General features: G+C 62.0%; 49 protein-coding genes and 2 pseudogenes (2 of these 51 cut by a window edge). 21 read left to right on the top strand and 30 right to left on the bottom strand.

The window, feature by feature from the left end; translation table 11 throughout:
- The 3 genes and pseudogenes from N5A92_RS04035 to N5A92_RS27415 all read right to left on the bottom strand — a co-directional run.
- Positions 1–1,473 carry the 5' portion of an FAD-dependent oxidoreductase gene (locus N5A92_RS04035; protein ID WP_260900569.1) on the bottom strand. Its footprint begins 111 nt before the window's first position, so the window shows 1,473 of its 1,584 coding nt (coding positions 1–1,473); its start codon is at positions 1,471–1,473; its stop codon lies beyond the left edge, outside the window.
- A gap of 34 nt (positions 1,474–1,507) precedes the next feature.
- Positions 1,508–2,458, bottom strand: coding sequence for an MBL fold metallo-hydrolase (locus N5A92_RS04040; protein ID WP_260900570.1), 951 nt, complete (start codon positions 2,456–2,458; stop codon positions 1,508–1,510).
- 72 nt (positions 2,459–2,530) lie between these two features.
- Positions 2,531–2,671 (bottom strand): annotated as a pseudogene (locus N5A92_RS27415) (homogentisate 1,2-dioxygenase domain-containing protein); the annotation flags it as partial.
- A 70-nt stretch (positions 2,672–2,741) separates the two neighbouring features.
- On the opposite strand from N5A92_RS27415, the gene N5A92_RS04045 reads away from it, so the two are divergent.
- Positions 2,742–3,221 carry a MarR family winged helix-turn-helix transcriptional regulator gene (locus N5A92_RS04045; RefSeq protein WP_260900571.1) on the top strand — a complete coding sequence of 160 codons (480 nt, stop codon included), beginning with the start codon at positions 2,742–2,744 and terminating at the stop codon, positions 3,219–3,221.
- Positions 3,222–3,446: 225 nt separating this feature from the next.
- Here the strand turns inward: N5A92_RS04045 and N5A92_RS04050 are convergent, their stop codons facing one another.
- Complete coding sequence (locus tag N5A92_RS04050; protein WP_260900574.1) at positions 3,447–3,815, bottom strand: DUF2171 domain-containing protein; 369 nt, start codon at positions 3,813–3,815, stop codon at positions 3,447–3,449.
- An 82-nt stretch (positions 3,816–3,897) separates the two neighbouring features.
- On the opposite strand from N5A92_RS04050, the gene N5A92_RS27420 reads away from it, so the two are divergent.
- Both N5A92_RS27420 and N5A92_RS04055 read left to right on the top strand, forming a co-directional pair.
- A complete protein-coding gene (locus N5A92_RS27420; protein ID WP_425248522.1) occupies positions 3,898–4,038 on the top strand; it encodes a cation-transporting P-type ATPase in 141 nt (46 codons plus the stop codon).
- Positions 4,035–4,724, top strand: coding sequence for a hypothetical protein (locus N5A92_RS04055; RefSeq protein ID WP_260900575.1), 690 nt, complete (start codon positions 4,035–4,037; stop codon positions 4,722–4,724). The genes N5A92_RS27420 and N5A92_RS04055 overlap by 4 nt, the downstream gene beginning before the upstream one ends.
- 240 nt (positions 4,725–4,964) lie before the next feature.
- Here the strand turns inward: N5A92_RS04055 and N5A92_RS04060 are convergent, their stop codons facing one another.
- A complete protein-coding gene (locus N5A92_RS04060) occupies positions 4,965–5,720 on the bottom strand; it encodes a PRC-barrel domain containing protein (RefSeq protein WP_260900576.1) in 756 nt (251 codons plus the stop codon).
- 168 nt (positions 5,721–5,888) lie between these two features.
- Here N5A92_RS04060 and N5A92_RS04065 point away from each other — a divergent pair, with 168 nt between their 5' ends.
- The 5 genes from N5A92_RS04065 to proX all read left to right on the top strand — a co-directional run bounded on the left by N5A92_RS04065 (position 5,889) and on the right by proX (position 11,032).
- Positions 5,889–6,479 carry an exopolysaccharide biosynthesis protein gene (locus N5A92_RS04065; protein WP_260900577.1) on the top strand — a complete coding sequence of 197 codons (591 nt, stop codon included), beginning with the start codon at positions 5,889–5,891 and terminating at the stop codon, positions 6,477–6,479.
- 477 nt (positions 6,480–6,956) lie between these two features.
- Positions 6,957–7,424 (top strand): YbhB/YbcL family Raf kinase inhibitor-like protein, encoded by a 468-nt coding sequence (locus N5A92_RS04070; protein ID WP_260900578.1) that lies wholly within the window; start codon positions 6,957–6,959, stop codon positions 7,422–7,424.
- 310 nt (positions 7,425–7,734) lie between these two features.
- A complete protein-coding gene (locus N5A92_RS04075) occupies positions 7,735–9,000 on the top strand; it encodes a quaternary amine ABC transporter ATP-binding protein (RefSeq protein ID WP_260900579.1) in 1,266 nt (421 codons plus the stop codon).
- The gene (locus tag N5A92_RS04080) at positions 8,984–9,916 is read left to right on the top strand and encodes an ABC transporter permease (protein WP_260900581.1); all 933 of its coding nucleotides are present in this window, start codon (positions 8,984–8,986) and stop codon (positions 9,914–9,916) included. Before N5A92_RS04075 ends, N5A92_RS04080 begins: the two co-directional genes overlap by 17 nt.
- A gap of 87 nt (positions 9,917–10,003) precedes the next feature.
- On the top strand, positions 10,004–11,032 hold the full coding sequence (proX, locus tag N5A92_RS04085; RefSeq protein WP_260900583.1) for a glycine betaine/L-proline ABC transporter substrate-binding protein ProX: 1,029 nt from the start codon (positions 10,004–10,006) through the stop codon (positions 11,030–11,032).
- Between the two features lie 132 nt (positions 11,033–11,164).
- Here proX and N5A92_RS04090 read toward each other — a convergent pair whose 3' ends face one another.
- From N5A92_RS04090 to N5A92_RS04115, 6 genes are all read right to left on the bottom strand, one after another.
- The gene (locus N5A92_RS04090; RefSeq protein ID WP_260900584.1) at positions 11,165–11,437 is read right to left on the bottom strand and encodes a tripartite tricarboxylate transporter permease; all 273 of its coding nucleotides are present in this window, start codon (positions 11,435–11,437) and stop codon (positions 11,165–11,167) included.
- A gap of 68 nt (positions 11,438–11,505) precedes the next feature.
- Positions 11,506–11,781: a tripartite tricarboxylate transporter permease gene (locus N5A92_RS04095; RefSeq protein WP_260900585.1), complete on the bottom strand. Its 276-nt coding sequence runs from the start codon at positions 11,779–11,781 to the stop codon at positions 11,506–11,508.
- Between the two features lie 101 nt (positions 11,782–11,882).
- Entirely contained in the window at positions 11,883–12,101 is a 219-nt protein-coding gene (locus N5A92_RS04100) for a hypothetical protein (protein WP_260900586.1), read from the bottom strand.
- Positions 12,101–14,230 carry a xanthine dehydrogenase family protein molybdopterin-binding subunit gene (locus N5A92_RS04105; RefSeq protein ID WP_260900587.1) on the bottom strand — a complete coding sequence of 710 codons (2,130 nt, stop codon included), beginning with the start codon at positions 14,228–14,230 and terminating at the stop codon, positions 12,101–12,103. The genes N5A92_RS04100 and N5A92_RS04105 overlap by 1 nt, the downstream gene beginning before the upstream one ends.
- Positions 14,227–14,700 (bottom strand): (2Fe-2S)-binding protein, encoded by a 474-nt coding sequence (locus N5A92_RS04110; protein ID WP_260900588.1) that lies wholly within the window; start codon positions 14,698–14,700, stop codon positions 14,227–14,229. Before N5A92_RS04110 ends, N5A92_RS04105 begins: the two co-directional genes overlap by 4 nt.
- A 4-nt stretch (positions 14,701–14,704) precedes the next feature.
- Complete coding sequence (locus tag N5A92_RS04115) at positions 14,705–14,884, bottom strand: hypothetical protein (protein WP_260900589.1); 180 nt, start codon at positions 14,882–14,884, stop codon at positions 14,705–14,707.
- Positions 14,885–15,204: 320 nt separating this feature from the next.
- Between N5A92_RS04115 and N5A92_RS04120 the strand changes: the two genes are divergently transcribed.
- Both N5A92_RS04120 and N5A92_RS04125 read left to right on the top strand, forming a co-directional pair.
- Positions 15,205–15,921 carry a GntR family transcriptional regulator gene (locus N5A92_RS04120; protein ID WP_260900590.1) on the top strand — a complete coding sequence of 239 codons (717 nt, stop codon included), beginning with the start codon at positions 15,205–15,207 and terminating at the stop codon, positions 15,919–15,921.
- Between the two features lie 63 nt (positions 15,922–15,984).
- Positions 15,985–16,320, top strand: coding sequence for a DUF2934 domain-containing protein (locus N5A92_RS04125; protein WP_260900591.1), 336 nt, complete (start codon positions 15,985–15,987; stop codon positions 16,318–16,320).
- 51 nt (positions 16,321–16,371) lie between these two features.
- On the opposite strand, the gene treY is transcribed toward N5A92_RS04125, so the two are convergent.
- The 14 genes from treY to N5A92_RS04195 form a co-directional block, all read right to left on the bottom strand.
- The gene (gene treY / locus N5A92_RS04130; protein WP_260900592.1) at positions 16,372–18,924 is read right to left on the bottom strand and encodes a malto-oligosyltrehalose synthase; all 2,553 of its coding nucleotides are present in this window, start codon (positions 18,922–18,924) and stop codon (positions 16,372–16,374) included.
- Positions 18,921–20,732 (bottom strand): 4-alpha-glucanotransferase, encoded by a 1,812-nt coding sequence (gene malQ, locus N5A92_RS04135; protein WP_260900593.1) that lies wholly within the window; start codon positions 20,730–20,732, stop codon positions 18,921–18,923. The genes treY and malQ overlap by 4 nt, the downstream gene beginning before the upstream one ends.
- Positions 20,729–22,546: a malto-oligosyltrehalose trehalohydrolase gene (gene treZ / locus N5A92_RS04140; protein ID WP_260900594.1), complete on the bottom strand. Its 1,818-nt coding sequence runs from the start codon at positions 22,544–22,546 to the stop codon at positions 20,729–20,731. The genes malQ and treZ overlap by 4 nt, the downstream gene beginning before the upstream one ends.
- Positions 22,543–24,618 (bottom strand): glycogen debranching protein GlgX, encoded by a 2,076-nt coding sequence (gene glgX, locus N5A92_RS04145; protein WP_260900595.1) that lies wholly within the window; start codon positions 24,616–24,618, stop codon positions 22,543–22,545. Before glgX ends, treZ begins: the two co-directional genes overlap by 4 nt.
- 18 nt (positions 24,619–24,636) lie before the next feature.
- Entirely contained in the window at positions 24,637–26,853 is a 2,217-nt protein-coding gene (gene glgB, locus N5A92_RS04150; RefSeq protein ID WP_260900596.1) for a 1,4-alpha-glucan branching protein GlgB, read from the bottom strand.
- Positions 26,850–30,170 carry a maltose alpha-D-glucosyltransferase gene (gene treS / locus N5A92_RS04155; protein WP_260900997.1) on the bottom strand — a complete coding sequence of 1,107 codons (3,321 nt, stop codon included), beginning with the start codon at positions 30,168–30,170 and terminating at the stop codon, positions 26,850–26,852. Before treS ends, glgB begins: the two co-directional genes overlap by 4 nt.
- Positions 30,171–30,184: 14 nt before the next feature.
- Complete coding sequence (locus N5A92_RS04160) at positions 30,185–32,176, bottom strand: alpha-1,4-glucan--maltose-1-phosphate maltosyltransferase (RefSeq protein ID WP_260900597.1); 1,992 nt, start codon at positions 32,174–32,176, stop codon at positions 30,185–30,187.
- Positions 32,177–32,286: 110 nt separating this feature from the next.
- Positions 32,287–33,354 (bottom strand): M48 family metallopeptidase, encoded by a 1,068-nt coding sequence (locus N5A92_RS04165; protein ID WP_260900598.1) that lies wholly within the window; start codon positions 33,352–33,354, stop codon positions 32,287–32,289.
- Between the two features lie 18 nt (positions 33,355–33,372).
- Positions 33,373–33,963, bottom strand: a complete 591-nt coding sequence (locus N5A92_RS04170; RefSeq protein WP_260900599.1) for a LemA family protein — start codon at positions 33,961–33,963, stop codon at positions 33,373–33,375.
- A 139-nt stretch (positions 33,964–34,102) separates the two neighbouring features.
- Positions 34,103–34,843 carry a DUF169 domain-containing protein gene (locus N5A92_RS04175; protein ID WP_260900600.1) on the bottom strand — a complete coding sequence of 247 codons (741 nt, stop codon included), beginning with the start codon at positions 34,841–34,843 and terminating at the stop codon, positions 34,103–34,105.
- A 22-nt stretch (positions 34,844–34,865) separates the two neighbouring features.
- The gene (locus tag N5A92_RS04180; protein WP_260900601.1) at positions 34,866–35,627 is read right to left on the bottom strand and encodes an ABC transporter permease; all 762 of its coding nucleotides are present in this window, start codon (positions 35,625–35,627) and stop codon (positions 34,866–34,868) included.
- Positions 35,627–36,466 carry an ABC transporter ATP-binding protein gene (locus tag N5A92_RS04185; RefSeq protein ID WP_260900998.1) on the bottom strand — a complete coding sequence of 280 codons (840 nt, stop codon included), beginning with the start codon at positions 36,464–36,466 and terminating at the stop codon, positions 35,627–35,629. Before N5A92_RS04185 ends, N5A92_RS04180 begins: the two co-directional genes overlap by 1 nt.
- A 5-nt stretch (positions 36,467–36,471) precedes the next feature.
- Positions 36,472–37,521, bottom strand: coding sequence for an ABC transporter substrate-binding protein (locus tag N5A92_RS04190; RefSeq protein WP_260900602.1), 1,050 nt, complete (start codon positions 37,519–37,521; stop codon positions 36,472–36,474).
- Between the two features lie 239 nt (positions 37,522–37,760).
- Positions 37,761–38,246 carry a hypothetical protein gene (locus N5A92_RS04195; protein ID WP_260900603.1) on the bottom strand — a complete coding sequence of 162 codons (486 nt, stop codon included), beginning with the start codon at positions 38,244–38,246 and terminating at the stop codon, positions 37,761–37,763.
- 492 nt (positions 38,247–38,738) lie between these two features.
- Between N5A92_RS04195 and N5A92_RS04200 the strand changes: the two genes are divergently transcribed.
- The 4 genes from N5A92_RS04200 to N5A92_RS04215 all read left to right on the top strand — a co-directional run bounded on the left by N5A92_RS04200 (position 38,739) and on the right by N5A92_RS04215 (position 46,280).
- Positions 38,739–40,397 carry a hypothetical protein gene (locus N5A92_RS04200; RefSeq protein WP_260900604.1) on the top strand — a complete coding sequence of 553 codons (1,659 nt, stop codon included), beginning with the start codon at positions 38,739–38,741 and terminating at the stop codon, positions 40,395–40,397.
- Between the two features lie 209 nt (positions 40,398–40,606).
- Complete coding sequence (locus N5A92_RS04205; RefSeq protein ID WP_260900606.1) at positions 40,607–42,571, top strand: hypothetical protein; 1,965 nt, start codon at positions 40,607–40,609, stop codon at positions 42,569–42,571.
- Positions 42,572–43,045: 474 nt separating this feature from the next.
- Positions 43,046–44,929 carry a type I secretion system permease/ATPase gene (locus N5A92_RS04210; RefSeq protein WP_425248523.1) on the top strand — a complete coding sequence of 628 codons (1,884 nt, stop codon included), beginning with the start codon at positions 43,046–43,048 and terminating at the stop codon, positions 44,927–44,929.
- Between the two features lie 13 nt (positions 44,930–44,942).
- Positions 44,943–46,280, top strand: a complete 1,338-nt coding sequence (locus tag N5A92_RS04215; RefSeq protein ID WP_260900607.1) for an HlyD family type I secretion periplasmic adaptor subunit — start codon at positions 44,943–44,945, stop codon at positions 46,278–46,280.
- Positions 46,281–46,373: 93 nt separating this feature from the next.
- Here the strand turns inward: N5A92_RS04215 and N5A92_RS04220 are convergent, their stop codons facing one another.
- On the bottom strand, positions 46,374–46,844 hold the full coding sequence (locus N5A92_RS04220; RefSeq protein ID WP_260900608.1) for a VOC family protein: 471 nt from the start codon (positions 46,842–46,844) through the stop codon (positions 46,374–46,376).
- A 154-nt stretch (positions 46,845–46,998) separates the two neighbouring features.
- A complete protein-coding gene (locus N5A92_RS04225; protein ID WP_260900610.1) occupies positions 46,999–47,790 on the bottom strand; it encodes a class I SAM-dependent methyltransferase in 792 nt (263 codons plus the stop codon).
- Between the two features lie 172 nt (positions 47,791–47,962).
- Between N5A92_RS04225 and N5A92_RS04230 the strand changes: the two genes are divergently transcribed.
- The 6 genes and pseudogenes from N5A92_RS04230 (at position 47,963) to ku (N5A92_RS04255) (ending at position 53,339) form a co-directional block, all read left to right on the top strand.
- Positions 47,963–49,042 (top strand): ABC transporter substrate-binding protein, encoded by a 1,080-nt coding sequence (locus N5A92_RS04230; protein ID WP_425248540.1) that lies wholly within the window; start codon positions 47,963–47,965, stop codon positions 49,040–49,042.
- Entirely contained in the window at positions 49,032–50,108 is a 1,077-nt protein-coding gene (locus N5A92_RS04235) for a FecCD family ABC transporter permease (RefSeq protein WP_260900613.1), read from the top strand. The genes N5A92_RS04230 and N5A92_RS04235 overlap by 11 nt, the downstream gene beginning before the upstream one ends.
- Positions 50,102–50,851: pseudogene (locus N5A92_RS04240) on the top strand (ABC transporter ATP-binding protein); the annotation flags it as partial. The gene N5A92_RS04235 and the pseudogene N5A92_RS04240, both read left to right, overlap by 7 nt.
- Positions 50,852–50,922: 71 nt before the next feature.
- The gene (locus N5A92_RS04245; RefSeq protein ID WP_260900614.1) at positions 50,923–52,080 is read left to right on the top strand and encodes an ABC transporter substrate-binding protein; all 1,158 of its coding nucleotides are present in this window, start codon (positions 50,923–50,925) and stop codon (positions 52,078–52,080) included.
- A gap of 108 nt (positions 52,081–52,188) precedes the next feature.
- Positions 52,189–52,422: a hypothetical protein gene (locus N5A92_RS04250; protein WP_260900615.1), complete on the top strand. Its 234-nt coding sequence runs from the start codon at positions 52,189–52,191 to the stop codon at positions 52,420–52,422.
- Between the two features lie 107 nt (positions 52,423–52,529).
- Positions 52,530–53,339 carry a non-homologous end joining protein Ku gene (ku, locus tag N5A92_RS04255; RefSeq protein WP_260900616.1) on the top strand — a complete coding sequence of 270 codons (810 nt, stop codon included), beginning with the start codon at positions 52,530–52,532 and terminating at the stop codon, positions 53,337–53,339.
- Here the strand turns inward: ku (N5A92_RS04255) and ligD are convergent, their stop codons facing one another.
- From ligD to N5A92_RS04270, 3 genes are all read right to left on the bottom strand, one after another.
- Positions 53,340–55,820, bottom strand: a complete 2,481-nt coding sequence (ligD, locus tag N5A92_RS04260; protein ID WP_260900617.1) for a DNA ligase D — start codon at positions 55,818–55,820, stop codon at positions 53,340–53,342.
- On the bottom strand, positions 55,821–56,669 hold the full coding sequence (gene ku, locus N5A92_RS04265) for a non-homologous end joining protein Ku (RefSeq protein ID WP_260900618.1): 849 nt from the start codon (positions 56,667–56,669) through the stop codon (positions 55,821–55,823). It lies immediately after the preceding gene.
- Positions 56,670–56,808: 139 nt separating this feature from the next.
- Positions 56,809–57,393 carry an HPF/RaiA family ribosome-associated protein gene (locus N5A92_RS04270; protein WP_260900619.1) on the bottom strand — a complete coding sequence of 195 codons (585 nt, stop codon included), beginning with the start codon at positions 57,391–57,393 and terminating at the stop codon, positions 56,809–56,811.
- 116 nt (positions 57,394–57,509) lie between these two features.
- On the opposite strand from N5A92_RS04270, the gene N5A92_RS04275 reads away from it, so the two are divergent.
- Positions 57,510–57,671, top strand: the beginning of a protein-coding gene (locus N5A92_RS04275) for a DUF427 domain-containing protein (RefSeq protein ID WP_260900620.1). It continues 228 nt past the right edge of the window; only the first 162 of its 390 coding nucleotides appear in the window; it begins with the start codon at positions 57,510–57,512; its stop codon lies beyond the right edge, outside the window.

Consider the following 57,671-nt stretch of genomic DNA (forward strand, 5'->3'; position numbering starts at 1 on the left):
GTAGCGGTCAAGCGCGAACCCCCTTCGATCAATGAGATCACCGTGATCGGCGCCGACGCTCATGTGTCTGACGCCGGCGATGGCCGGTCCTGCTCCGCCACCGAAGGAGACGAGCGTGAACCCGGCGTCAAGTTCACTAAGGAGCCAAGTATCCTCGCCGTTCTTTTCTAGCGGCGCGTCAACCGCCACGCGGCCGGGCGGGAGCGGTGCCGCTGAGAGGTGTCTGTTGTAGAACCGCTCCAGCGAGCACGGCACCGAAAGCCGTCCGGAATTGATGAGCCGGCGCGCAAACGGCATCTCGGCGGCAAGGTCGAGCACCGCGCGGCGCATCATCTTTTCCATGTCCGACTTCGGTGTCATGAAATTTGTGGTGCGCGCGGAATTCTTGATGTTTTCATCGGCGCCGTGCACGCGCTCGGCATTGTAGCGCTCGAAAATGCCTTCCGATGCCTCGCCCTTCACCACCGCCGCCAGGCGCCACCCCAGTGCGTCGACATCCTGAATGCCGCCATTGCCGCCGCGCGCACCGAAGGGCGAGACGACATGCGCGCTGTCGCCGGCGAAGATCACCCGGCCGTGAACGAAGCGTTCCAGCCGGCTGCACTGAAAGGTGTAGACGGACACCCAGTCGATCTCGAAAGGCCGTTCGCCGACAATGGCCTTGATGCGCGGGATGACTTTTTCCGGCTTCTTCTCTTCCTCAGGATCCGCATCCCAGCCGAGCTGCAGGTCTATGCGGTAGATATCGTCGGGCTGCTTGTGCAGGAGTGCGGACTCACCTTCATGGAAGGTCGGTTCGAACCAGAAACGCCGGTCGGCCGGGAAGTCCGCCTGCATCTCTATATCGGCGATGAGGAAACGCTCCTCGAAAAGCTGGCCGCGGAACTCGAGCCCCAGCATGGAGCGGATCGGCGACCTCGCGCCGTCGCAGGCCACAACGTAGTCGGCCGCGAGATTATAGGTCCCGTCCGGCGTCTCTAGCTTGATCGTAGCGCCGCTGTTGCTGTTTTCGATCCCAATCACATTGTTCTTGAAGCGCAGGTCGACCAGCTCGGGGAAGTCGCGCGCGCGGTCGACCAGGTACTGTTCGACATAATACTGCTGCAGGTTGATGAAGGCGGGCATTTTGTGGCCTGCCTCCGGCAGGAGATCAAAGGCGTAAAGCTCGCGGTCGCGGTGGTAGACGCGGCCGACCTTCCAGGTGATCCCCTTTTCCACCATGCGCTCGCCGACACCCAGCCGGTCGAAGATTTCTAGCGTCCGCTTGGCCCAGCAGATGGCCCTTGAGCCGATCGAGACCACGTCGTTATCGTCGAGCACCACCGAGGCCACGCCCTTGAGCGCCAGGTCGATGGCGAGAGCTAGGCCGATCGGCCCCGCCCCCACGATCGCGACTTTATAGTCGCGCGGGCGCCCGCCGGAAAGCTCCGGCGGGGTCGTGTATCCGAAGCGCCTGTACTCGTAGCGCGGCATACATCCTCCCCGAAGTCCGCCTTGCCGTCGTATATCAGCCCTGCAGCGCCTCCCACATTTCCTTGTCGCGTGCCGCGGTCCAGATGCGGGGCGTGTCGATTCCTTGTGCCTCGTCATATGCGCGCGCGACATTGAAGGGCAGGCAGTGCTCGTAGATTGCGTAGCTGGAGAACTTCGGATCGCAGACGGCCCGGCAGGCGTCCCACGCCTCCCTGAGCGTGCCGCCACGCACGGCCACCTTCGCCACCGGCTCATAGGTGGAACGGATGAAGTCCGCGGTTAGGTCGAGAGCGGAGTTGGCCATCTCGCGGCCGACCAGCGCATCGCCGCGGCCCGGAGCGATGGCGTCTAGGTCGAACGAACGGATCGCCTCCAGCGTCGCTGGCCAGTCGTTGAAATGGCCGTCGCCGCAGTAGCAGGCCGAGTGATACTCGACGATGTCACCGGTGAACATCACATTCTCATCCGGCACGTGGGCGACGATGTCGCCAGCCGTGTGTGCCCGCCCCACGAACATGAGGTCGACCCGCCGCTTGCCGAGATAGACACTCATGCGGTCCCCGAAGGTTGTCGTCGGCCAGGTCAGCCCTGGGATGCTCTCGTGCCCCTGGAAGAGGCGCGGGAAACGCCCGAACTCCGACTCCCAGTCCTCCTTGCCGCGCTCGGCCACCATGGCACGCGCCTTCTCACTCATGACGATGTTTGGCGCATTGAAGGCGGAAGCACCGAGAACGCGTACAGCATGGTAGTGGGAAAGGACCAGATGGGTGATCGGCTTGTCGGTCACCGTGCGGATTTTTTCGATTACCTTGCCGGCGAGCCTGGGGGTCGCCTGCGCCTCGATGACCATCACGGCATCCTCGCCGATGATCACGCCGGAATTGGGATCGCCTTCCGCGGTGAAAGCCCATAGGTCGCGGCCGATCTCCGTGAACGAGATCGTCTTTTCGGTCATATCCCCCTGGGACGCGAATTCTTTCGCCATCATTCCTTCCCGGTTCTGAGTTTTACCAGTTGCGCTTGGGCGGCGGCGGCAAGATGCCTCCATGAACTCGTTCATGACGTTGCGAGGCACCAGGGGCCGGAAGGTGTTTTGCGCCACCAGCCGGCGCGGCGGGAAGATGACGAAATCCGCATTCGCCGTGCCCTCGCCGCTGCTCGATCGGGTGGCCCAGCATGACTTGCGCCTCCTCCGCAAACTCGATATGCGAGTTCGTTACGGACGTAACGGTTGATTTTGTAACTATCAAGGCATGAAAAGGGTCCACATGGGTGGCGATTTCGATCTCGAAGCCTTTCTCCCCTATCGGCTCAACCGGGCGGCGGAACTGGTCAGTCTCCGCTTTGCGGTTCAATATAAGGCAAAGTACCAGATAACGCGGCCGGAGTGGCGCGCCCTTGCGGCGCTCGGCTTCCATGGCCGCATGACCGCAACGGAGATCGGCGCGCATTCGACCATGCACAAAACCAAGGTGAGCCGGGCGGTGAAGGCTCTGGAGGCCAAGCGCTGGCTACGCAGGATCGAGGACAGTAACGACCGTCGTACCGAGCATCTGGAACTGACCGTGCTCGGCCAACGCAGCTACCGCGAGATGGCGCAGATGGCCCAGGACTACGAGCGGGAACTGGCACTTCTTTTCGGCGAAGGTGGGCTGAACCAACTCGAACGCGGCCTGACGGCTCTCGAAAACGCTATGCTGAGCGGGATGGGAAAGCGGCGGCCACGCGCGGGCACGAAACAAGGGTGATGCCAAGGCGCGCGCGCCACCCTTGAGGCCCTGGCCGATGCGTCGGCAAAAAAGGGTTCATGTCCGTATTGTGTGAGAAGATACGCAGGCCCGGATGGCGGCCGAACATGCCGCTGGACACGAGCCGTGCCATCGTAGCGCTGGAATCGGTCATCCAAGGCACCACCAGATGCGCTTAAGAAGAACTACAGCGTGCGCTTCAGCCTTCCACACAATCGGCAAACGTCACTCGCGCCGGATGAGTGCTTCACGCGGTACCTTTAGAGTGACATGGTCGTTGGCCACCGAGGAAATCTGATCGGGCATTACATACCGGTCGGCAGCGAACAGGCTTTTGGCATCGATACGTACGAACCCCTCCCTTAGAAGGCGGCTCTGAAGCGGCTCTGGGACCTCATCGGTCCTGAACGCATTCCATATGAGATCGGTCAGCGTACCATTGCGGGAAACGTTTGTGTCCCCCGTTACCGTCTCCGCCTCCGGTGTCGTGGGGTCTTCGTCCGACATTCTGACCCAGTCGACCGTGCCGATCTCCTCACCCTGGGAGTCGTAGACTCTCATTCCCTTGCGAATCTGTTGCAGAACATTCTCCATCACCTGCTCCTTTCGATGGTGGTTTTTCACAAACGGCGATGGGAAGGCGTGGTTCCTGAGACGAGGGCGGGGCAGCTCCGACGTGGAGCAGCGGCGGGCCGAATTCGGCGAGAACAAGCTTCCGGAGAGCAGGCACGAGACACTTTTTCAGATTTTCCTGCACCAATCCCAAGATCCGCTGATCTATATCCTCCTGATCGTCGGCACGGAGAGATCAGCATGATGAACACTACCCGCGCCATCTTTGCAGGCACGGCCGCGAGCCTGCTCGTCCTGGCGGGTCCGGCCGGGGCGCAGCAGCAAGGGCAGAACCTGACGGAAGACCAGGTCAGAAGTTTCTTCGATAGCATGGAGCAGGAGACCATGCAGGCGGTGCAAGCCGGCGACTTCCAACGTCTGATCGGCTGGACCCAGAACAACATCGCCGATGAGGCCACCTTCTCCGTGACGAACGAGATCTATCGCGGCGACGACAGAAAGGGCTTCTCGGCCATGACGCTCGGTAAGGGAGATGTGCTGGGCATTAGCCGGGCGGCTGTCGGCATGATGTCGGGGATGAACAACGGCCAGCCGGTGCAGGATTATTCGCTTCAGGTCGAGGTCACGGATTTCAAACCCGCCGGTCCCGATGCTGCGACGGTCACCACGGAGATCACAGAGAGCGGCACGCTCTCCATGCCGCCCGCCCACACGGCTGCGGCATCTCAACCCGATGACGAAACCTTGCAGACCGGCTCGACGCAGGCCGACACACAGCAGCAAGGGTCTGGCCAGACAAGTGCCCAGGGTGAGGCGCAGTCGCTGCAGTTCGAGGCCACGGCGCAATGCAGTCATCTCATTCACCGCGGTGAGACCGGAGATCAGCTGGTCATGGGTCTTTCCACCTGCCAAGCCCGGACAAACCTTTAGCGCAATCCACGCAACCCCGCCGGCCACGGCTGGCCGGCGGGTCTATTGGCTAATAGTAGAGGCGGATGCCGAGGACCTTCAGTCTACCATGGGCGCCAATCAGGAGCTGGTAGTCATGTTCAGGTCCCGGAAACCCGACTTCGGAACTGCTCTCGATATTGCGGGCTGTGTAAAACCACTACGCTGCACTCACCGAAGGCCGCGCCTATGAAGGGCCGACGCTGAAGCCTGATCGGACTGTCATCTCCAGTAATATGGATATCCGTAATAGTCGTGGTAGCGCTCCTCAAAGGCGCGCTCTACCGTCTGCTTTGGATCGTATTCCGGACCGTTTCGCACTTGGTCGCGTGTCAACTCGACGCGAACGGTTTCCGATCCCCAGTTCACATCCGTGAAGGCGACCGGCGGAACCAGGACTTTTTTGCCGGGCCACCAGTTCTTCGTATCAACGACCACGTAACGGATCGCCCACCCGTCGGAATCGAGCAGGAAATCCTCCACGTGGCCGATATCGCCGTCTTCGGCGTCCACATAGTAGCCGGTCACCGCATTCATCGAGCGCAGATGTGGATCTCGCTCCGTTCGATCTTGCAGGCTGGCGGCGCGATCCGGCTCTGCCCGTGGCGGCACGACGGGCGCCGCGACGCCGGTGGCTGGAGCATAGAAGTAAGGGCCCCAGTAGGGCGCCCAACCGTAATGTTCATAGAGACTGCTCTCCTGTTGGCGTGAGACAGGCGCGTCCGTGTCGATTTCAGGACTGTCCTTGACTTGCTGTCGCGTCACCGAGACCGAGAGTGTCCGTTGCTGGGGGTCGGCCGATTGAACCGCCGACGGCGGAAGAAGAACGCGACGTCCGGCGAACAGCGTGCCCGTATCCACAACAAGCCATCGCGTCGTCCAGGACTCATCGTCAAAGAGAAAATCGTCCACCGAGCCGATGGAGCCATCGGTAGCTTCGATTCGACAGTCCATAACATTCGATGCATTCCACAACACGGATGCTCTCCTGTGTTTTATCGCTCCTATGCAAGAACTGATGATGCCTTCAACTGTTCCAAGTTAGGCCGCTTTGCGCGCTTGCGGGCCTTTGCACGGTGCCGGAGCGGGCGCGAATGGAACTTTGGGTGGCGCCAGGCGATTTGGACACGGATCCGGGAAAAAGACGTGCCTGATCGGAAGAACGCCAATAATCTCGAAAAGGTCTTGGATGAGGCCGCAGCAGCCGGGGACGGCACGGAGGACGTGACCGTATCACAGATTATGGAAGCAGTGGGGCGAAAGTCCTTCGGTCCAATCCTCCTGGTCATTTCTATCGTCGCATTCACGCCGCTGGGAGGAATTCCTGGTATTCCCACAGTCCTGGCAAGTGCGGTGATTCTGATAGCTTGCCAACTTCTGATTGGGATGCAGCACTTCTGGCTTCCCTCCGCCATCCTCGAACGCAGTTTGAACAGGGCTAGGTTCCGCAAGACGCTCGGCTATATCAAGCCCGTGGCGCGCGCAACCGATCGGGTGCTTAGATCGCGGCTACAGTGGCTGTTCCAGCCGGCATTCGTCCGAGTGGCAGCTTTCATATGCATCCTTGTTGCCCTCACCATACCGCCCCTTGAAGTTGTGCCTTTCGCAGGCACGGTTTCATGGGGTGCGATCATTGTCTTCGCCCTGGCCCTGATCACCCATGACGGAATCTTGGCGCTGCTTGCATTCGCGTTCGCATTCGGTGCTGGCTATGCAGTGTTCTTCACACTGTTGTAGGGACCGTTTTCGGCCAGGAGCGGCGGCAATGGATATTGCGCGAGGCGGTGGTAGGGAAGGGCTGGATAGAGTAGCCGCCCTCGCGGTCGAGCCCGTGATACATCGCCCGACAGAACGCCTTTCTCGGACCCTTGTACCGATGCCGGTTTCCTCGTCGGGCGTGATGTTGGTTCCGTAAATGGCTCCACGTGGCGCGGGGATGGCCCGTCCGCCAGCGAAGGCCCCACCCCTGCGCCATATGGCAGTCGATGCAGTTGCCGATCATCGCCGGATGCTCACCCCATGCCACCGTCTCCCGACTTGCGTGCGCAAAAAGAAAATCAGCCGACCTTCGGGTGGAACATTCTGACCAGCTAAGTGTCTGGTGGAAAAGCAGTGGCCGACGTCTTGCCGGCGATGTTTGCGGCGTGCGGCAGATCAGCATCGCCGGTAGGACAGAGGCCACCCAGACTCTATGAAGACGGAGGCGCAGGATCGATGGAAATCAGCAGCCCCTCCTTTTCCGAAGGCACCGCCCTTCCGATCAGATACGCCAAGGACGGTGAGAATATCTCCCCGCCCCTTGAGTGGGCCGGGGTACCGGAAGAGACACACGAACTGGCGCTTCTATTCGAGCAGGTCACGCCGCAAACACGGAAGCCCTTCGTCCAGTGGCTCGTCTATGGCCTGCCGCCTCAGTCCGGCGGCTTGCCGGAGGGCTATCAGCACAAGCGGGACCCCGAGCCGGAGGAGATGCACCAAGGCGTCAACGATATCGGCAATGTCGGCTATGACGGCCCGCTCGGCACGGCCGGACGGACCCTCCACTGCCGCTTCCGCCTGCTTGCGCTCGACCAGCCGCTCCACCTGCCGCCGGGGGCAGATCGCGAGACGGTGCTGTCGAAAGCGGCGGAACACATCCTTGCGGAGGCTGAACTGAATGCCAGATACGAGAGACCCCGCTGAGCAGTGCCGCAAATCCCGGACCTGCCCGACGCGAAGACAGCGCACTCCCAACACGAGCCGTTAAGTTCCGGACGTGGTCCAACATCCCCAGGGAGCGCTGCCTCGTGGAATATCATGACCTCACAAAAATCTGCTTGCGGTTGAACCATGGCAACGAGCGGCTTATCATCCGCAGCTATGCAGCTCTCATCACATGGATAATGGTGGAATTCAAAATATTCCAGCCATTATTTCTTTGTATTCCCGCGAGGTACGAAAATGTTCTTCGTAGCGTGACTTCCACGCGTTTCGCTTGACAGATAGAGGACCGATGCAAGCCAAGTTAAATGTCAGGGACGTCTACAAAATCTTCGGAGAACCCACGCACGACGCTCTGGAGCGGCTTAAGCGCGGAGAAACCAAAGAGCAGATTCTGGAGGAGACAGGTCAGGTCGTCGGCGTCCAGGACGCCAGCTTCGATGTCGAGGAGGCGCGTATCTTCGTTGTGATGGGCCTTTCGGGCTCCGGCAAGTCGACGCTGGTACGCATGCTCAACGGCCTGATCAAGCCGACGGCTGGCCATATCCTGATCGAGGGTGACGACGTTGCCACCTGTTCGGCTGAAAAGCTCCGCGCAATCCGCCGCAACAAGATCGCCATGGTCTTCCAGCACTTCGCGCTGTTCCCCCACAAGACCATCGCTGAGAATGTCGCCTACGGGCTCAAAATCAAGGGAATGGGTGCGGCCGAGCGGCGCAAACAAGCTCTGGCGGCGCTCGACCAGGTGGGCCTTGCATCCTGGGCCGACAGCTATCCCTCCGAATTGTCGGGCGGCATGCAACAGCGTGTAGGATTGGCGCGTGCGCTGGCGACGGACCCGCAGATCCTGCTGATGGACGAGCCCTTCAGCGCGCTCGACCCGCTGATCCGCCGCGAGATGCAGGAAGAGCTTTTGAACCTGCAAAAGACGCTGAAGAAGACGATCATCTTCATCACCCACGACCTGAACGAAGCGCTGATCCTGGGGGATCGCATCGCCATCATGAAGGACGGGCGCTTCGTTCAGGTCGGCACCGCGCAGGAGATTGTTGCCCATCCGGCGGACGAGTATGTGAGCGCGTTCGTCGCCGACATCGACCGCGGGCGGGTCTTTACCGCGAGTCATGTCGCCAACGAGCCGGCGGCAGTACAGCTTTCGGCGAGTGCGGAAGAGGCGCTCCGGGCCATGGAGGAACTCAATCGCAATGCCCTCTATGTGCTGGATGGCGAGAAGATCGCCGGCGTCGTGACCTATCAGGACCTGTCGGCGGCGGTACGCGAAAACGGCAAGGGCGGCGGACTCGCCATGGTGCTCCTCACCGAATATCCGACGGCGGCGGAGGGCGCGCACCTTCAGGATCTATACGGGCTGGCGAGCACCGGCTTGCCCATCGCCGTTATCGACAGGGAAGGCCGGCTTACCGGCATCGTCGAGCCTGAGGCGGTATTCGCCCAGCTTTCAGGCGAGGACCGGCCACAGGCCAACGGTGAGAGAGACGCGGAAGCCGCCACAAGCGACACCAGAGAGACGGGAGGCGCGCATGCTCAGCCCCTCTGATATCCTGCTCATTCCCTTCGACGATTGGGTGAACACCCTTGTACGCGACATCCTGGTGCCTAACTTCCGTCCGTTCTTCCGGGCGCTTCAGGTTCCCGTTACTAGCGTGCTCAATGCGTTGGACGCGTTCCTCCAGTTTGTTCCCATGCTTGTCACCACGGCCGTCCTTGCATTGATTGCCTGGCGGACGGTCGGGCGCAGCATGGCCCTCTTCACGCTGATCGCACTCGTCTTCATCGACATGATCGGACTCTGGCCCGAGACGATGACGACGCTGTCGATGATCCTGACCTCGGTGCTATTCTGCACCATCATCGGCATACCGCTCGGCATCCTGGCGGCTGGCAGCAACAAGCTGTGGGCCGTCACGCGGCCCATCCTCGACATCATGCAGACGATCCCCTCTTTCGTCTACTTGGTGCCGATCGTCATGCTGTTCGGGGTCGGCATGGTGCCGGGTATCATCGCCACCATCATCTTCGCCCTGCCACCGATCATCAGGCTCACCAATTTGGGCATCCGCAACGTGCGCGGCGATCTGATCGAGGCGGCCGAGGCCTTCGGCTCGACGCGCTGGCAGATCCTGTGGGAGGTGCAGTTCCCGCTGGCGCTCAGGACCATCATGGCGGGGCTGAACCAGACGCTGATGCTATCGCTGTCGATGGTCGTGATCGCCGCCCTTATCGGCGCCGGCGGCTTGGGGCTGGTCGTCTATACGGGCCTGGGCCGGCTTGACGTCGGCGGCGCGACCGCCGGCGGCGTCGGCATCGTGCTCCTGGCGATCATCCTCGACCGCATTACCCAGGCCCTCGGCGAGCAGAGCGGGGTGCGAACACCCTCGCTTCGCCAGACGCTGGTCTCGCTGTTCCGCGCACGTCGGGCGCCGACCGGTGAGACCAGGGAGACGGGCTCCTGAAGTCCGCACGGGCGGGGCACCCCGCCCTTTCGCAGCGCCGGGCACGTGCCCGCGCCAAACCTCGAAAACGAACGAAGGAGAGGCATCATGCTCAATCTGAAGAAAATCATGCCCACCCTTGCCGCAGCCGCTCTCTTAAGTACCGGCTCTCTGGCGCCCGCCTCGGCGCAGGAGATGCCCGGGGAAGGCACGACGGTCCAGATGGCCCGCGCCACCTGGGACACCGGCTGGTTCCACGCCGAAATTTACAAGCAGCTGCTGGAAGAACTTGGCTATACGGTTGAAGGCCCGACGACGCTCGACAACCCGCCCTTCTACCAGGCGGTCTCTCAGGGCGACGTTGACCTATGGGTCAATGGATGGTTCCCGCTGCACAACACGTATCGCAGCACATTCGAGAGCGGTGCGGAGGTCGTCGGCGCAGTGGCCGAGGGCGGCGCGCTTGAAGGCTATCTGGTCGATAAGGCATCGGTCGAAGAGTTCGATATCCAGACGCTCGACGACTTCAAGCGCGATGAGGTGAAGGAGGCCTTCGACCGTAACGGCGACGGCAAGGCCGATCTGGTTGCCTGCCCTCCAGGCTGGGGCTGCGAGGTCAACATCGAGCATCACCTGGACGCTTACGAGCTGCGCGACCACGTAAACCCGATTAAGGCCGGCTACTCGGCCTCTATGGCCGACGCGATCGCGGCCTATGAGAACGGTGAATCCATCTTCTTCTACACCTGGACACCGAACTGGACCGTGAACGAGCTCGCGCCGGGCGAGGACGTGATGTGGATCGAGGTGCCACGGGTGGACCTGCCGGAGGAGATGGCCGATCTCGAGGACGCAGCCACACTTGATGGCGTAGAGGGCTGCGTCGACGACCCCTGCACGCTCGGCTTTCCGGCCAACGACATCGTTCCAGTGGTAAACTCCGCCTTCCTGGACGAGAACCCAGCCGTGCGGGCCCTGCTTGAGGCAGCGTCTATCCCCCTCCCCGACATCTACTCTCAAAACGCAGCGATGCAGGAGGGCGACGACAATATCGAGCAGCAGGCGGCAAACTGGATCGAGGAGAACCGCGATACCGTCGACGGGTGGCTGGACAAGGCACGCGAAGCGGCAAGCTAGGCCGAGAATTCTCCAGCCACGGGAATGGCCAGATCGCAGATCTGGTCATTCCCGCATTCAGACCGAAGTCATGGCGAGTGCGACGAGGTTAATACCGTCGAACAATTCGTTGCGCCCGAGGATGAAGCGCGGCTAGCCGGTGTCCACGTCGGTGCCGACGCATCCCAGCATCAGCCCTACCACCACCATGGCGATGCCCTTGACGGGCGCGCCCTGTGTCACGGCAGCCGCGGCGATGAGACCGAGCACCATCAGGGCGAAATATTCCGCCGGTCCGAAGCTGAGCGCGATGCTGCCAAGAAGCGGCGCAAAGCCGATCAGCACAAGGATGCCGAAGGTGCCGCCGGAGAAGGAGGCGATGCTCGTCGTGAACAGCGCAACGCCGGCCCGCCCTTGCCGAGCCATGGGATTGCCGTCGAGGCAGGTGACGGCGGAGGACGGTGTGCCGGGCTGCTTGAAGCCGTCGAGCCGCCTTATTCGGCGCCGTAGTAGACGCCCGCGAGCATAACGAGCGCCGTGGTCGGATCGAGGTAGAAGGAGACGGGCAACAGCATGGAAATTGCGGCGGGAGAACCTATGCCCGGCAGTACGCCGATAAATGTGCCAAGGAACACGCCCAGGAAGCAGTAGAGCAGGTTGGTGGGCGTAAACGCGGTGTCGAAGCCAAGCGCGAGGTTTCCGAGAAGCTCCAGAACGGCATCCTGACGACGGGCATGGGTAGGCCGAGCCCCTTGGAGAAGACGAGCCACGCCCCAAGCGACAGGGCAGCAGCAAGCACGAGCGTGCCAAGCGGGCGCGAGTTGCGGTCAGCAAGGGCGGAGGATACACACCGTAAGCACGATGGCCGGCATTAGGCCCAGGAGGCGGATGGTGAGGAAGAAGGCGACAATCGCGCCCAGCACAGCGCCCGGTGGCCGCCATGCGACCGGGGGAGCCTGTCCCCGCCGCTCATGCCGGATAAGAAGATGACGAGCGAAAGCCCGATGGCCACGATACCCAGCAGAACCGGATAGTAGCCTGGGCCCATGCGGGTCGCTGTGCCGAGCGGATGGTTGGCAATCCTCGTCATCAGCTCAACTCCATGGCCGCGATGATGTTGTCCCGCGTGATCGGCAGATGGCGCACGCGCACACCGAGCGCATCGAAGACGGCGTTGGCGATGGCGCCGGCCACCGGGCCTTGCGCCGCCTCGCCGGCGCCCACGGGAGGCGCTTCGGGGCGCGGGACAATTTCGACCTCGACAGCCGGTACCTCGGAAAACTTCAGGATGGGATAGTTTTCCCAATTGTCGCTGGTGATCCGCGTACGGTCGAACCGCACCGCCTCCTTGAGCGTCCAGCTCGTCGCCTGAATGGCACCGCCCTCGATCTGGTTCTTCACTCCGTCGGGATTGATGACTTCGCCGACATCGACGGCTAGCACCAGCCGCCGCACGTGAATATCTTCCTCGCCCTCCACCTCCGCCGCGACTGCGCAATAGGCGCCCATGTTCTTGTAGCGAGCGAGCGCCACGCCATAGCCCGTGCCCTCGTCCCTCCGCCGAGAGTCGCGGCCCGCCCGCGCCGCTGCCGCCTCCAGCACGGCGCGCGCTCGCGGGTCGCGCAGGTGACGCAGGCGGAAGGCGACCGGGTCCTCCCCACGCTCAGCCGCCAGCTCGTCCATGAAGGACTCGATGGCAAACACGTTGGCAAAGGCACCAAGCGAGCGCAGCGCGGAGACACGGACGGGCATGACGAGCAGCCGGTGGCTGACGATGTCCTGAGCCGGGAAATCGTAGATCGGGATTGCATTGCGATGGGAGCCGCCAGCGGGCAGCGGAGGATCGGTGGAGACGACGCGCGGGAAAGGCTCGGCAAGCTCGCTCGCGGCAAGCAGCGCCGGCGTCGACCCGCGCCCAGGCCGCGCCGTGTGCCCATTGCTCCACAACTCGTGCCGCCAGCGCAAGACTTCGCCTTCCTCGTCAAGCTCGGCCTCGATCTCCACCGCCATGGCCGCACCGAAGGGAGCGCGCGCCAGCTCGTCCTCGCGCGTCCACTGCACGCGCACCGGGCGGCCGTCGGCGGCGCGGGCAAGAAGCGCCGCATCGAGCGCCACGTCATCTGCCCCGTTGTGGCCGTAACAGCCGGCGCCCTCCGCATGCTCAACGACGACCTCTTCCGGCGGCAGCTTGAACACGGTCGCAAGGTCGGTCCTCAGATTGTAGATGCCCTGGCTGTGCGTCCATACATGGACGCCGCCATTCGCCCATTGGGCGAGCGCACAGGACGGGGCGATGGAGCCGTGGGCGAGGAACGGGCGGCTGTATCGACGGTTTACTCGACTGGCGGGCGATCCGGCCGAGGGTGCTCTCCGGCTGTCGACGGTCTTCGACTCCACAGGTTGGCTCTTCAGCCAGTCCGTCAACGTCGCCTCGTCGGGAAGCTCCTCTCCACCCCGCCATTCCGCTCGGCTTCTCAGCAGCGCAAGGCAGCGCTCGACCGCCTCCTCCGTCTCCGCCAGGACGCCGACGAAATTGCCGTCGCGCACGATGGCGGCGAAGCCGGGAGACGCCCGCGCAGCCTCTTCGTCCAGAGCGACAAGACTGGCGGCCCGCGCCTGCGGTCTCAGCACACGACCGTGCAGCATCTGCGGCAGCTTCAGATCGTGAATGTAGCGGGGCCGGCCGAACACCTTGTCGGGGATATCGACGCGGGCGAGCGAGTTGCCGGTATGCCTGCGGGTTGAAGTCGGCTTCGGCATGACCTCGCCTGTCGCCGGTACATCAAGCGACACCTGGTCGGTCAGTTCCCAATAGCTCGTGCGGGCGTTATCCGGCCCGACGATGATGCCGTCCTCTATCGTCAGCGCGTCGGCGGCGACCCCGAGCTTATCGGCGGCGGCGGTGAGAAAGAGCGCCCGCGCCTCCGCACAGGCATGGCGTAGCGCGATGCCGCAGTGCTGTACGGAAAGGCTGCCGGAGGTTACACCTTCGTTCGGGCTTGCGGCGGTGCTCGCCGCTTTCAGCCTCACACGCGCCGGCGCGACGTCGAGTTCGTCAACCACAATCTGCGTGAGTACCGTAAGGATGCCTTGGCCGATCTCGACCTTACCAGGCGAGACCTCGACGGCGCCTCCCGGCTCGAAACGCAGCCATTGCGCTAGGAGCGGATTTGCTGCCAGGCTGCCGGGTAGCGTCACGGCTTTCGTCGTCGCGCTCATGCCGGCCTCGTCTCCCGCGCCGCCCTGAGCACGGCGCGCACCATGCGGTTGTGCGACCCGCAGCGGCACAGGTTGCGGTCGAGCGCTTCACGTACGTCTGCCTCACTCGGATCGGCATTGTGCTCTAGCAGCGCCGCCGCGCTGATCAGGATGCCCGACACGCAATATCCACACTGCATCGCCTGCTCATCTATAAACGCCTGCTGAAGGGGATGCGGATTCTCCGGCGTGCCAAGCCCCTCGACAGTCGTCACCTCCTTGCCAACCGCCGCCCAAAGCGGCGTGTCGCAGGAGGGCACCGGGTGGCCGTCGAGGAGTACGAAGCACGCTCCGCACAGACCCGCGCCGCAGCCGAAGCGTGAACCGGTGAGCCCCAGCGTCTCGCGCAGAACGCCGAGCAGCGGGGAGGCTGGGTCAGCCTCCACCGCCTGCTCCGTGCCGTTGATCCGCAGTTCGAAGCGTTCCGCCATCGACCTACTGCACCCTCGCGCCCGAAATCTCGACAACCTCCGCCCATTTGGCGATGTCGTCGTTGAGATACCGCTCGAATTCGGCACGGTTCATGATCAGCGGCTGGGCGCCCTGTTCGGCCCAGGCCTCGCGCACGTCGTCTCGCTCGAGCAGCTTGTTGATCTCGGTATTGACCGGGGCCACTGGAACGAGATCCTCCATCAGAGCGATAGCCGCTTCACATGGCCGTTGGCTGATCTTGCACGCCAGCCTGCTGCCCTGTTCTCGACCATCGTTAGAAGGGCGCAGCCCGCCTCAGGCCCCCTCACAGACGACCACCTCCTCGCCGTCGACAATGCCCGCGCCGAACGATCCATTGCAGCGAAACGTTGCAAACCTCATGCGCCCACCGCATCGATTGAATGATTTTTATCGATAGAACTAGAATGCAGATATAAAATGCTGTCAACGAGAAACCCGCACAGCATGTAGGAGACGGACAGAAACGTGAATTGAGAAGGCCTATGACCGATTACGGCGCCGAGGTGACGACGGATCTCGTATCCTCCTCCGAGCCGGCCCTGGAGCAGACGCTCACCGAAACCTGCTACCGCAGGCTGAAGCAAGACATCATCTCCGGCGCCCGCCCGCCCGGCGAGCGGATGCGGATCGAGAAGCTGAAGGCGATCTACGGCATCGGGCCGACGTCGCTGCGCGAGGCCTTACAGCGGCTTTCCGCCGACGGCCTTGTGCGGGCAGTGGAGCGCCGCGGCTTCCAGGTCGCACCGCTGGATGCGGCCGAGTTCCTCGACCTCAACACGGCGCGTATCGAAATCGACCTCTCCGCCCTACGGCTTTCCATACGTGCGGGCGACGGCGGCTGGGAAGGCGGCGTTGTGGCGGCTGCCTACCGGCTGGAGAAGGCGGACGGTCTCGTGCAGTCCGGAGCCCAGGAGTCGCTCGACGACTGGGAGCGGCTCAACAAGCTGTTCCACCGCTCGCTGGTCGCCTGCCCCTCGCGCTGGCTCCTGCGCATGCGCGAGATGCTGGGCGAGCAGGTGGAGCGCTACCGCCGAGCCTCCGTTTATCGGGAGCGCACCGAGCGCAACCTGATCGAAGAGCACAGGCAGATCGCTGAGGCCGTGTTGGCGCGGGATGAGGAACGCGCCTGCCGTCTGCTTGCGGAGCACTACACCCGCACCGCCGACGGCCTTTTAACACTGCTCAGATCGCGTGCCTGAAGTCGGACGCAACGGAACCTTGTTGCATGCGTTCGTGTTTTAAGAAGGAATGGAGCGACAGCCATGCCCTCAGATCGGGAAGAGCGGATCCGGCGCCGCGCCTACGAACTCTGGGAGATCGAAGGCCGCCCGGAAGGTCAACATCACGAACATTGGGAACGTGCGGCACGGGAAATCGAGGCGGAGGAAGGCGGAAACGCCGAAAACGCCGAGATTCCGGAAATGCCGGAAGATTTTCCGGAAACAAGCGGCAGCTCGGGGCCATCCAGCAAGCCGCAGCCTGGCAGCACCAAACGCGGCGCACGCTCTGCCTCGATCAAGAGCAATACCGGCAAGGGCGCGGACAACACAAAGCGCCGCGGTACGGGCACGGCAAAGCAGCCTAAGAGATCGCCCTGACCGGGTGGATCGACAGCCAGAATGGTGATTGCCGGCTCAGCCAGTACCAGCCTAAGCTGATTCCAGAATGGCAACGGGCAGCCCGGCCCAAAGAGTGGAGAGGGGAACAGCGCCCTCGCCGACTGTTTCTCCCGTCAATGTCCTGTAGCCTCCGGCACTCTTGGCAAGGAGGAGCCGCGTCCGCATGAAGGCGCTGCCGATCCAGGATGGCAGGCTAGGCTCGCAATGCCCGAGCACCAATCGCGGCACTGCAACGACGACACGTTTCCCCTTGAATACGCGCGCATAGGCGACGGCGTGCTCGTTCTCCTCGCCGGCGATCTCCACGGGCTCGTACCGGCCGTGGTTGAAGACAGCGGCTCGGCGGCTGCGAAGGCGCAGGAGTCTTTCGAGGAGCCACAGCTTCGGCAAACCCTCGCGCCAACGCTCCATCGCAGCGTCGGCGTCCATATCGCGCACCTCCTGCAAAAGCCTTTGCCGGAGCGCAAAATCGACCGGCCGGCGATTGTCGGGGTCGACCATGCTGAAGTCCATAAGATCACATCCCTGATAGACATCCGGCACGCCCGGCAGGGTGAGTTTGAGCGCAAGCTGCGTGAGGCTGTTGACGAACCCGGCCGGCTCGAGTGCGTCGATAGTGGCGCGAACATCTTCCAGCAGGGTCCGGCGCTCGGGCGCGAACAGGTTTCCCACATAAGTCTCCACCGCCGCTTCGAAGGGGTCGTTGGGAGCGGTCCAACTTGTGCGCTGCTTCGCCTCGCGAAGCGCCTTGGTCATGAATGCGGTGAGCCGCTCGCACAGCGCCTGCAGCCCCTCTTCGTCCTTCACGGAAAGATCGGCGGGCCAAGCACCGACCAGCGCCTGATAGAGGAGCCATTCCGTGCCTCGATCCGGAGCGGGCCCGTCCGGTAACACTTGGTGGAGCCCGGCCGCGGCGTTGTGCCAACGTGTGACAGATGCCGCCCAGTCGTTCGGCATCTCGCTCAAGACGGCAAGGCGTGCGCGCGCATCCTCACCCCGCTTGGTGTCATGTGTTGCGGTGGCAGACAGGGCACGCGGCGCGTCGGCCGCCCGGGTTTGCATGGCCGCGTGGAAGGCCTCCGGCTCGATTCCAAACTCGTCCGGATCCGCACCCACCTCGTTCAGGGCGATCAGCCGGTTGTAGCGATAGAAGATTGTATCCTCCATGGCCTTGGCCATGAGCGGGCCAGTCACCTGCTGAAAACGCGTAATGAATGTGGCGCGGGCGTCCGAACCCGCCGCCGTTTCAAGCAGCAGCGAAGCAATGAAGGCGACGGCGCGATCATCCTCTACCTCGCGGCCGCGCTCCACCTGCTCGACGGCCCGCTCGATTAAGGCGCGGTCCTGATCCGAGGCGCCGTCGTGGTCGATGTAAGTGCGATACACGGGCAAAGCTGCTGCAAGCTCAATAATGGCCATCGTCAGCGTGTCCCGTCCGAAGTCGCGCGTGGTGAGATCTCGCGCCGCTATCGTCTCGGCAAGTCGCGCGAGTGCAGCAAGTTCTCCGGCGAGGTTGACGGTAAGTGTGCGCCGCTTGGCTGCGAGTGCGCGTCGGGCGAGTTCCGGCTCGTCGCCGGTGAAACCGGCCCAGCCGTTCGTCATCTCCTCGCGACCGTACGGATCGACTTGAAGCGCGGTGACCAGGCGTGCGAATTCGTAGCCGGTCGTGCCGACACACGCCCAATCGGCGCGCAGCGCCTCCCCCGGCCCGAGAATCTTCTCGACCAGCACATAATCAAGCCCCGAGACCCGCTTGAGATGGGCCAGATATCCCTTAGGATCGGCCAAACCGTCTATGTGGTCGATACGCAATCCATTCACGACGCCATCCTGTACCAGCCGGAGCGGAAGCTGATGGACATCGGCGAAGACCGACGCATCCTCCACCCGCAGGCCGACAAGATCGGCAATCTCGAAGAAGCGGCGGTAAGTCAGCGCCTCGCGCGCCAGCCGCCAGTAGGCTAATCGCCAAATCTGGGCCTCGTGCAGGCGATGCAATCGCTGCTTATCCGCATTGACCCCAGCGACCGCTTTCTCCAAATCTCCTTCGCCCTCGTTGAGTAAAGAAAGGGAGTTGGGCGCAAGCGGCAGCGATAGTTGATGATAGCCGAAGACAGGCTCTCCCGTTTCCTCGTCTATCCGGACCTCGAGCTTGCTCTTGTCCAGGGCCTCACCGTACGGCTCGCCGAGCACCGGCAGAAGCAGCTTCGGTGCCCGCCAATCGATGTCGAAATGCTGTGCGTAGGCGCTGTCCCGGCCGAGCTTCAGCACATCACGCCACCAGAAATTGGCAGTGGACACGGCCATGTGGTTGGGCACGATATCTAGTATGAGTCCGAGCCCGTTTTCCTTCAGTGCCTCTGCCAGTCGGGCAAAGCCTTCTTCACCGCCGAGCACGGGGTCCAGGGTTTGGAAATCGATCACGTCATAGCCGTGGGTGGAGCCACCCGCCGCGGTGAAGATCGGAGAGGCGTAGAGATGGCTGATGCCGAGATCGGCCAGATACGGAACAATCTCAGCCGCCCGCTCGAAGGTCATGCCATCGCGGAACTGCAAGCGATAGGTCGCGTGGGGGATGCTCATGGGGTGCGCGGTCTTTCTTTGAAAACGGCACGAAACACGGCTTGAGGAACGGGCGCTTCGTCTATCTCTTCCAGAAGGACTGGAATCCGGCGTCGCCAGTTCGGACTTTCGTCGACGGTGCCGGGGATATTCGGCTGTTCGGCAAGACCCACGAGATCCTCCATCTGGACAGCGACCAGTCGGGCGGGGGTACTTGCGACGAGCCGATGGAAGCCAGCCGCCACCGTCTCGTCGAAAGCCTCTGGAGCCTCGCAGCCCCTGGTTCGGAGCAAGGCCTTGGCCTGGCTTTTCTCCAGACGTCGTTTCTCACGCTCCTTTTTCGCGGCTATTTCATCGAACAGTCCGATCTCCTCGCGCGTATCGATATCGCTACCTCTCCACCAGCCGGCGAGTGTCGGCGTATCGTGGCTCCCCACGCATGCGAGAGCAGAACGTGGCCATTTCTCCGGCGGGACGAAATCGCCCGCATCGCGCTCGAAATAGAAGACGCGATAGCCAAGCAGGTTTGCGCGGTTCATCGCTGCGCGAAACCCCTTCGGCACGACACCCAGATCCTCACCAATGACGGTGGCGCCGGCTTGTCTCGTGACTTCCGCCAAGATGCGCACGATGCCTTCCATCGGATAAAGGACATAGGCCCCCTCGCCCGCGGGAAAGCCTTCCGGAATCCAAAAAAGCCGGTAAAGGCCCATGGCGTGATCGATGCGAAGTGCACCGGCATGGCGCAGAACGTTTTCATAGGAGCGCCGCAGGGGGGCGAAATCGCGATCAGCGATTTCCGACGGCGAAAGCGGCGCTAAGCCCCAGTTCTGGCCTTCCGGGTTGAACATGTCGGGCGGCGCCCCGATCTCGGCACCCACGATCGTCAGCGTGCGGTCGCTCCAGGTCGCCGCGCCATCGGGGGCGGTGCCGACCGCGAGGTCGAGATAAAGCCCGATGCGCATGCCCGCCTTGCGCACCCGTGATGCGGTATCACCAAGCTGCCAGTCAGCGATCCACTGCAGCCAGATCATGAATTCGATGTCGTCCGCATGCTCGCGGGCGAAGTGCTCGACAGACTTGCTGCCGGGTTCCTGATAGGCTTCCGGCCAGGAACGCCAGCCGGCCGAAAAGCCGTGCTCCACCATCTTACGGCTGATCGCCTCGAAAAGTGCGAAGCGCCGGAGTTCTTCTCCACCTTCTTCTCGAAAGGCGGCGAAGCGTCGATTATCGACGGCGCCTGTGCGCCGGTAGATTCGGCGAAGCGCGGCGAGCTTCAGCTGCGCCACGGCGCGGTAGTCGATGAGATCGCATTTCTCAAGGGCCGAGAGCGCCGCTTCGTCTGTATCCTGCCGAGGATCAAATCCATCGACCCGGTCGACGGCTATGTAGAGGGGATTCAGAAAATTGCGATCGCTCGGCGAAAAAGGGCTTGCCCTTTCCGGTTCTGCTAGGAAAAGCGCATGCAGCGGATTGACGCCCAGAAAGTCCGCTCCCTTTCGTGCAGCCATCTCCCCGAGCCAGGCGAGATCCTCTAGATCACCAATGCCCCAGCTGCGGCGCGAACGGATGCTGTAGAGCTGGCAGGTGATACCCCATGCCCTACCCCTTTTCAGGAAATCCGGAACAAAGCAGTTCACGTCCTTCGGCGTTTTCGGCGGGGGCGGCCATGGCGGCGGTGGTGGAGGGTTCTTCTCCTCGTTACCGTCCAGAATCCTCAGGAGCGCCTTGATTGCTTCCTCGGACGCGTGCGCCGTCGTGCCGTCGATTGCGCGGTAGGTATGCACAATGCCGTGGGCGGCAGCCAACCTATGGAGGGCATCGGTCATGGACCGGCTCCTGACGTGAAGACGGCGACGCTTCGCGGCGGAAGCCGCCCGTCTTGGAGCGCGGCAAGAAGATCGCTGCGGCTTTCGTAGATCATTTCCAGACCGTCCAGATTCTCGGCGAAAGCCGCGTCGTCCGTGCCGAAATTCGCGGTTAGCAGAAGCTGCCTGCGACCCGTCGGCCAGCGCACCAGGAACGAGCCCCTGCTCAGGCGTTGCGTGCGGCCCCGCATGGACCTCATGTCCGGCAAAAGCGGCACGATGTATCTACGGCGTATTTCAAGAAGCCGGCGGAAGAGAGCAAGCCGGCGCTTGCCTGCCTCGGTCCCGGCACGGTCCCAATCGAGAGCGGACGCCTCGAAGGTGGACGACGCGTTGGGGTCGGGAATATGCTCGGCAGTCTTCTCGCCGAAATGGCGGAAGGAAGCGAACTCGCGGCGCCTCCCCTCCCGCACGGCTTTGGCAAGGTCGCCGTGGAAATCGGTAAAGAAGAGGAAGGGATTTGTCTCTCCATATTCCTCCCCCATGAAGACGAGCGGAATCTGCGGGTTGAGCAGGAGGACGGCGGTCAAAAGCTCGACGGTTTCCTCGTCCGCAAGGGTGGTCAGCCTTTCGCCGAAGGCACGGTTGCCGATCTGGTCGTGGTTCTGCAGGAAATCAACGAAGGCGACCGGGGACTGGCCCGTGCTGGGCTCGCCGCGCGGCCGGCCTCCATGCGGTGCATAGGGTTCCCCCTGATAGCAAAAACCCTCTGCCAGCGCCCGCGCCAGATGCCCGACCGCATCTTCCGCAAAGCCCGCGTAATAACCGGCGTCTTCGCCCGTGGCGATGCAGTGAGCGGCATGGTGGAAATCGTCGTTCCACTCTGCTGTGAAAAGGATCGGCCGGTTTTTCTCATCATATGGGTGAAGCCCGACGATATTACGCTCGTCCTCCGTCATCAGGTGGGTTTCTCGATCGGTGAAGCGTTCGCGGATGTGCCGAGCCATTTCCTCGAGGATCGGCGTCTCGCTTTGATCCCCGATCTGGTCGATGGCGTCGAAACGCAGGCCGTCCAGGCGGAATTCCTCCAGCCAATAGATCGGGTTGTCGAGGAAGAAATCGCGTACCGCCGGCTCTTCAAAGCGGATGGCCGGCCCCCAGGGCGTCTGGCGTTCGGGGTCGAAAAACTCCGGCGCGTAGGTGCCGAGATAATTCCCGTCCGGTCCGAAATGGTTGTAGACCACGTCGAGGATCACCATCAGCCCGCGTTCATGGGCGGCGTCGACCAAGCGCTTCAACCCAGTTACGCCGCCATAGGCCGAATGCGGGCAATAAGGCAGAACGCCGTCATATCCCCATCCGCGCGTGCCGGAGAATTCAGCGACAGGCATGATCTCGATCGCAGTGAAGCCAATTTCGACCAGATGGTCGAGCTTTCGCTGGATACCCGCGAACCCGCCCGGCGGCGCGAAGGTGCCGGGGTGGAGTTCGTAGACCACCGCCTCTTCCCACGGCCTTCCCTTCCAATCCGGCACCTTCCAGTCATAGCCTGAGCTGGTCAGCAGGCTCGGGCCATGCACGCCGGCAGCCTGCGCGCGGGAAGCGGGATCCGGCACCGCCATACCATCGGGCAGGACGAACTGATATTGAGCTGCCTCTCCAAGTCCATCGACTGTAAGATCGAACCAGCCATCAGTGCGGCGGTTCATCCGACGCTCCTCCCTCTGACCGACCTTCAACAGGAGTCGGTCGAGCGCCGGCGCCCAGAGGCGGAAAACTGCGGAGCCGTTGTGGAGCTGAGCACCCCAACGATATTCGTACTGCTTCTGCGTCACCGTCTGCGCCCTTCCAGAATGGCCATGGAGCGGTCGGCCAGCTGGATTTCGCCCGGGGTGCGGATGGCGTCCCAAACGGGCCACTGGCCGTTTTCGGTCCGCATGATGACCTGCCACCCCGGTACGCCTAGCTCTCGTGGGAGACGGAATTCCACCGGATCCGAAGACGCGTTCAAAAGAATGAGCAGGGAGGACCTGTGCTCGTTGCTATGCATCAGGCCGAAGCTCTTCAGGCCTGGATCCTGCCAGTCCTCGTCGCTCATCTGTTCGCCGGACGGGCGCAGCCATGTAACGTCGAGAAAGCCGCCATCGACCGGTCGACCGTGCAGGAAATTCCGGCGGCGCAGGTGCGGGCTCGACCGCCGATACGCGATCATCCGCCGGACGAACTGTATGAGGGCCCCGTCTTCCGGTGCATGCCCCTCCCAGGGCAGCCAGTTCATCTCGTTGTCCTGACAATAGGCGTTGTTGTTGCCATGCTGCGTGCGCCCCACCTCATCCCCCATCAGGATCATTGGCGTGCCTTGGGATAGAAGAAGCGTGGCAATCGCATTGCGGCGCATTTTCGCCCTGAGGGCGCGGATATCGGGATCATCGGTCAGGCCTTCTTCGCCGCAATTCCAGCTGCGGTTGTCGCCGTGGCCGTCTCGATTGTCCTCACGGTTCTCCTCGTTATGACGTTCATTGTAGGCGTAGAGGTCGGCGAGCGTGAAGCCGTCATGGGCGGTAACGAAATTGATGCTTGCCCAGGGGCGGCGCCCACGCCGGTCGAACATAGCGGCCGAGCCTAAAAGCCCGCTTGCCAGATCGGGCGCAATATGCTCGTCGCCGCGCCAGAAGGAACGGATCCAATCACGGCAGGCACCGTTCCACTCCGCCCAGCCGGGCGGGAAATTGCCGAGCTGGTATCCGTCCGGGCCGAGATCCCACGGCTCCGCGATGAGCTTGGCCCGCGAAAGTACCGGATCCTGCCGTACCGTATCGAAAAAGACCGATGATGGCTCAAAGCTGTCCCGTTCGCGGCCGAGGGCCGTAGCCAGGTCGAAGCGAAAGCCGTCGACATGGCATTCCTCGACCCAGTATCGCAGCGAATCCATCACCATCTGGAGCACACGCGGATGCTTCAGGTTCAGCGTGTTTCCGCAGCCGGTCGTGTCGAAATAGTACCGTCGATCGTCACCCAGTATGTAATAGCTGGCGTTGTCGAGGCCGCGGAACGATAAGGTCGGCCCCAGTTCGTTGCCCTCCGCCGTATGATTGTACACGACGTCGAGGATCACCTCGATGCCCGCCTCGTGCAGCTTGCGCACCATGCGCTTGAATTCATGCACGCCACCGCCCGGCGAGATGTAGCGAGAGGCCGTGGAAAAAAAGCCGATGGTGTTATAGCCCCAGTAGTTCGATAGACGCTTCTCCACCAGATAGCGGTCGTCGAAAAAGGTCTGAACGGGCATGAACTCGATGGCGGTAATGCCAAGCTTGACCAGATAGTCGATGACGCGCGAATCGGCGAGGCCGCCGAAAGTGCCGCGGAGCTGTTCCGGCACTTGCGGGTGCAGCGCCGTCATGCCCTTCACATGGGCCTCGTAGATGATCGTGTCGCCCCAGAGCCTCTGCGGGCGAACGTCGTCGCCCCATGTGGTGGCCGTGTCGGTGACGACGCATTTTGGCATGACGAAAGCGGAGTCGCGCCTGTCCATCGAAAGGTCCTGGCGTGGCGAGCCGACGCGGTATCCGAAGCAGGCATCGTGCCAGCGCAAGTCTCCCAGGAGCAGCTTCGCGTACGGGTCGATCAACAGTTTGTTGGGGTTGAAGCGGTGGCCCCTGCTGGGTTCGTAAGGGCCGTGTGCGCGCAGCCCGTAGACCTGTCCCGGCCGCATATCGGGGAAATAGCCGTGCCAGACCTCATGCGTGTATTCCGGCAAGGCAATACGCTCGAGCTCCCGCTTCCCATTGGTGTCGAAAAGGCATAGCTCAATCTTTTCCGCATTGGCAGAAAAGACGGAAACATTCACGCCGGAACCATCCCAGGTGGCGCCGAGGGGATATGGAAGTCCATTGCGGACACGCACGCCGTCTTCCTTTTCGGCCTATTGATCCCAGCTCAGCACCGTGGCCCCTAGTGGCGGCAGCCTGATAGAGGCCGAGGCGGGGCGGCCGTGCCACGGCTCCTCCACGGCGTCCACTATGCCGTTCGTGACGCCCGAGCCGCCATATCGTGGGTCGTCGCTGTTGAGTATCTCACGCCAGCGGCCCTTCCGTGGAAGGCCGATGCGATAGTCCTCCCGCACGATAGGCGTGAAGTTGCAAGCAACGAGGACAGGCGCAGAGTCGCCAGAACCCTTTCGCAGATAGACGAAGACGCTCAAATCCGGATTGGAGGCATCGATCCATTCGAACCCGTCGGCTTCGCAGTCCAACTCATGCAGCGCCTTTTGGTCCGCGTAGGTCGCATTGAGGTCGCGCAGGAGGTCACGCACGCCGCTATGGAGCGGGTCGTCGAGATGGTGCCAATCGAGCTGCCAATCGTGGTTCCACTCGCGCTCCTGCGCAAACTCGCCGCCCATGAACAGAAGCTTCTTGCCCGGATGCGTCCACATGAAGGTGAGGTAGGCGCGCAGGTTGGCGAATTTCTGCCAACGGTCGCCGGGCATGCGACCGATCAGCGACCCTTTTCCGTAGACCACCTCGTCATGGCTCAATGGCAGGATGAAGTTTTCCGAAAAGGCATAGTGCAAGCCGAAGGTTATTTGGTCATGATGATGGCGCCGGTGGATCGGGTCGTGGCCGATATAATCCAGCGTGTCGTGCATCCAGCCCATGTTCCACTTGAAGCCAAAACCCAGCCCGCCCGCATATACGGGCCGTGAGACGCCGGGAAATGCCGTCGACTCTTCGGCCGCCGACGTTGCCCCCGCGTAATTGGCGAAGAGTGCCGTATTCGTCTCGCGCAGGAAGGCGATCGCCTCTAGGTTTTCGTTGCCGCCATGAATATTGGGCTCCCAGTCACCCGGTTGGCGGCTGTAATCGAGGTAGAGCATCGAGGCGACGGCATCCACGCGCAAGGCATCGATGTGATACTGATCAAGCCAGAACATCGCATTGGCCGTTAGAAAGTTGGCGACCTCACGGCGGCCGAAATTGTAGATCAGCGTGTTCCAGTCGCGATGAAAGCCTTTGCGGGGGTCCGCATGCTCATAGAGTGCAGTGCCGTCGAAATTGGCCAGACCATGCGCATCCGAGGGGAAATGGGCGGGAACCCAGTCGATTATGACGCCCAGCCCCTCCTTGTGGCAGCGGTTCACGAACCGGGCGAAGCCGTCCGGATCACCGAAGCGGCTGGTCGGCGCATAAAGGCCGATCGGCTGATAGCCCCACGAGCCGGAGAACGGGTGCTCGCTGACCGGCATACATTCGATGTGGGTGAAACCGAGATCCTTTACGTAGGGGACGAGTTGGTCCGCCAGTTCATCATAAGTGAGATAGGCGCCGTCGTCGCGGCGACGCCATGAGCCGAGGTGAACCTCGTAGATGGAAATGGGTGCGCTGCGGTCGTTTCGGGCGGAGCGCTCCTTCATCCAGCTCTCATCCTCCCACGCGCGGGCGGGCAAACCGTCGACGACGGAAGCAGTCGCCGGTGGTACTTCGCTCTTGAAGGCGACGGGGTCGGCCTTCGGCGGAAGGACTTGGCCTTGAGCGCCGATAATTTCGTATTTGTAGATTTCGCCCGGGCCGACCCCCGGCACAAAAATCTCCCACACGCCAATGCCGGGGTGGGGGCGCATGGTATGGCGGCGACCTTCCCAGAAGTTGAAGTTGCCAATGACGCTGACGCGGCTGGCATTGGGCGCCCATACGGCGAAGCGGGTTCCCGCCACACCGTCGCACTTCATCGGGTGCGCGCCCAGTTTCTCGTAGAGGCGTAGATGCCGGCCCTCCCCCAGAAGGTGCCGGTCGAGGTCGCCGAAGGTGCTCGAGAAGCGGTAGGCGTCCTCCTCCTCCCAGACGTCATCGCCACGGGAAAAGCGCAGCCGATAACGCGGTGGAGACTCGCCTTTCGACAGCAGCCCCTCAAAGAAGCCACGCGCGTGGCGCCGCAACAGCTTTGCCAGTGGCCTGCCGCTTTGGGAATCGATCGCCTCGGCCGTCTCGGCGTCGGGGCGCAGTACACGCAACACTGTACCGGCAGGGCTTGCGTGCGGCCCAAGAACGGAGAATGGATCGCCATGCCGCCCCGCTACCAGCGCCGCAATGGCATGCGGATCATCAAGGCGCCAGGATTCCACCGTTTCGGCAGGGGATGTCATGCCACGCCTCCATCGATCAGGTCGAGAATGCCCTGGATCGGGATACTCACCCAGTCTGGACGGTTGGAAAGCTCGTAGTTGATCTCGTAGAAGCCTTTCTGCAGCAGGAACAGTTCCAGTAGCGCTTGCCGTGTTTGGGTGTCCTCCGGCAGGTTCTGCGCGTCCACCGCCGCCGACAAATAGCCCTCCAAGAACTCGCCCACCATGCGGTCGCGCCAGTGCCTGGCAATGGCCGCGCTGTCGCGCGCCTGGTTGGGCAGCCGCGAGGCGACCTGCCTCACCGCCGCCCAGGCTGCGTAGTCGAACGAACGCAGCATCCCCGCCACATCGCGAAGCGGCGAGCTTTTGCCGCGCCGCTCGGCCAAGGTGCGCCGCGGCTCACCCTCGAAATCAATGATGAAAAGGTCCTGCTCGGAGACGAGCACCTGACCCAGATGATAATCCCCATGGATGCGGGACTTCTTACCCGACGGTGCTATCTTCGCCAGCGCTTCCAACCGACGATCGATCTCGGGATCGAGTGCGCTCAACCGCTCCGCCATCTCTTTCGCTATGGGCGGAAGGTTTGCCATCGCGCGCCGAATCCCCGCACGTGCCTCCGCCACCTCCACACGCGCGTCCTCCAGCCATTCCTCAATGTCGGCGCGGTCGATCGGTTCGCAACGGAACGCCTCCCGATCCGTATCGACAGCAAACGCCGAATGCATCTCGCCGGTACACTCACCGAGCCGCCGGAGGAGATCGAGTGGATAAACGAGGGAGTCCGAGACAACGCCGGGCGGTGCACCTGGTATCGCTGCCGGCACACCGGACGGCGGGGCAAGGAACTCGTCCTCTATGCTCCGTTCAAGCGCATGGACGAACACGCTCCAAGCATCCCCCTGGTTTTCGACAAAGGCAGAAACGCTGCCAAGCACTGTCCGCTCGCCGTCCTCCTCGTCGTATTCGATCATTCCGAGAAAAGCTGGCGTATTGGCGAAGCCAGCCTCTTCCGTCAGGAACCGTGCCACCTCGACCTCGGGCTGATCGCCAGAGCGGAGCCTACGGAATATTTTCAAAAGTGCCTGCCGGCCAAAGGCAATCGATACGTTGCTTTGCTCACCCATCAGAGAGACTGGCGGTTCAGGGAACGTCATGGCTTGCAGTCGCTCATTTCCGTAAAAGCGCAAAACTCCTCCGGCGGCCGAATGTTCGCGATTTTCCTGCATGGCTCGCATGACCTCGGTGGCGAAGCGATCGTCATAGGAGCCGTCGATAAGCGCACCGAGCTGCGGGCCGCGCCGCACGCGCGCGAGCGTGGCCGAGAGCTTGGGCGCCCCGAACTGCACGTTCTCTTCACCCCAAAGCACGGTGAGCGGCAGCAAGTAGCGTTGGCTGCCGTCCGGCAGATCGATGTCCACCGTGCTAAGAAGTCCCGCTTCGTCCCCCAGCCGCGCAAGCTCGTTCACCTCGACCGAACGTACCTTTTCACCCTTGGCACCGAACCAGCGTTGGCGCTGCAGAAACTGTGGCAGCACGTCCCGCGCCAGCTGTTGCCCCTCCCGGCCGACGAGCGCACGCTCAATGCGCCCGCCGATCAGTGTCAGCGTGACGAATTCGGGAAGCGGTTCGGGAACGTTGCTGTGCCAATCGGGCGCCTGCGCCTCGCTTGCCAGCAGGAACCAGAAGGCACCATAACTCGACAGCGTGAGCATATAGGGAAGTTCGCCGATGGGCGGAAAAGGCGACTGGCTAATAAGTTCGACGGGAACGCAGCCGCGATACTCGGAAAGATCGAGCTCCACCGCCTGGGCAGAGCGGGACAGGTTCACCACACACAGGATGGTCTCCTCGCCCTCGCTGCGCGTATAGGCGAGGATGCGTCTGTTTGCCGGGTAGAGCATGGTGAAATCGCCGTGCCCGAAGGCGCGATGCTGCTTGCGTACGGCAACCATGCGGCGGACCCAGTTGAGGAGCGAGGATGAATCCGCCTCCTGGGCCTCGACATTGATGGTCTGGTATCCGTAGACCGGGTCCATGATCGGGGGCAGGTAGAGCATTTGGGGGTTGGCGCGCGAAAAGCCGCCATTGCGGTCCATCGACCACTGCATGGGCGTGCGGACACCGTCGCGGTCACCGAGATAGATGTTGTCGCCCATACCGAGCTCGTCACCATAATAGATGATCGGCGTACCGGGCATGGACAGAAGCAGCGCATTCATCAGCTCCATCTTGCGCCGGTCGTTCTGCATCAGTGGTGCAAGCCGCCGGCGGATGCCGAGATTGATGCGCGCGCGCACGTCCTCCGCATAGGTGCGCCAGAGATAGTCCCGCTCGCGGTCTGTCACCATCTCCAGCGTCAGCTCGTCATGATTGCGCAGGAAAATGGCCCACTGGCAGGGTTCCGGGATTTCCGGTGTCTGCCGCATGATGTCGGAAATCGGATGCCGGTCCTCCTGCGCCAGCGCCATGTAGATGCGCGGCATCAGGGGAAAGTGAAAGGCCATGTGGCATTCATCGCCTTCGCCGAAATAGGGCCTCGTATCCTCCGGCCACTGATTGGCTTCGGCAAGCAGCAGCCGGTCAGGATAGGCGTCGTCCAGCGCCTTGCGGATCTTCTTCAGGATCTCGTGGGTCTCGGGCAGGTTCTCATTGTTGGTACCGTCGCGCTCGATCAGGTAAGGGATGGCATCGAGCCGCAGCCCGTCGACGCCGGTGTGGAGCCAGAAGCACATTACTTTGATGACCTCTTCCAGCACCCGCGGGTTATCGAAGTTGAGGTCGGGCTGGTGGGAATAGAAGCGGTGCCAGAAGAATTGGCCGGCTACGGGATCCCAAGTCCAGTTGGACGTCTCGGTGTCGAGAAAGATGATGCGGGTGTCGGGATAGCGCTCGTCGTCATCGTTCCACACATAGAAATTGCGGGTTGCCGTACCCTTCTTGGCTCGTCGCGCGCGCTGGAACCAGGGGTGCTGATCGGAGGTGTGGTTGATGACGAGTTCTGTAATCACGCTGATTCCGCGCCGGTGCGCCTCGGCGACGAAACGGCGGAAATCGCGCATCGTGCCGTATGAGGGATTGATGGAGCGGTAGTCGGCAATGTCATAGCCGTCGTCGCGCAGCGGCGAGGGATAGAAGGGCAAAAGCCAGATCGCATTCACGCCCAACCGTTCGACATAATCGAGCCGCTGCAGGAGACCGTTGAAGTCGCCTATGCCGTCACCGTTGGAATCGTGAAACGCCTTGATATGAAGCTGATAGATGATCGCGTCCTTGTACCAATCGGGCGGACGTGAGCCTGCAGAGCGCGTGCCGGCCCGCGCCGTCGGCGCCAGCATCCTGTCGAAATTGTTCATCGGCTTGCTCCCGGTGCGATCAGCCGCCAGGCCATAAATGGACGCTGATGCGGATCGAGAAACATGTGCTGGATTTTGCCAGTCCAGGAGAAAGGCTGGCCCGTGACGAGATCGTCGGCCTCTACGGTAGCATCATCGGGAAGCCCGAATTCCCACAGCGGCACCTCGAAAGGTGCCTCCTGCGGGTGGTGCGGGTCGAGGGTCACAGCGAATAGGAGAAAATTCGACAGGTCGTCCGTGAACTTACCATAGTAGAGGATGGCATCGTTCCAGGCATTGTAGAAGTTCAGGTTGGTGAACTGGCGCAGCGCAGCATTCTCGCGCCGCAACCGGTTGATAAAGGCGATATCTGCCTTGATGTTGCCCGGCTGGTCCCAGTCCCAAGCACGGATTTCGTATTTCTCGGAGTTGAGATACTCCTCCCGTCCCGGCAGCGCCTCGGCGTCGCAAAGCTCGAAACCATTGTAAATTCCATAGTTGGCGCCGAGTGTGGCGGCGAGGAACAGCCGCACCTGAAAGCCTGGCCTGCCGCTCGTCTGCAGATAGTAGGGATTGATGTCCGGCGTGTTCGCGAAGAAGTTCGGCCGCATGTAGTGGCGGCAGTCCTCGCGCGTGAGCTCAGTGAGATATTCGGTCAGCTCCTGCTTGGTATTGCGCCAAGTGAAGTAGGAATAGGACTGGTTGAAGCCGACCTTTGCGAGCCGCTTCATCATCTTGGGTCGCGTGAATGCTTCGGCAAGGAAGATGGCGCCGGGATCCACCCGCCGCACGTCCTCTATCATCCACTCCCAGAAAGGCAGGGGCTTGGTGTGAGGATTGTCGACCCGGAAGATGCGTACGCCCTTGTCCAACCAGAAAAGAACGATGTCGCGTAGCGCGTACCACAGGCCGGGGATCGCATCGCGATAGAAGTGAACGTTGACGATGTCCTCGTACTTCTTGGGCGGGTTCTCGGCGAACTTGATGGTGCCGTCCGGCCGCCAGTCGAACCATTCGGGGTGCTCCTTGATCCATGGATGGTCCGGGGAGCACTGGATGGCGAAATCGAGCGCAACCTCCAACCCGTGGTCGGCAGCTGCCTTTACGAGCCTCTCGAAATCCTCAAAACTGCCGAGTGCGGGGTGTATGGCGTCATGCCCGCCCTCCTCCGACCCGATGGCATAGGGGCTGCCCGGATCCTCGGGCGCGGGCGTGAGGCTGTTGTTCCGACCCTTCCGGTTGGTACGGCCTATTGGGTGGATGGGCGGGAAATACAGCACATCGAAACCCAAGTCGCGCACATAAGGGAGCCTATCGATGACATCATCGAAGGTGCCATGCACATCCGCGCTACCCGACTGCGAACGCGGCATCAGTTCGTACCAGGCGGAAAAGCCCGCACGCTCGCGATCCACGAACACCGGGAAGCTCGTATCGCCGTGCGTCACGTTCGCCCGTGGGCCGAGCTGCCGCATCAGGACCGACATGTCGTCGCTGATCAGAACCGCGAGCACATCGCCCTCAGAGGGCGAGGATCCGATTTCGTCCCACAGCGCCTCAAGCGCAGCGCGGTCCTTCGGCGATCCGGCGGCCTCTGCAAGCGCCTTCTCCACAAGAAGCCGCCCCTCCCGCAGGTCAAGCGAGATATCCTGGGCTGCATCGTGCTTCTTGGTCACCTCCGCCCGCCATGTGGCGAAGAGATCACGCCAGGAGCGGATGCTGAATTCGTAGTGCCCGACCTTGTCGAAAGTGATCGTCGCGCGCCAGCGGTCGTTGACCGTTAGACGCATGGGCGTCTCGTGCCAGGACGCCTCGCCCCGACGGCGGTGCAGCAGCACCGCCGCGATCACCTCGTGTCCATCGCAGAAGATGTCAGCCTCGACCCGGAACCGCTCGCCGACGATTGCCTTTGCAGCGAAGCGTCCTCCGTTGATTACCGGCTCCACCGCCTCTATTGCGATACGGCTTGCAGCTAGCTCCTGAAGAAGCTCTTGCCCCGGACGGTCCATTCTCAAAATCTCTCAACGAGAAAATCCTATGCCCGTCCAACGCGAATATACGCTGCCGGTTCCCCCTTTCCCGGCGAACCATTCTCTCTATGTCTGCATGACACCTGAACCTAACCCCAAGGACCGAACAACTCGTGCCGCGTTTCGCGCAGGATTCGCTTGTCGCCCTTGGTGTAGATCGGATCCGTCGCGGGGTTGAATTGAGGATCGAGCGCCCGGACGCGATCATGAAGCGGCGGATGGGTGGAAAAAAGCCCGGCGAAGGAGCCTGTCGCCTGGGCGAAGAACATGTGCCGTGCTTCTTCGGCATGAGAGTTGTCGACATGGCTGCCTGCCGTCGTGGCGCCGATCTTCTTCAACGCGTTGGCAAGCCCCGTCGGATTGCGTGTGAATTGTACACCCGTGGCATCGGCCAGATACTCCCGCCGCCGGGACACCGCGCTCTGCAGGATACGCCCGCCGAGCACGCCGAGCAGGCCGAGCACGATCAGGCCGAGGCCGATGGCAAGAATGGGAACGGTGCCACGATTGCCTCTGCCGCGGCGCATGAAGATCGAGCTGCGCAGGAGGGCATGGCCGCTCGTGTAGAGGATGACCAGCCCGAACACCATGCCCATGAGACGCATGTTGAGGCGCGTGTCGTGATTGGCAATATGCGCCATTTCGTGCGCCACCACGCCCGTAAGCTCCTGCCTGTTGAGCTTGGCGAGTGCACCGTGCGTGACGCTGATCGCCGCCTTTTCAGGCGAGCCGCCGGCGGCGAAGGCGTTGATACCCTGCTCGTGCTTGACGACGAAGGCCCGCGGGCGCGGCAGGCCGGCGGCGATCGCCATTTCCTCGACCACATTGAGATAGCGCTTCTTGAACGGGTTCTGCGTGTCCTCCGTCACCTCCTCGGCACCCAGCGACGTCGCCACCCGTGCTCCGTCGCCGCCGAAACTCACGATCTTGAAGAGAGCCACGCCGACGATCACCGCCATAATGCCAAGCGCGATCGCGATAGCCGGGGCCGGCTCCAGCCTGATCTCCCGCGCAGTGGGATCGCCGCCGAGGAAGGCCGCGATCAGCGCGCCCAGGAGAAGGCTGATGATCGCGACCATAACGATGAAGGCCAAGACGAGGACGACGCTCAGGTGTCGGGCGCGTTCCTGCTGAGCCCTGAAATCGAAGGCTGCCATTGGTGGAGCCACAAAGCCTCAGTCAAAGGAAACGCGCGGCGCCTGTTGGATCACCTCGCGATCCTCGAACTCCAGCATGCCGATCTCACGAAAGCCAAAGGTGTTCGCAATGAAGTTCGACGGCACGCTCTGGACAGCGTTGTTATAGGCCATGCCGGCGTCGTTATAGGCCTGCCTGGCATATGCGACGCGGTTCTCCGTGGAGGTCAGTTCCTCCTGGAACTGGCGGAAGTTCTCACTCGCCTTTAGGTCGGGATAGGCTTCCGAAAGCGCGAAGAGCCGCCCGAGCAGCCCACCCAGAGCGCCCTCGGCTTGGCCCAGCTGCGACATGGCTTGCGGATCACCGACCGCGTTGCCGATGGCCTCGCGGATCTGCTCGGCTTGGTTCCGCGCCTGGATGACGGCCTCGAGCGTCTCGCGCTCGTGCTTCATGTAGCCCTTCACCGTTTCCACGAGTTGCGGGATCAGATCATGACGGCGCTTCAACTGAACGTCGATCTGGGCGAAGGCGTTGATATAGGCATTCCTCAACCCGACCAGCCGATTGTAGAGAACGGCGACGAAGCCGACGAGCGCCACGATTACGAGAAGGATGATGAGGAGTTCCAAGCTAGCCTCCATGCTCCGGCGGAACCGCCGACGTGTTCTATCCTACGACTGGCAACTTTGAAATCGCCACGGATGCGCATGAACCGGAGCAGCCTTATACGACACGAGGACGCTCGGACAGGACCAGAAAAAGTGCGGCTCAGTTGGGCAAGATCCTGCCAAACCGCGCGGCATCCGCCGCGGCATAAGCAGCCACCTGTCGCTCGGTCTCGGCGTTGGCGCGTAGCGCCGCCACCACCTCCCCGAGCCGCGCCGCCGGAATTGCACAGGACAGGTCGTTGTTACTCATGCCCGTACGCACCCGGCTCAGCATGCAGCCGACGCTGATGGCGATCTCGCCGCCGTCCTTGGCAATCGCCATGATGTGGCACTGCGGCTTGCCCTCGAACCTAACCCCACCGAGCGCGTCGTCAAGCACCATCGCCTGCTTGGCATTGAGGCGAAGATAGACGATGTCGGGCTCCACAGGCATCCGCTCGAGCGGGCCGTATACGATCGATGCCGGGCGATCCTTGACCGCAGGCACATGCGGGAAGTCCTCCATGCCGACCCAGCCGGAGCCGACAAGTGCTGCTACGTCGTTCTTGTCCGCCACCTCGCCAAGGCTCTTGAAGCCGTGAGTGTAGCTTCCGACGCTGCAATTGCCGTGATCTTCGGCAACCGTGGAGAACACCTGATCGACGGCTTTCGTCCAGAACACGCAAGATGCCGGGACGGCCCCGGTGCGCCCGTCCTCCGTCGGCGCGGGACGCTCGCCGCCGATGGGGGCTGCGTCCGGCGTTGCGGCTTGGTCGCGGAAGGCGATGCCGATCGGCGGGACGGACAGATGCAGGACGCTCGAAAGTTCCTGCGAAAGCGCGGCGAACGATGTGGCTGCCATCAAAATCCTCCCTCGATGTGGTTCAGGCGTAGCGCCAGTGCAGCAGCCGGCGTTCGACGCGGCCGGCAAGCCCGAACAGGATGAGCACAAAACCCATGATGATGACGATCAGCGCGATGGTGAGCGCGGCGTTGTAGGTGCTCTGGGCGAAGGATAGGAGATAGCCGAGGCCGCGGCTGGAGGCCACGAACTCGCCCACCACCGCGCCCGTGAAGGCGAAGCCAACGGCGACCTTGAGGTTGCCAAGGATCCAAGCGGTCACCGAAGGAACGTAGACCTCGCGCAAGAGCGTCATCCGTCCGCCGCCGAGCGTCCGCACCCGTTCCACGAGGCGGGCGTCGACCTCGCGAATCCCGCTGTAGACGGCAAAGAAGATGAGCACCGCCACCAGCACGAGGCTGACGGCGACCTTGGAGCCTAGCCCGATGCCGAACCAGATGATGAAAAGCGGCGCCAGGATGACCCGCGGGATGGCGTTGAGCAGGATCATCACCGGCTCGATGATGTCCGCGACCGGGCGCACCATCGCCGCGCCGAAACCCAGCACCGCCCCGAGCAGGAGGCCGAAGGCAAGGCCGGCCAGGGCGGCCGATAGGGTGGCGATCAGGTGCTGCCAGATGCTGCCGTCGGCGAACAGCTCATAGAGGGCCAGTGCGATGGCGCTTGGCGGCGGCGCGTAAAACGGGCTGATCAGCCCCGCGCGGCCAAGGACTTCCCATGATATGAGGAGGACTGCCAAGGCAAATGCCTGACGGGCCCATGTCTTGTCGAACAGCGCGCTCATCAGTCCGCGGCCTCCTCGACCTCGATCGACAGGTCCTTCCAGATGCGCTGCAGAAGCGGCGCGAAGGTGGGATGGCCGCGTACGCCGATCAGATCGCGCGGGCGCGGGATCTCGACCGGGTAGCGGTGGCTGATGCGGGCGCGCGGGCCGCGGGAGAGAAGGTTGACCACGTCGGAGAGCGCCTGCGCCTCCTCCAGATCGTGGGTGACGAGCAGCACGGCGATCCCCTCGCGCTCGACCCAGTCGAGCAGGTCCTGTGTGACGCGGTGGCGCACGATGGCGTCGAGTGAGGCGAAGGGCTCGTCCATCAGCAGGAGGCGGGGTTTGAGCGCCAGCACCTGGGCGAGCGCCACGCGCTTGCGCTGGCCGCCGGAGAGCTGGCGCGGGTAGCGCAGTTCGAGACCCTTCAGCCCGAGCCGTGCCATCCAGTCGGCCGCCTCCTCGCGCGCCGCGCCGACGGCCTTGCCGCGCAGGCGCAGGCCCAGCGCCACGTTGTCGCGCGCCGTCCGCCAGGGGAGCAGCGCATCGTCCTGGAACAGAAAGCCCATCTCGGTGGCCGGAATGCCCAGTTCGACGTTGCCGGAAAGCGGTGCATGCAGCCCGCTGATGGCCCTCAGGATCGTGCTCTTGCCTGAGCCGGATGGCCCGACGAGGCTGACGACCTCGCCTTCCCGCACTTCGAGCGAAACGCCCTCGATGACCGGCTCGGCCTTGCCATAGCGCATGGCGAGATCGCGCACGGAGACGACCGTCCGCGCGTTCTTGCTGCCTGCTCGCGCACGCAGCTCCCGCCCGTCGTCGAAGGCCTCGTGGGCGACGGCGAGATTACCCTTCATCATATTGTTCACGCCGGAACGACCTCCTGGTCGAGAAGCTGGTCGAGGTCGATATCCTGTTCGAGAATGCCGGCCATGCGCTGCGCGTCCACCACGCGCTGGCACGCCGCGCGATCGATGGCGACCTGTGTGGGATAGAGCGAGTCTTTGTAACGGGACACGATCTCATCGAAACGCTCGCCGTCGCCGCCAACGAGAAGCTCCGACGGCAGCGACTCGCGCAGGCGCTCGATCGGCGCTTCGCTCTGGTAGCGCAGGCCGGCCTCGAGCGCGCGCGCCACCGCCCGCATCTGCTCCAGCCGGTCCTCGCGCTCGTCCGCGCGATAGGCCACGCCCATGAACTCGTAGGGGCCGCCGAGATGCTCTTGGGCGTCGTCGATGTCCATAGCGTTGAACAGCACCCGTCCGCCCTCCTCGACAAGCAGCGAGAGCGCCGGCTCCTGCACCATCCCCGCGGCGACCTGGCCGCGCCGCAATCCCTCGTAAAGGTTCGGGCCAAGGACAGCGAAATTGATGGTGCTGGAATCGACGCCGGCCTGCGCCAGCAGGAAGAGCATCAGCGTGTGATCGGCGTTGCCGAGCGCGGAAACGCCTACCGTCCGGCCTTCGAGATCGGCAAGCGACGTGATCGCGTCGACCTCGCCCGGCGCGACTGCAAGCGCGAAGAGCGGCAGGCGGCCGGTGGTGGCGAAGCGGCGAATGCCGCCGCCGTTGGCGAAGGCCTGCACCGCCACGTCGAAGGAGGTGGCGGCGTAATCGACCGCCCCGCCGACGAGCGCCTGCATGGCTGCATTGCCGCCGCGGGTGTAGACCAGTTCGACCTCGAGGCCTTCATTCTCGAAGAAGCCGTGGAAGCGGGTGACCTCATAGGGCGTGACGCAGAGAAGCTGGCTGCAAAAGGCGAGCGTCACCTTTTGCTGGGCCTTGGCGATGTGCGGCCGCGTAACCGCTGCGGCGCCGGCAAGGCTGCCCGCCGCTTTCAGCAGCGTACGGCGATTGGGCTTGGGGTCCGGCTTGGGCCAGATGACGTCCAGCTTAGTATCGTTGCAGCAAGTCATGATCGCTGGCTCCGAAGCATGAGGAATTAGCAGGGCCGGCAGGGATGGATACGTGTGCCTGGCTGCCTTGGCCTCGCACGTTTGGAAGCGATTATGCCATGGGGCGCCGGAAAATGCGCGCATGCGCGTCCTCGAAACGGCAGTTTGAATGGAATACGATTTCGCTGCAAGCTCGCTGGGCAGCACTGCGGCCTCTCAAACGATGCAGACAGAGTTTTCAAGGGGTGGCCCCAAGGCGTTCACGATGTCGGAAAATCGTGCTTGTGGGCGATGGACCAGATTGTCTTGTTTATCGCGACGAGCGAGGAGATGCTGTTCTTTATCTTCTCGACCTCCAGCTCATCGAGACTCTCGACCTTACCGTATTTGATGTCGTCCTTGCTTTCGAAAATGCGCATCAGTTGCGTGATACCGCGCCCGCTTTCGGGATCGAAGGAATAGATACAGTGGTTGAACTTGTTGCGAAGGCTGGCTTCTTTCGATAGTTGCCGAGTGACTTCAAGGATTTCCGACCTACACCCCGGTGGCGTCTTCCGCATCTTCGCGAGACGCTCGACGAGATCGATCCTGGCGCGCGGCGTGTTCAGTGTCAGGAAAATGATGATCGCCGTTTCCTTGTCCACTCCGGCAAGTCCCGCGATAAGGTAAATCAGCAGGCTTTCCGTGTTGGTCCAAGTGTAATTCAGTTGCCCTACAAGAAGCAGGATATCCTGGAGTTTGGGCATCGATGCCAGCTTTCGATCTTCGGGGCTTCAGTCACGGCAGGATAGAATGTACGCCGAGCATTTTACAGCCGGAATAGACCGAACGGACTAGCCTTACGCCAGACCTAGAGCTTTATGGACAACCGCCTTCCAGATTAGGGGATCATCGATTGGATTAGATAAGGCTACCTGATGGCCGACATCTACTTCACTTGCGGGCTCCCCACCCTCCAGCCTAGGCCGAACTGGTGTCTTCTGTCGGTTCACCACCAGCCACACACTGCCTCTCGTAGGCCGGGAAGCGGAAGCGGAAGCGGTCCGCCATCTCCCGGCGATAGGAACGGGAGGAACTGAACTGCACAATCGAAACTGAACGAAGGAGGTGGCGTCCGTCCGCGTCGATGCGCGTCCGGCCGCCAAACACAGCTTGTGAGATTAACGCCCGCGCAGCAAAGGCCCTAAGGAGATGAATAGCGGTTAAGCTGTCGCGGCCTCGAAAGAGAGGACACGATCATGGGTACGTGGAACAACCTTTTTGGTTGGTATGATCAGGAGCAGGAGCAGGAGCAGGAACAGGAACAGGAACAGGAACAAGAACAAGAACAAGAACAAGAACAAGAACAAGAAAGCAAGCAGGAGCAGGAACAGGAGAGCAAATCCCTGAACCTCAATGGCAACGGCAATCTAAACGGTAATCTGAATGGGAACGCCAATGCCAACCTGAACAAGAGCGTCAATATCAATAAGAACGAAACCGAGGTTGATGTGGACGTTGATGTCGACGTCGATCTGGAAGGCTACATGCCCTCTGATGACGACTTCGCCGACATCGATATGAATGGCACCAACACCATTGAGGGCATGTTCAATACCAAATTTGAGGATGTTCTCAATGAATCCCTCAATGGCGCCGGTAACGACGTTGGTAACGTCATCAACCAAATCGCCAACATCTCCGATGACGACACGCTGAACAACGCCGAGGTCAAGAACGAAGACCAATTCTGGCAAGAGATCGATTCCCACGGCGGCTTCGCCAAGGCGGATGATGGGATCAATGCCGGCGGCGGTGGCGGCGGCGGCGGCGGAGATGCCGATGCCGATGGCGGCGAAGGCGGCGATGGCGGCCTGGCCTTCGGCGGCAACGGCGACGGCGGTGACGGCAACGGCGGTACTGCCACGAGCGCCGCGCTAGGCGGAATCGGCGTGGGCGGTCTGGCCGCCGGCGGTAATGCCGGAGCCACCGGCGGCACCAGCGGCTCCGCCAGCGGCGGCCAAGGTACTGGCGGGACGGGCGGCGCCGGCGGCGCAGGCACCGGTCTCGGTCTTGGGCTCGGATTGGGCCTGGGCATCGGCGCGGCGCTTGGAGGCAATAGCGGCAACAGCGACGGCGGCACCGGTGGTGCTGGCGGCGCCGGGGGCGCGAGCGGTGATGCTGACGGCGGCGATACCGAAGACGATGCGGGCGATGGCGGGAACGCTATCGGCGGAGACGGCTTCAACGCACTGTTTGCCGGCATACCGATCCTCAATGACGGTGGCGATGCGGGGAACGCCGGGAACGGTGGAAGCAACGTAGGCGGTCCCGGCGGCACCACGACCGGTGGCGCGGGCGGCAACGGCGGTAACGCAAATGGCGGCACCACCGGCGAGGGCGGCGACGCGCTCGGTGCCGGCCTGGGCGGCGGGTTCGGCGCGGGCGTGGGCGCTGGCTTCGGCGGTGACGGTGGGAACGGCACCGGTGGTGTCGGCGGAGCGGCCACGAGCGGCGATGCGTATGGCGGCTATGCCGATGCCGGCGATGCCGCAGCTGGCGGCGGCCAGGGCGGTCAAGCGCTTAGCGGCGCCTGGGCTGACGCTGATGGCGGCGACGGCTTCGGCGGCTGGGCGCAGGCCGGCGGCGGCGGCGCTGGAGGAAACGGCGGCATCGCCACGACCGGCTTTGGCGGCAATGGCGGTGCCGGTGGAATGTGGGGCTCCAACAATGGCGATGACGGCTACGTCAGCGGCCATAGCACCGCAACAGCGGACTCCATCGTCAACACCAGCGCCTTCAACCAGGAGATCGTGATGGGTGCAAACCTGCAGCAGAACGCGATCGACATGACCGTGGTTGGCGGCAACCTCACCAGCAACGTTGCAGGCGAGGATTTCGACGACGCCGCTGCCTAAAGGCGCTCCGGTTCGCCCCTGGGCGAACCTAACAACCAGGACTGCGCGGTTCTCCGCGCAGTCCACCTGGATCGGATCACCGTTATCCGATCCAACCTTTTGCCTGGTTGCAATTCCGGACGGAGAACCAGTTCCTACTTTTCCTGGAATTGCTCCAGCCGAGTATGACCGGCCACGCAGCCAGCCGACCTCGTCAGGAGCTATGTGTCATGCACATGGACAGGATTACGGAAGCCATTGCACACTTTATCGGCCTGTTCGAGATTACGGTCGAAGAAGCGCGGCTTCGCGATGCATATGACGAGTTTCGAGCCAAGGAGACAGGCGATCCCGATCTTGCCGACCTGAACGCGACCGCGATACCGTTCGCCGCTCCCTTTCGGTTCGCCGGTTTTGAGCCCGATCTCGCCTATCGCGCTCCTCCGCCCGAGTGGGTCGTCGTTCACCCGTGGAGCTATCTCAGCTTTGTTCCCCCGGATATCACGCTGCCGGGAGCATACGAGATAGCCACTCCGATCCCCTTCTCCCTGCCGGTAATAAACTACACCTCCCACAAGACCATCTTACCGGCGGTGGAGACGCTGGGATCCTTCGCGAACTACATCAAGCAGGACATCGGCCTGTCGGACAATGACTACTTCGGCGTCGGTGGGCACGGCCTGTACTTCAATCCGGCCCCTGCCAGCAATATCCATGTCATGGCGCTGACCGGTGCGGCCACCACCCTAATGCCTATTCTCGAACTTGAAATGCCTGGCTCTTCCGCGGAAGCCGCGGGATTTATGACGACTGCTTCGGAGCTTTTGGATGAATTTCCCGAGGATCCTGAGGGCAACGCGTTTGTGAAAAAGTCCGAAACCATCGAGGGGACGTTCGAAAACGGCGTAGAAGTCGACGAGGCCTCCAAGCTTGAAGACTACTACACGTTCGATGAAGAGCCGGAAGGGGCTCCTTCGGGGAATGTCCAGCTTACGGAGAACGGGCCCGTCATCGAGCAGTCGGTCGAGGTAGAAACCGGTGGCAACACCCTGCTCAACAATGCCGTTCTGCAGAATTACTGGACCTCGTCACCGGTGATGGCCGTCGTTGGCGATCACATCGAGATCAACGCGATCTTCCAGATCAACGCGTGGTGCGACAATGACTATATTTCCTCCACGGTGGGCGGATGGATACATGACACCAGCCCGACGCAGGCGTTCAATATCGCAAAATTTGAGCGCTTCGACTCCTTTGGCGATGATACGTCGAACGGGGCGATGAGTTTCCCTAAACATTGGGTTATCAAGGAAATCGACGGCGATCTCATGATGATGAACTGGCTCGAGCAGTTTATCTTCATGATGGACAACGACGTCGGTATTCTCTCCTCTTCAGGTGTCACCACACGCGTCTATTCCGGTGACAACAAAGCCTTCAACGACATTTCGATCGAGGAGATCGGCTTCGGCTATGATCTCATCATAGTCGGCGGAAACGTCTTCGACGCGAACATCATTCATCAGCTGAACGTTCTCAGTGACAACGACATTGTCGGTACCGTCGGTGGTTTCCAGACGACGGGTGACGGCTCTATTTCAACGTCGGGAAATCTGCTCTGGAATCAGGCCCACATCTACAATGTGGGCGGAGCAGACCGGTTTGAAACAATGCCGGCCCATTATCTTGATGCCGCGAAGAATCTTGCAGCCGGCAACAACCACCTGAACGGTGAAGTGCTGTCGGATTCCGCCTTTGCCGGATACGGCGCACTGCGCGTGCTTCACATCAAGGGCGATCTCGTCAATCTTCAGTACATCAAGCAGACGAATATTCTGGGCGACAGCGACCAACTTGCCTTGGCGATGCATGCGAAGGATGCATACCCGGATGCCGCATGGTCGGTCTCCACCGGCGGCAACGCGCTGCTGAACAACGCTGCTATCCAAGATCTGGATTCGGTCGGGAAAACCTATGTCGGCGGCGGCCACTACTCGAACGAGGTCCTCGTACAAGCGGACATCATATCCACCGAACCGGATTTCGGCGGTCAGGACCCGAACGTGCTGGTCAACGAAGCTGTCGCGTTTCTCGATGACGACATGATGGACAACCGCGATCAGCCGCAGGGCGACCACGGCCAGTACGATGCGGATTATCTGCAGTCGGATGGCCTGAGCACGATGATCGGATAACGGATTTTCTGGGCGGCATCGGTGGAATACGAACGCGGCACATCACCAGGCTCGCCCGGCAAAATGCCAGGGTGCGCCGCCCCTCAACCAGAGGCTGCTATGCGGCAATTGACGGCAAGTGAGGCAAAGATCGACCAAGGGATGTCAGAGATCGATCGTTTGGTGCAGGAAATATTCGAGGAGGCGGCGTTGAAACGAGCCAGCGATCTGGCGAAACGCGAAGCCGCACGACCAATATCTGCTTCGAAGCAGCACGCGGCTGACGGCTCGAGGGACACGAGGCAGAATCTCGCCGAGCCATATCAGCATGCCTACATCCCAGAACGTGACGAGCCTCGACCCCAGGAGATTCGGCAAGAGGCCCCGCGGCGGGAGCCAGCCGAAGGGCGAGAAGGGGCAGAAGAACGCCGCCCCAGGGATAATGGCTCAGCCTCCACAAAGACACCGCATATACAGGAAATACCGAAGCCGGCTATGAAGCATGACGACCGCCCCGAAGGCATCGTCACCATCGAAGGAGACCGCAACCCGATCAAGGCGCGCGAGCGCGCGGCCGACCAAGCGGGCGATTCCGGCCGTGGCAAAGGACCGAGCGGCAAGGGACCCGGCGGCGGTGATGGCGTTTTTCACAAGCGGCTCGGGCCTGTGGATTTTGCCGCCAGTCTCAAGGCTGGTTTGACAGCGGTCCGGCAGAATCTCTTGGTCGTCATGGTCTTCACGGTGGCGAGCAACGCCCTGGTGCTGGCGATTCCGATCTATCTTTTCCAGATTTCGGACCGCATCCTGACGAGCCGATCGATCGACACCCTGGTGATGCTGACGGTTGTCATCGTCGGCGCAGTCATTCTGCAGGCGGTATTCGACGCGATCCGGCGCTTCATTCTCATGCGGACGGCCGTCGAGTTTGCCGCACAATTGGGTTCGCCTATCCTCAGTGCCGCAGCGCGGGCTTCTTTGCATGGAAGCGGTCGCGAGTATCAGACGCTCGGTGATCTGCAACAGGTCCGTTCATTCCTTGTCTCGCGCACGCTGCTTTCCTTCCTCGATGCGCCGATCGCCCCACTGTTCGTGCTCGCGGTATTCTTGATCCATCCGCATCTCGGGTCGATCGTCGTGGTGACGGCGCTTTTGCTGCTTGTTTTTACACTCATCAACCAGCGCGCCACGGCAGGGCCGTTCGGAGAAGCGAACACTGCGCAGGTCAAGGCCAACCTCCACCTGGAGTCCATGTCCCGCAATTCGCAGATCATCAATGCTCTGGCGATGATACCGGAGGCCGTGCAAATCTGGGGCAAGGATACGGCTGGTTCCTTGAAATCGCAGGTCGTTGCACAGGACCGCAACATCGTCTTTGCTGCCCTGTCTAAAGGCTCGCGGCTCCTCACGCAGGTCGCAATGCTCGGCTGGGGCGCCTATTTGGCGATCGAAGGCGAGATCACCGGCGGCATGGTGATTGCTGCATCCATCATCGCAGGCCGCGCACTGGCGCCAATCGAGGGCGCCATCGAGGGGTGGAACCAATACAGTCAGTCCCGCTCGGCTTTCGAACGCATATCGACGCTGCTGAAGACATCCCCGCTCAATTTCGAGCGCCTGAACCTACCGCGGCCGGAGGGGCGCCTGGATGTGGAAAGGCTGCTTTATGTGCCTCAGGGAACGAAGAGGGTCGTTCTCAACGGTATATCCTTCGCATTGACGCCGGGGGACTCTCTGGCCGTCATCGGAAATTCCGGCGCCGGCAAGACGACGCTCGGCAAGATGCTTGTCGGGTCCATCCTTCCAACTTCAGGTAGCGTCAGGCTCGATCTCATGGATTTGCGCAACTGGGACCAGCGGCAGTTCGGCGAGAATATCGGCTACCTTCCGCAGGATGTTCAGCTCTTTCCCGGCACGATCAAGGCCAATATCGCACGCATGCGCGAGGATGCGACGGACGCGCAGATCTACCAGGCGGCGAAGCTTGCGGACGTCCATGAGATGATCGCGACGTTGCCGCACGGCTATGAGACGGTCGTTGCCGGGGACGGGACGCCGCTTTCCGGTGGCCAAAAGCAGCGCATCGCGCTTGCCAGGGCCTTCTTCGGCAATCCGCGTTTGGTTGTACTCGATGAGCCTAACTCCAATCTGGACAGCGCTGGGGAAGAAGCGCTGGTGCGCGCGCTCGAGCACGCCAGGGAAAACAAGATCACCGTGATCACGATTACGCAGCGGCCGGCATTGCTCAACAATGTCGACAAGATCCTGCTTCTGGTGAACGGCACCGTTGCTCTGTTCGGTGTGCGCAAAGACGTTCTGCAAGCGCTTTCGACGCGCGGGGTGAGCATAGAGAACGGTTCCTTCGGGCACCAGATAAGCTGAGGGCGATCGCGAAATGTCCGACATTGCGAAAGTTCACGACATCGAATGGTACTCCGACGTCCCACGCTCGATCCGGAAGCAGACGACGGTGGGTCTCGTGCTCCTTGCCCTCACATTCGGGGGGTTCGGAGGTTGGGCCGTTACAGCTCCGCTTGCGGCGGCAGTTATCTCGCAGGGAAGTTTCGTTGCCACTGGACAAAACAAGGTTGTCCAACATTTCGAGGGAGGGATTATCAAGGAAATCCTGGTGAACGAAGGTGATCGGGTCGAGGTCGGCCAGCCACTGGTACGCCTCGACGAGACGGCAGCGCTGGCCAGGGAACGCGAGTTGTTCTTGCGGCGCATCAGGCTTGAGGCCATTGCCGCACGGCTCACTTCCCAGTTCGCCGGATCCGATGAGCTGGTGTTTCCAGCTCTCGTGGCAGACAATGAGGGCGATGTCGATATTGCACCGATGCTGGAAGGGCAGCGGCTCAATTTCGAAGCCTGGAAATCCAAACGTGACAGCGAGATAGCTTTACTCGAACGAAATATCGAGGCGTTGCGGTACCGCGCTGAAGGGTATGAGAAGCAGCGCGATGCGACGGCGCTTCAGTTGAAGCTTTTGCGGGAAGAGGCGGAAGGGAAGGATATCCTTTTGAAGCAGGGCCTGATCCGCAAGACGGAGATAAAGGCCATCCAGAGGGCGATCGCTGAGGCGACCGGCCAGATCGGTCGTTTGACGGCGGAGGTTTCCGAGACCTACTCGCAGATCGGCAAACAGGAGCAGGAAATCGTCCAGGCCGAGAATGCTTATCGGCAGGCCGCGCTAGATGAACTGGAAGGTATCCAGGGGGAACTCGATTCCGTTCGGGAGCAATCTCGGGCAGCGGAAAACATCCTACAGCGAGCGACGATAAATGCGCCAGTTGCCGGAACCGTGGTGCGCTTGAACTATCACACCCCAGGCGGTGTGATCGAGAGCGGTAAAGGCATACTGGAAATCCTGCCAGCCGGAGCACCACTCATCATCGAAGCGCAGATACCGAGAACCGAGATCGATAGCGTAAGACGCGGGCAGAAGGCGACTGTGCGACTGACAGCGCTCAACCAGCGCACAACGCCTGTCCTGAATGGCGACGTCTTTTACGTTTCCGCTGACGCACTGCCTGGGCAGAAGGCTGAGCAGGATCAGGAAGTTTACCTCGCGCGCGTCCGCCTACCGCCAAGCGAACTGGCAAAGGTTAGAGGTTTTCGCCCGACTCCAGGAATGCCGGCGGAAATCCTTATTCAAACAGCCGAGCGTACATTCTTCAGCTATATCACCAGGCCGATCGCGGATAGCATGTCGCGTGCGTTCTCCGAGCGCTGACGTCGGACCGGTTGCGCAGCCTTGCATTTACCAGCTTTCCGGAGGACCGCGGGGGCAACCGTTTCGAACGGTGCTGCTTGGCTGTCCGACAGCCTATGTACCGGTCGCACCGCAGGCCATTTCGAGGCGGTCAGCGAGGCCGGTTGAGCGGGAATGGCGCACGCCCGTCCCATGTAAAGACGCTTGTGCGGCTACCTTCAAGAATAGCAATGCAAGTTCAGCTTGTTGCCGTCCAGATCCGCGAAAATAGGCACCGTAGAAGCTCTTGCCGCGCGGCCCTGGTGCGCCCTCATCGGATGCGCCTAGTCGTAATGCCAGCGCGTGCAACCTGTCGACCACGGCAGTATCGTCCACGCTCAAGGCTACTATGGTGCCATTGCCGGCCGTCGCAGCCGCACGGTCGTAGGGCATGCTCAAAACGAACAACGGCCCGTTCTCGAAGCGCCAGGCCACCAGACTGCCGGTGCGATATGCGCGTTCAGCGCCCATTTCGAAAAGTAGCTTGTCATAGAAGGTGGCGGAACGTTCAAGTTCATTCGTACCCAGGGTGACGTAGCCGATCATTTCGATACCTCTTCGTGCTGAGCCGGTTGATGCGCAATTCCATGGTAGCCAGACGACAATGATCGATTTGGCGCATATGGCGCTGCTGCCGTCACACAATTCGTTGTCCTTGCACGATGCAGAGCCGGAATCGAGGCCGTGAAGCGCCATCGGGTCAGGAAAGTGGCTTTCGCGCACAGACGGCATAGCGGCACTGCATCGCCCGCTCGAACGCCTTGAGAAAGGCCATACGCCGCGCCTGCGCGCGGTGGATCGCGCCAAGCCGCGGATCGATCACCGGTGCCTCGAAACCCGCTTCGGTGAGAAGTCGGCTTATATCTTCCGCTCTGACGCCCTGGGAGAAGTAGACGCGGGAAAGGATGCTGCGGTGTCTGGCCTGCAACTCGGAATCGATTTCGGGCCCAGGCTTTGCCTTTCCAGCACGGAGGCTTTCAATCGCCTTGCGGAGGCGGCTCGCCCAGGTCTCCGTGACGAAGTCGCCGTCGACGATCAGCAGGCGCCCACCGGGCTTCAGGAGCGAGAACCATTCGGTGAAGGCCGCCCGCGGATTGACCAGGGTCCAGACCAAATGGCGGGTGACGATGACGTCATAGCTCTCCTTTTCTTCCAGTGTCCGTTCCGCATCGCCTAGCAAAAAGCGGATGCCGCTTTCCTTTTCCATCGCCTTCGCGCGCGCTTTGGCGAGCATCGGCTCCGACCAATCGAGCCCGGTGACGGCGAAGCCCAGATCGTGCATGAGGTGTGAGATGACACCCGTGCCGCAGGCAAGATCAAGCGCCCGCTTCCCCTCCCCCGGTCCCAGATGCTTCAGGATCAGCCTGTGCCAGGCGGCGCGCTCCTCTTCCGAGAAGATCTCGTGCCCCACCGAAAGATCGAATGTCTCGGCGCGCGCCGACCAGTAGTCTCGTATCTCCTCGCGCAACGAATAGTTGGCGTGTTCCGTCATTCCGGCTCCCGCTGTTTCATCACTTTGGAATCGCTATAAAAGATATTTCTTGAGAAAAGAAGTCGTATTTTATAAGCCCACCTGCACAATCAACTTTTTAAGCGAGAGTGCCATGGATTTCCGCAAGGTCGCAGCAGGTACAGCGGCAGCCGTGTTCGTCGTCTTATCGACCATGTTTGATGCGAGCGCCGAGACGGTCACGGTGACCGACGTCACCGGCCGCGAGGTCGAAGTCAACGTGCCCGTCGAAAGGGTGATCCTGGGCGAAGGCCGGCAGATATATCTCGTGGCGGCGCTCGACACGGAGGAACCATTCAAACGGATCGTGGGCTGGCGCGACGACTTCAAGAGCGCCGATCCAGACAATTATGCGCTCTATCTCGAGAAGTTCCTCGAGATGGCAAAGCTGCCAACCTTCGGCGGCTTCAAGGACGGCACCTTCGATGTCGAGCAGGCCGTTTCGCTGAACCCAGACGTCATCTTGATGAACATCGAGTCCAAGCAGGCGACCGAGGACGCGAAATATATCGAGAAGCTCGCCGCTGCCGGCATCCCGCTTGTCTATGTCGATTTCCGCGAGCACCCCTTCATCAACACCGAGCCAAGCATGCGCCTGTTCGGCAAGCTCTTCGGCAAAGAGGAACGCGCCGAGGAGTTCATTGCCTGGCGCCATGCTGAGATCGAGCGCGTGACCGACGTCATCGAGAGGGAGAATCCCGAGCGCCCCAAGGTGTTCATCGAGCGCGCCGGCGGCTACTCGGAAGACTGCTGCATGAGCTTCGGCAAGGACAATTTCGGCAAGTATGTCGAGTTGGCGGGCGGCGAGAATATCGCCAAGGATATCATTCCCGGCACCTTCGGCACGGTCAACCCGGAGCAGATCATCGCCTCCGACCCCGATCAGTTCATCACGACCGGCGGGTGGTGGGAGGCCTATGTGCCGGGCGGCGCCTGGGTCGGCGTCGGCCCCGGCCGCGACGAGGCGGAGGCCCTGCGCAAGCTCAAGGGGCTTACCGAGCGCCCGGCCTTCACCGGCGTCAAGGCGGTAGAGAACGGGCAGGTGCATGCCATCTGGCACCAGTTCTACAACAGCCCCTATCAGTTCGTGGCCATCCAGCAGATGGCGAAGTGGTTGCATCCCGAGCTCTTCGCCGATCTCGATCCGGAAGCGACCTTCAAGGAACTGCACGTGCGGTTCCTGCCCGTCGCCTACGAGCCTGGCCACTGGGTTTCGCTTTCCGATGGCGAGTGATCGGGCAGCCGTCGCTGCACATGATACCGGCGGAGGGCGCGGGCACTACCGCGCCCTCGTCTGGCGACGGCAGCTAATTCTCGCAGGGTTGGGGGCTGCCCTACTCGTCAGCCTCTGTGTCGACCTGGCGCTCGGCCCCGCCCGCTATGGTCTCGGCGAGGTGGTCCAGGGGCTGTTCGCTCCCGATACCGTTTCGCAGCAGGTGCGCGTGGTTCTGTGGGATATCCGCATGCCCGTGGCGCTGATGGCCGTCGTGGTCGGCGCGGCCTTGAGCGTGGCGGGCGCGCAGATGCAGACCATCCTCAACAACCCCCTCGCAAGCCCCTTCACGCTCGGCATTTCCGCCGCTGCCAGCTTCGGCGCCGCCCTCGCGCTCGCCTTCGGCGTGGTGCTCATCCCCGCAGCTATCGAATATGTGGTGCCGGTCAACGCCTTCGTGATGGCGATGCTCGCCGCCCTTCTCATTCACATGCTCAGCGTCAAGCGCGGTGTGACGGTGGAGACCATCGTGCTGCTGGGCATCGCGCTGGTCTTCACCTTCAATGCACTCCTGTCGCTCGTCCAGTTCCTCTCCTCTGCCGAAGCGCTCGCGGCCGTCGTCTTCTGGACCATGGGCAGCCTGACCAAGGCCACCTGGCCGAAGCTCGGCCTCACCACGCTCGTGCTTCTGGCCGTCCTGCCGATTTTCGCCCGACGCGCCTGGGCGCTGACGGCACTGCGGCTGGGCGAGGACAAGGCCGCAAGCTTCGGCATCAAGGTCGCGCGCCTCAGGCTCGAGACGCTGATGATGGTCAGCCTGCTCGCTGCCATTCCCGTCGCCTTTGTCGGCACGATCGGTTTCATCGGGCTGGTTGGTCCCCACATCGCCCGCATGATCATCGGTGAGGACCAGCGCTTCTTCCTGCCTGCTTCCGCGCTTTCGGGTGCGTTAATCCTCTCGGCCAGCTCCGTGGTCAGCAAGCTGCTCATTCCCGGCACGATCTTCCCGATCGGCATCGTCACATCACTGATCGGAATCCCGTTCTTCATTTCCCTCATCCTGTCCAGTGCGAGGCGCTCATGGTGACGATCAGGCTCGAAACGCTCGGCGCGCACTACGGCAGAAAGCTTCTGCTCGAAGACGTGACGACGCCGGCGTTCAAGAGCGGCGACATGGTGGCCGTGATCGGCCCGAACGCCGCCGGCAAATCTACGCTCTTTAAGCGCGTCGCAGGCCTCTTAAAGGGGCCGGGCGAGGTGCAGGTGGAGGGCGCGCGCCGGGGGCGGAACAGCATCTGCTACATGCCGCAGGACACTTCGGCCAATGCTGTGCTCACGGTTTACGAATCCGTGCTGCTCGCCCGCAAGCAGGGTGCGGGTTGGTCCGTCGGCGACGATGATCTCGCCCGCATCGACGAGATCATGAAAGCGCTCGGTATCGCTGACACCGCTTTCAGGAATATCGGCGAGCTTTCCGGCGGTCAGCGGCAGCTCGCGAGCCTTGCGCAGACGCTGGTGCGCGAGCCGGAAATCCTGCTGATGGACGAGCCGACCTCCGCGCTCGACCTTTCCCGGCAGGTGGAGGTGCTTGGCCTCATGCAGGACCTTGCCCGCGCGCGCGGCATGATCGTTCTCATCGCCTTGCATGACCTCAACCACGCCCTGCGCTTCTGCGACCAAGCGATGGTCGTCGCCGGCGGGCAGCTCGTCGCCTGCGGCCCCTCCTCCGAAATCATCACGCCGGCGCTTCTCAGCGAGGTCTACCACGTCGAGGCGCGCATCGAGCCCTGCTCGCGCGGGATTGGGCATGTCATCGTAGACGGAGTGGCGGCCCAGCGCCGGACATTCGCCTCGCCGGCCACCGAAACCAGTATCCGCAATGTAGATCGGGAGAACAGGAAATGTGGAGCAATGGCCGCACAGGCATCGTGAAGACAGCCGCAGCGGTTCTGGTCGCAGCGGCAAACCTCGCCCTCTATACCGCCGAAGCCCTGGCCGAGACCGTCACCGTGACCGATGTGGCCGGTCGAGAGGTTGAGGTTGAGGTGCCCGTCGAGCGCGTCATCCTCGGCGAGGGGCGGCAGCTCTACATCGTGGCAGCGCTCGATCGGGAAGACCCAACCAGGCGCATCGCCGGCTGGCGCAACGACCTCATCCAGGCCGACCCGAAGACCTACGAAGCCTATCTTACCAAGTTCCCCAAGCTGGCCGAAATCCCCAGTTTCGCCGGCTACGAGGAAAGCCTGATCGACATCGAGACCACGATCGCACAGAAGCCCGATGTCGTCTTCCTGAACCTCGAAACCATGCAGGCGACGGCGGACGCGCAATATATCGAGAAGCTGGGCGCGCTCGGAACCCCGGTCGTCTATATCGATTTCCGCCACCAGCCGATGGAAAACACCGAGCCGACCATCCGGCTCTTCGGCAAGCTCTTCGGGCAGGAAGAGCGCGCGGAGGCGCTGATCGCCTTCCGCGATAGGCAGATCAGGCGCGTCACGGACGTGATCGCCGCCGAGAACCCGGAACGCCCCGCCGTCTTCATCGACCGGGCCGGCGGCTACTATGAGGATTGCTGCCATACCTTCGGAAACGAGAATTTCGGCCGTTTCGTCGAGCTTGCCGGCGGTAGCAATATCGCAAAGACCCTCGTCCCCGGCACCTTCGGTCAGCTCAATGCCGAGCAGGTCATCGCCGCCGATCCCGCCCACATCCTCGTCACCACCGCCGACTGGGAAGCTTATGTCCAAGACGGCAGCTGGGTGCCGGTAGGCCCGGGCGCGAATCCGGAAGAGGTGGAGCGCAAGCTCGCATTCTACCCCACCCGCCCCGCCTATACGGGCATCAAAGCCCAGAAGACGAAGGCGTTTCACGCTATGTGGCACCAGTTCTACAACAGCCCCTACCAGTTCGTGGCGGTCCAGCAGCTCGCCAAATGGTTTCACCCGGAGCTGTTTGCCAACCTCGACCCGGACGAGACCTTCCGGCAGTTGCACGACGAGTTCCTGCCGATCGGCTACCAGCCCGGCTATTGGGGATCACTGGCGGAGATCGAATAGGGTCGCCGCCGAGCGGCAAGACACCGGCTTGGCGCCTCCAATGGACGCCCGGAACTGATGCGATCGGATGCCGTTGTCCATGAAAGGCACGCGCATCGGGAGAGACTCATGAACGCGCAAACGTTCCGCCAATGGCTGACGGAGAGAGGCTGCACGTTCGAAGAAACCGAGCGCAAGCGCGGTGAAGGCTTCGTTTCCGTTGTCGTAAGGCGCAAAGGGCGCCGCAGCGAGATGCCGTACGCATCATCCAGGATGGATCTTCAGGAAGAGGATGTGCGACGGATTATGCGTGAACTCGATCTGCCCTTTGACGAATTGCCCGGCCCTCAGAGCAGAATGTAGCGGACCTTTCGAGGGGGCAGCTACCACTCTGTCGGGCAGGCGCAACACCCAAGAGGAACCCCAGTACCAGATTGCGCGTTTCTTTTATTCTGTCCGGAGTATGAGAAATGGCGCCACGCCCCTACTGGAAAGGTTATCTCAAGCTCTCCCTCGTCACTTGTCCCGTCTCGCTGACGCCGGCTACCTCCGAGCGTGAGAAGGTGCGCTTTCACACGATCAACAGCGAAACGGGGCAGAGGGTTCGCAGCCGATATGTCGATGCGGAAACCGGCAAGCCAGTGGCCGAAGAAGACGAAGTTAAGGGCTATGAGACCGAAGAGGGCCGTCACGTCATCATTGAGGATGAAGAATTCCAGGCGGTTGGATTGGAAAGCACCCGCACAATCGACATCAACCAGTTCGTTCCCGCCGACTCCATCGAGTGGTTTTGGTACGACAAGCCCTATTATCTGATGCCCGACGACGAGGTGGCCCAGGAAGCGTTCGCGGTCATCCGCGAAGCGATGGCAGCGACTGGCACGGTCGGCATTTCACGGCTTGTGCTGTCACGCCGGGAGCGGGCTGTGATGCTGGAGCCGCGCGGCAAGGGCATTGTTCTGTGGACTTTGCGCTATGGCGACGAGGTGCGTGATCCGAAAGAGATTTTCGGCGACGTGGAAGAGAAGAAGGCTGAGCCAAGGCTTGTCTCGCTCGTCGAAACTCTCATAGACGACCTGACGAAGCCATGGGATCCCTCCATGGCCACCGACCCGGTGCAGGAGCGCCTGAAGGAGATCATCGCAAGCAAGCAGAAGAAGAAGGCCAAGAAGCCGGCCAAAGCCAAAAAGGGAGAAGAGCCGGAGCCTCCGAGCAATGTCGTCAACATCATGGACGCACTGAAGAAATCAATCTCGCAGGAAAAGAAGAAGAGTGGCTGATCAGGCTGCTTTCTTCAGCCGGCCGTCAAGCGGGACAGCGGCTTTTCGGAAATCCTCCCACGGATCCGCCCGGAGCGCGGCCAACCGCGTCCGGGCATTCTCCACCGTGAAATAGTCCGGTCCGATCGCCGCGCTAAGCTCGTCCCAATCAAGCGGCATCGAGACGGCAGCCCGTTGCCTTGCCCGTGTCGAATAAGGGGCGATGGCCGTGGCACCCCGACCGTTGCGGAGATAGTCTACGAGGATCTTGCCCTTCCGTTTGGATTTGGTGACGGTTGCGACGAAGCGCTCAGGGCTGTCTGATGCCATTGCCTCGGCGACACTCTTTGCGAAAGTCTTTACCGCATCCCACTCCGCCCGTGGCACGAGTGGTGCCACCACATGCAGGCCCTTACCCCCGGAGGTTTTGACGAAGCTTTCAAGGCCAGCATCCGCCAGCCGCTGCCGCACCTCGAGCGCCGCGTCAATCACCTCGCTCCACTCCACACCTGGACCCGGATCGAGGTCCATGTTGATGAGATCGGGTCTTTCGAGGTCGTTGAGTTGCGATCCCCACGGGTGGATCTCCAGGGTGCCCCCCTGGACGAGCCCGAGCAGACCGGGCAGACCGTCAATCGCAATGACCGGTTCGTCGTCCTTCGGGTCGTATCCCTGCAGGATCTCCTTGGACTGGCCGCGCCAGACATGCTTCTGGAAAAAGCATTGGCCTCCGACGCCGTCAGGACAACGCACCAGGGCCAACGGCCGGTTGGCGATGAACGGCCCGATCCGCGGCCAGACTTCTGAATAGTAGTCGGCAAGCCCCTGCTTGGTCACGCCGGCATCTTGCCAGTAGAGCCGATCGGGATGGGTGAGGCGTACCGGAGGGGGAGTCTTCTCGACAGGCGCCTTTGCCTTCGATTCCCGGATGACATCTTCCGGCTTCTTGTCCTCGCGCAGACCTCGAAACGAGGCGTGCCTTATGACGCCGTCAGCGGTCCACGTCCCGAATTCGACCTCCGCCACCAGTTCCGGGCGCACGAACTTGGCCTCACGTGCTTCCTCGGCAGAAAGCTTATGCGCGAACGGACTCTTCTGCTGCTTCAGACGGTCCAGCCGCTTGAAGAGGTCCTCGGCGACTTTCCGGCTAAACCCGGTGCCGACGCGACCGGCATACGCAAGCTTTCCGTCGTCGAAATAGCCGAGCGCGAGTGAGCCGATAGCCCTTTGAGATGTGGTCGAAGGCACGAAACCGCCGATGACGAACTCCTGGCGCTCGGAGCACTTGGATTTGATCCAGCCCTTTCCCCTTCCCGAATGGTACGGCGCATCACTATCCTTCGACACGATACCTTCCAGGCTGAGGCGACATGCATGGCGCAGTATCATCTCGCCGTTCTCTTCGAAATGATCGCTGTAGCTCAGAACCGGCGCTGCGCCTTGCATCAAGACACCCAGGGCTGCCTTTCGCTCTATCAAGGGAGCGGGCCGAAGATCGTGGCCGTCGAGGTAGAGCAGGTCGAACAGGTAGAAGACGAGCCGATCCGTTCTGCCGGCTGCGAGATCGGCTTGGAGCGCGGAGAAATCGGAAGCGCCGCCAGCACCCTCGACGATGACTTCGCCGTCTAGGATCGCACCCCTGGTCGGCAGAGCCGAGAGCGCTGCAATGATATCCTTGCCGAAGCGGTCAGTCCAATCGAGCCCGCTGCGCGTAAACAGCTTCGCCTTGCCGCCATGAATGTGCGCCTGCAGGCGGTAGCCGTCGAATTTGATCTCGTGCAGCCACTTTTTCGCCGTGGGCGGCGCGCTCTTCAGCGTGGCGAGTGCCGGCTCGATGAAACCAGGATAGCCTGATTTCTTCGCCCGCTTCGGCAGTTCACGCTTCTGCTTTTTCGGCCTCTCGATCTTGCCTGTCTTAGATGACCAGCCCGGCGCCTCGCCTTCGAGTTCCTCGACCACCCTGCCGGTCTTCACGGATTCGGGCCTTTCATCGAGAATGTCCGGATCACCTTCGCTGCGTGCAAAGTCGTCGTTGCCCTTGATCAGCAGCCAGTTTTCCTTCTTCTCTCTGGGTTTGTGGGCCATCCGCACCAAGTGCCAGCGGCCACCAAGCTTCTCACCCTCGATCTCGAAATCGAGGTGCCCCTTGGCGTAGCTCTTCCTTGCGTCGCCGATTGGTGCCCAGCGTCCTCGGTCCCACACGATGACCGAGCCCCCGCCATACTCCCCCTTCGGAATGGTGCCTTCAAAGTCGGCGTATTCGAGCGGGTGGTCCTCGACGTGGACGGCGAGACGCTTCTCGCCCGGTACCAGGCTCGGCCCCTTGGTTATCGCCCAACTCTTCAGCACGCCGTCCATCTCCAGGCGCAGATCGTAGTGAAGACGGCGCGCGGCGTGCTTCTGGATGAGATAGCCGTCGCCAGCCGCCGCTTTCGCGCCCCTACCGCGTGGCTCCGGCGTGGCCTTGAAATCTCGCTTTTTGCGGTAGCTGCTCAGAGCCATTTAACCAGCCTTGCGGCGCTGGGCCGGCTCGGCTTTCTTTCGCCTGGCGGTACTGGGCTTCTTCTGCTCCGTCTTGGCCGCCTTGGCGCTCTCACGCAGCGCATCCATGAGGTTGACGACCTTTGTCTCTTTCGGCCGCTTCGGCGCCTTGATCTCGCGGCCCTCCATCTTTGCCTTGACCAGCTCGGCGAGAGCTTGGTCATAGCGGTCGTCGAACGTGCGCGGATCGAAGTCACCGGCTTTGGTTTCGATGATGTGTTTCGCAAGGTCGAGCATCTCGCCCTCGATCTTCATGTCGGGCAGATCTTCGAACACCTCCTCTGCTGATCGGATTTCGTAATCGAAGTTAAGGGTGTTGGCCACCAGTCCCGGCCCCTGGGAACGCAGAAGGACGGTGCGGACGCGCCGGAACAAGACAGCGCGAGCGAGCGCTGCAACTTTCTTGCGCCGCATGCCCTCTCTTATGACCGCAAAGGATTCGCCCAGAATGCCGTCCGGTGGCGCCAGAAAGTAGGGCCTGTCGAAGTAGACCGTGTCGACATCCGGACATGGAATGAAAGCCTCGATCCGCAGCGTTTTGTCGCTCTCCGGAACCGCTTCGGCAATCTCATCCGGCTGAAGGATCACATACTGGTCATCGTCGGTCTCATAGCCCTTGACCTGCCGGTCGCGCTCGACCGGTTCTTCCGTCTCCTCGTCGAAGTACTGACGGTGGACGCGATGGCCCGTCTTCCGGTTCAGCACATGAAAGGAGATGCGCTTTGAAGTTGTTGCACCGGCATAGAGCGAAACCGGAAAAGCCAACTCCGCTAGCTTCACATACCCTTTCCATGTTGCCCTGGGCGCCATGGCGTCAACTCCACTCAATACACGCAAAGTCAACGCTGGTCGGCTAGAGATGTTCCGCCGACATCGCTCCAATGCCAGGCCGGTTTAGGGCGGGATCCAATGAGAGGCCGGCGCCTGGTCTACTCGCTGAACAGAGCAATCACTTCTGTCTCGCCGAGACCACGCGTACCTTGGTGGCCAGTGGACCGGTGTCGCCCACTTCCTCTACATAATGGACCTCGTCGCCCACCCGGAGCTCGTCAAAGTTGCCCTGCAGCACGGCATTGCGGTGGAAGTAGAGGCTGCCGCCCTCCTTCGTCAGCAGGAAGCCGTGGTCCTCGTTAGGGTAGAGCTGCGCCACTTGGCCGAGGAACTGGTTCTGGGCGTCGTGTGGCGGACTTTTCTCGCGATCCTCACGCGCCTCCTTCAGCCGAGCGAGCCGGCGCTCGGCGAGTTCGAAGGCATCGTTGATCGCGTTGCCGAGTTCTGGCGTCTGGAACTTCTGCTGGAGGCGATCCGGCTCGTAGGCGACAACGAGCGGGGCCGTGCCGGGCAGGCTTATTTCGATGCGCACCACCGGTGGTACCGTGCCCTCAACGTTGCGTGCTCGCTGGTCCACCGTCACACGGCAGCCGATGATGCGGTCATAGAAGGACTGTAGCTTGTCGACGCGGGCGCGTATCTCCGCCTCAGCCCAGTCGGATTTCTCGGCTCTGTGGAAGGCGATCTGCAGGGGGATTTCCATTCTGTCCTCATGCGTCCTCGCCGCCTCCAACGCGCGCCGGCGGGACTTGTTCCCACGACGGCACTGGAGGGAACACGCTGTGGCGGGGTGCGTTAGAATAGAAGACGCAAGGGAGAATGGCCGTGAACGACAAGCCCAAAGCGACAGTGGAGCCGTTCGGTGGAACGGTAACGGTGAGCTTCTCAGACGCCATCGTCGCTTCCACGAGGGAGGCGCTTCTGCTGCGGGAGGTAGGGCACGAACCTGTATTCTACATCCCCTTCCGCGATATCTACTTC

It is taken from the genome of Chelativorans salis (assembly GCF_025336525.1).
In the GTDB taxonomy this organism is placed as follows: Bacteria; Pseudomonadota; Alphaproteobacteria; order Rhizobiales; family Rhizobiaceae; genus Chelativorans; species Chelativorans salis.

Excerpts from the sequence above, each read along its gene's own strand:
- N5A92_RS04040 (WP_260900570.1), bottom strand. The coding sequence starts at position 2,458 with ATGGCGAAAGAATTCGCGTCCCAGGGGGATATGACCGAAAAGACGATC.
- N5A92_RS04045 (WP_260900571.1), top strand. The coding sequence starts at position 2,742 with ATGGGTGGCGATTTCGATCTCGAAGCCTTTCTCCCCTATCGGCTCAAC.
- N5A92_RS04050 (WP_260900574.1), bottom strand. The coding sequence starts at position 3,815 with ATGGAGAATGTTCTGCAACAGATTCGCAAGGGAATGAGAGTCTACGAC.
- N5A92_RS04055 (WP_260900575.1), top strand. The coding sequence starts at position 4,035 with ATGATGAACACTACCCGCGCCATCTTTGCAGGCACGGCCGCGAGCCTG.
- N5A92_RS04070 (WP_260900578.1), top strand. The coding sequence starts at position 6,957 with ATGGAAATCAGCAGCCCCTCCTTTTCCGAAGGCACCGCCCTTCCGATC.
- N5A92_RS04075 (WP_260900579.1), top strand. The coding sequence starts at position 7,735 with ATGCAAGCCAAGTTAAATGTCAGGGACGTCTACAAAATCTTCGGAGAA.
- N5A92_RS04080 (WP_260900581.1), top strand. The coding sequence starts at position 8,984 with ATGCTCAGCCCCTCTGATATCCTGCTCATTCCCTTCGACGATTGGGTG.
- proX (WP_260900583.1), top strand. The coding sequence starts at position 10,004 with ATGCTCAATCTGAAGAAAATCATGCCCACCCTTGCCGCAGCCGCTCTC.
- N5A92_RS04090 (WP_260900584.1), bottom strand. The coding sequence starts at position 11,437 with ATGGCTCGGCAAGGGCGGGCCGGCGTTGCGCTGTTCACGACGAGCATC.
- N5A92_RS04100 (WP_260900586.1), bottom strand. The coding sequence starts at position 12,101 with ATGACGAGGATTGCCAACCATCCGCTCGGCACAGCGACCCGCATGGGC.
- N5A92_RS04105 (WP_260900587.1), bottom strand. The coding sequence starts at position 14,230 with ATGAGCGCGACGACGAAAGCCGTGACGCTACCCGGCAGCCTGGCAGCA.
- N5A92_RS04110 (WP_260900588.1), bottom strand. The coding sequence starts at position 14,700 with ATGGCGGAACGCTTCGAACTGCGGATCAACGGCACGGAGCAGGCGGTG.
- N5A92_RS04120 (WP_260900590.1), top strand. The coding sequence starts at position 15,205 with ATGACCGATTACGGCGCCGAGGTGACGACGGATCTCGTATCCTCCTCC.
- N5A92_RS04125 (WP_260900591.1), top strand. The coding sequence starts at position 15,985 with ATGCCCTCAGATCGGGAAGAGCGGATCCGGCGCCGCGCCTACGAACTC.
- treY (WP_260900592.1), bottom strand. The coding sequence starts at position 18,924 with ATGAGCATCCCCCACGCGACCTATCGCTTGCAGTTCCGCGATGGCATG.
- malQ (WP_260900593.1), bottom strand. The coding sequence starts at position 20,732 with ATGACCGATGCCCTCCATAGGTTGGCTGCCGCCCACGGCATTGTGCAT.
- glgB (WP_260900596.1), bottom strand. The coding sequence starts at position 26,853 with ATGACATCCCCTGCCGAAACGGTGGAATCCTGGCGCCTTGATGATCCG.
- treS (WP_260900997.1), bottom strand. The coding sequence starts at position 30,170 with ATGCTGGCGCCGACGGCGCGGGCCGGCACGCGCTCTGCAGGCTCACGT.
- N5A92_RS04160 (WP_260900597.1), bottom strand. The coding sequence starts at position 32,176 with ATGGACCGTCCGGGGCAAGAGCTTCTTCAGGAGCTAGCTGCAAGCCGT.
- N5A92_RS04165 (WP_260900598.1), bottom strand. The coding sequence starts at position 33,354 with ATGGCAGCCTTCGATTTCAGGGCTCAGCAGGAACGCGCCCGACACCTG.
- N5A92_RS04175 (WP_260900600.1), bottom strand. The coding sequence starts at position 34,843 with ATGGCAGCCACATCGTTCGCCGCGCTTTCGCAGGAACTTTCGAGCGTC.
- N5A92_RS04180 (WP_260900601.1), bottom strand. The coding sequence starts at position 35,627 with ATGAGCGCGCTGTTCGACAAGACATGGGCCCGTCAGGCATTTGCCTTG.
- N5A92_RS04185 (WP_260900998.1), bottom strand. The coding sequence starts at position 36,466 with ATGATGAAGGGTAATCTCGCCGTCGCCCACGAGGCCTTCGACGACGGG.
- N5A92_RS04190 (WP_260900602.1), bottom strand. The coding sequence starts at position 37,521 with ATGACTTGCTGCAACGATACTAAGCTGGACGTCATCTGGCCCAAGCCG.
- N5A92_RS04195 (WP_260900603.1), bottom strand. The coding sequence starts at position 38,246 with ATGCCCAAACTCCAGGATATCCTGCTTCTTGTAGGGCAACTGAATTAC.
- N5A92_RS04200 (WP_260900604.1), top strand. The coding sequence starts at position 38,739 with ATGGGTACGTGGAACAACCTTTTTGGTTGGTATGATCAGGAGCAGGAG.
- N5A92_RS04205 (WP_260900606.1), top strand. The coding sequence starts at position 40,607 with ATGCACATGGACAGGATTACGGAAGCCATTGCACACTTTATCGGCCTG.
- N5A92_RS04210 (WP_425248523.1), top strand. The coding sequence starts at position 43,046 with ATGAAGCATGACGACCGCCCCGAAGGCATCGTCACCATCGAAGGAGAC.
- N5A92_RS04215 (WP_260900607.1), top strand. The coding sequence starts at position 44,943 with ATGTCCGACATTGCGAAAGTTCACGACATCGAATGGTACTCCGACGTC.
- N5A92_RS04220 (WP_260900608.1), bottom strand. The coding sequence starts at position 46,844 with ATGATCGGCTACGTCACCCTGGGTACGAATGAACTTGAACGTTCCGCC.
- N5A92_RS04225 (WP_260900610.1), bottom strand. The coding sequence starts at position 47,790 with ATGACGGAACACGCCAACTATTCGTTGCGCGAGGAGATACGAGACTAC.
- N5A92_RS04230 (WP_425248540.1), top strand. The coding sequence starts at position 47,963 with ATGTTTGATGCGAGCGCCGAGACGGTCACGGTGACCGACGTCACCGGC.
- N5A92_RS04235 (WP_260900613.1), top strand. The coding sequence starts at position 49,032 with ATGGCGAGTGATCGGGCAGCCGTCGCTGCACATGATACCGGCGGAGGG.
- N5A92_RS04245 (WP_260900614.1), top strand. The coding sequence starts at position 50,923 with ATGTGGAGCAATGGCCGCACAGGCATCGTGAAGACAGCCGCAGCGGTT.
- N5A92_RS04250 (WP_260900615.1), top strand. The coding sequence starts at position 52,189 with ATGAACGCGCAAACGTTCCGCCAATGGCTGACGGAGAGAGGCTGCACG.
- ku (WP_260900616.1), top strand. The coding sequence starts at position 52,530 with ATGGCGCCACGCCCCTACTGGAAAGGTTATCTCAAGCTCTCCCTCGTC.
- ligD (WP_260900617.1), bottom strand. The coding sequence starts at position 55,820 with ATGGCTCTGAGCAGCTACCGCAAAAAGCGAGATTTCAAGGCCACGCCG.
- ku (WP_260900618.1), bottom strand. The coding sequence starts at position 56,669 with ATGGCGCCCAGGGCAACATGGAAAGGGTATGTGAAGCTAGCGGAGTTG.
- N5A92_RS04270 (WP_260900619.1), bottom strand. The coding sequence starts at position 57,393 with ATGGAAATCCCCCTGCAGATCGCCTTCCACAGAGCCGAGAAATCCGAC.